This is a genomic window from Mesorhizobium amorphae (assembly GCF_014843845.1).
In the GTDB taxonomy this organism is placed as follows: Bacteria; Pseudomonadota; Alphaproteobacteria; order Rhizobiales; family Rhizobiaceae; genus Mesorhizobium; species Mesorhizobium amorphae_A.
This window is the reverse complement of sequence record NZ_JHQS01000004.1, coordinates 1-48,380: the sequence shown is the minus strand read 5'-3', so window position 1 is coordinate 48,380 and position 48,380 is coordinate 1. Positions and strand designations below refer to the sequence as shown.

The window sequence follows — 48,380 nt, the reverse complement described above, 5'->3', positions numbered from 1 at the left end:
CTTTACTGAATGACGGCTCGGCCCTCATCGGACGCCCCGCCTTCAAGGGTCACGCGACACCGCTTACGATTCATCCGCAATTAGTATGTTTAGACCACTATGCAGCAGCTTTCAGTCTGCGAGCGAGCCGTCTTTGCTATGTTGTTCCGGGCGTGAAGCGGAGGAACTCTGCTTGGTCGCGAAATTATCCAGGAAAGCCGCCGAAGCGCCCGAGTCTGCTAGTCTTGCCGCACTGGCAAAACTGGCGGTCGCTTCATACGAAACTCTCGAGCGCGAGCTTCGGGCCACCATCGCAACCCTCGAAGGGCAGGCGTTGCGCTTCGAGATGGCGATCGAGAACATCTCGCAGGGCATCTGCTTTTTCGGCGTCGACGAACGGCTGATCCTGTGCAACCGCCGCTATGCGGAAATCTATCGCATTGAGCCGGATGAGTTGCGGCGGGGGTTGACGCTGAGCGAAATCATCGAGCGCCGCGTGGCCGCCGGGACGTCGGCGATGCCGCCCGACGCCTATCTCGCAATGGCCCGGTCGGTCAATTCAGGCAATGCTTCGAAAGTCGAGAAGAATTCCAGTTCCGGATTAGGCGATTGCTCGGGGTCCTTGACCAGCGTCAGGAATGCGACGACCGCGAGCGCGCCGGAGATAAGGGTCGGCAAGAACACCATGCGGAAAGGACCGGCCGCATTCTCCCAGGTCAGGCCTTGTGCCCAGCCGAGCAGCACCACGCCGAGCAGCGGCCCAACCACCGCACCAGTGGTATCCATCGCGCGGTGAAAGCCGAAGGCCCTGCCGCGCGTTTCCGGCGTGATCGACTGCACCACGATCGCATCGCGCAAAGGGCCTCGCAGACCTTTTCCGAACCAGGAGACGATCCGCCCGACCAGAATCAGCGGCCAGCCCAATGCAAGAGCGATGAGCACCTGGCCGATGGGCGTCAGCCCGTAGCCCGCGCACGACCAGCACCTTGCGATGGCCGAACCTGTCGGCGACGTATCCGGCCGCCATCTTTGTGAAGCTCATGATGGCGTCGGCTATCCCCTCGATGATGCCGAGAGCCGCTGCCGGACACCAAGCACCGCGAGGAAGCCCGGCAGGATGACCGTGGTCGTCTCGTAGCAGAAATCGCCGAGCGCACTGGTGAGACCGGCGCCGAGCACCGTGCGGTTAAGCCAACTTTGGGACTTTGTCGACGACGTTTGGTCGGCCTTCCTCTTGCCGGTCGAGAAGGGTTCATGTCCGACGATTTCTGCTCGCTCTGAGCGCGCTCGATACGACCACCGTGACGGAACCGATGAGCAGAATCCCGCCGACTGGGAGCGACGGCGCCGCCAGCCAGACCGAAAGCCCGGCAGCCAATGCAACAACGGCCAACACGGCCAGTGCCAGAAGTTCGTCGTCGACAAACATGCCGAGCAGTTCGCGCAGGATCAACGAGACGATAGTCATGGCGAAGCCTCCAAAACCGGACGCGCCGCCAGCCTGGCGGTTGCAACGCCTGCTATCAGGAAGATCGCGGCAAAGGCCAGGATCGCCAGATCCTGGCCCGGCCAATCAACCCCCAGTCCTTCCCCTGTCCAGAACACGCCGAATGCCGAGAGCATCACGCCGACGCCGAACTTGAGCGTATTCTCGGGCACGCGGGCCAGCGGCCGGTGAACGATGACGCCGACCAACAGCACGAGCACGCAGGCGGCCAGTGCACCCATTGCAGCAGGCACCAGCAATCCCCGGCCCGCGCCCACGGCAATGACGATGAACACGACTTCAAGCCCTTCCAGGACCACCGCCTTGAACGCCGTGATGCCGGCAATCCAGTCCAGATGCGCCTCTTGGCTGCGCTCCGCCGCTTGCAGGCTTGCCTCTTCCTTGGCGAATGCCTTGGTTTCATCGTGCAGGGCAATCACTCCGGCCGAACGAAGAATTGCCTTGCGAAGCCAGCGCAGGCCGAACAACAGCAGCAGCACGCCAATGACCAGTTGCAACGCGTGCAACGGCACCCTGTCGAGCAGCGGCCCCAGCGCCAGCACCAGCAGTGCCAGCAATGCCAATCCAGCCCCGGTTCCGGTCAAAGCTGGCCGCCAGCCACGCACGGTGCCCACCGCCAGGACGATGGTAAGGGCCTCAACCGCTTCGACCAGCGAAGCCAGAAAGGCCGCTGTGACGGCCGGGGCTATTGTTGCCCATGACATCATGGCGTTGCCTTTTCTGCCTGTGTGGAGGGAAGGGATTGAGCGAAATTGAAGGTGCCGGCCACCTGCCAGAACGTCTGGTCCATGGCGCTGGTGCGGCTGGTGAGCCACGGGAAATGCCCGTAGCGGAACGATAGTTGATCGTCGGCCTCACCGGGCGGCTTACCCTCCTCAAACAGTTCAAACAGCGCAACCGCTAGGCCGGTGCGGTCGGCGCCGGCATTGCAATGAATCAGGATCGGGCGAGGTGCGGTCCGCAGCGCGTGCAGGAGCGACGCCAGCAGCGCGGCATCGGGCTGGCTGTTGGCTGACATCGGCAAACTGATCATCTCCGCGCCGGCGCCGCGGACGGTAGCCACTTCCGCCTCGTACCAGGGCGTGCCGGGGAACGCGCCGCGCAAGTTGAACACGGTGCGGATGTGATGCGCCTGAATCAGCCCGTCAAGCCGTTCGGGCGCGAGTTGGGCCGAGCGGTAGAGCACACCCGGCTCGACCTCGTGGATATTGCCGGTGAGGTGGACGTAGCCAGCCCATAATGCCATCCCGGCGGCAACCCCGCTGACGGCGCCAACCAAGGTCTTAGCCGCACGACGCCAGAGAGGGCTCGGTTTGAGAAAGGCCGGTTTCATGCGGATCGCACTTTCAATGGGGAAGCGTGGGCACCAGCACGAGGAAAATACCGACCCCCAGCACCAAATTGCCGCCGGGATAGGCCGCGAGATCAGCCTCGCGGACAAAGAGAAAGGTGGCGGCGAGGATTGCCGCGATTCCCAGAACGATACGCTGGGGCGTGGTCCCAATGCCGTCCGGTTCCTGCCGGGGCTGGTCATTTAGAGCCAACGCTGGCAAGGGTAGCCTCAAAAAGTGCAGCAGTCTCGGCGTCATCATGCGGTCCGTTGATTATTGATGTAACAATGGTAACATGCAAGGAGTTCCATGAAAACACTCGAATGGCTGTTGCTGACCTATAAAGTTCCGCCGGAGCCGGCGCGCAAACGCATTGCGGTGTGGCGTAAGCTCAAGGGCATGGGCGCGGTTTACATGCAGGGCGGTGTCTGCCTGCTGCCCAAATCCGACGACCATCTGCGCCGCCTCAAGATGCTGGAAAACGAAATCACCGAAATGGATGGCGAAGCCGTGCTGATGACCACAACAGGGCTCGACCCCAGGCAGGAGGAAAAAATCGTGCGGCGCTTCAATGCCGACCGCGACGAGGAATACAAGGAACTCATCAGCAAGTGCGAGGCGTATGAGCAGGAGATTGCCGAGGAAACCCGCGTGCGGCATTTCACCTACGCCGAGTTGGAGGAAAACGAGCAGGAGTTCGCTAAATTCAAGACGTGGTTCGCCAAGATCGAGAAGAACGATTTTTACACCGCTCCCCTCGCCCAGGTGGCGCGAGAATGGCTGGGCAGGTGCGAGAGCATTCTGGATGCGTACGCTCACAACGTGTTCGCCGCGCAGGAAGAAAACGCCGTGCCGACGCCGCTATCCGCCGTTAGGCCGTCCGAATAACTATGGTTGGCGCGGCGGCACTGCCGATCTTTCTCCTGACCTATGCCGGGCGTCGCCGTCGGCCGCATCCCCGGCCTGCGCCTCGATCGCGCCGGCATCGCCCTGCTTAGCGGCCCGGCGATGATCGCCGTCGGCGCGCTTGGCATGGAGGACGCCTATCGCGCCATCAATTTCGACACCATCACGCTGCTGCTCGGCATGATGATCGTGGTGGCGCATCTGAAGGTCTCGGGTGCCTTTCGCGCTCTCGGCGGCTTCGCCATCGAGCACGCGCACGCCCCATTCATGCTCCTGGTGATTTTGACGCTTCTGACCGGCGTGCTGTCGGCCTTCCTGGTCAACGACGCGATCTGCCTGGTGATGGCGCCGATCGTCGTCCACGTCACCCGCGTCATCAACCGCAATCCGATCCCCCATTTGATCGCCACCGCCACTGCCTCCAACTGCGGCAGCGTCGCCACCATCACCGGCAACCCGCAGAAGATGGTCATCGGCGCGCTGTCGGGGATTTCCTATCCGGCCTTCGCGGCGGCGCTTGCGCCGGTCGCGCTGTTCGGCCTCGTCGCCGTCATCGTCATCGTCCGCATCGTCTACCGCGCAGAATTCGAACGGAAGGCTGAGCTGAGCCCCGAAGTCTATCGCGGCCGCATGTTGCCGGGGCAGGTGTTGAAAGCGGTGGTCGTCTGCATTGGCCTGGCTATCTCCTTCTTCGCCGGCGTTCCGGTCGCCAAGGCAGCACTCATCGGAGGCGCTATCTTGCTCGTCACCCGCGCCATCAAACCGCACCGCATCTATCGCGAGATCGACGGGCCGCTGCTGTTCATGTTCGCCGGCCTGTTCATCGTCGTCGCCGGCGCCGAGAGGACGCTGCTCACCCCCGATATGATCGCCTCGGCAAGGAACCTTGGGCTGGACGATGTCTGGCAGCTTTCCGGCTTCACAGCGGTGCTTTCCAACATCATGAGCAATGTGCCTGCGGTGCTGGCGCTGAGGCCCTTCATACCCTGCCTCGAAAATCCCGAGCGCGCCTGGCTGGTCGTGGCCATGAGCTCGACGCTGGCCGGCAATTTCACGCTGCTGGGCTCGGTCGCCAATTTGATTGTCGCAGAACAGGCCAAGGCCGCCGGCAAGCAGCTCTCGTTTTCAGCCTTCTTCAAGGTTGGCCTGCCGCTGACGCTGGTCACCCCTTGTCGCCGGAACGGCCTGGCTGGCGTTCAGGCTTTAGGTGGCCGTTTCTCGATCCACAATCAAGCTTCTGCCAGTTCCGTGCCATGCTGCTATTTGACTTAGCGTTACCCTCCAGTGCAGGAGCAGTATGGCGTTGGTCGCCACCAGCACCGTCGCCCGGGATCGGCCAGAATGGCGGGCAATAGGCCGGTGGCGCCGATTATGGTTATCGCCAGGAACACGGCGTTCAGCCCAAACGCCACAGTGATGTTCTACTTAATGTTGGCCGCCGCGTCAGTGGCTTCTAGCGCCACATCGATGCCACTCCCCGCCCATGGCGATCCTGACATCGGCCGCAGCAAACGCGGGTGCGTCGATGATGCAGTCCCCAAGCCACGCCGTGACCTCATTTCTCAATTTGGGCGCTTCTGGCACCCGCTGAAGAAAAGCTATAGCGAACTCGCAATTCGCAGCTTCATCGACCGCGGGGAGCCGCTGCTTTTCTGCGCCAAGGCTCGATTTTGCACACCAGCGTGCGATCTTCCCGGCGCTTCAATCCGCTTCGCTTCTGCCGGATTCGGCGGCAGTATCGTGAAAAGACATGCAACGCGGCGGGACTACGCCGTGAACGGACATTGGCTCTGCTTCGCGAAGAACTGGAACTGTGAGACGCTAGCTTAGCTAACGGAAAAGTCGAGATTGCCGGTCGTGCTACGAGGTATAAACAGAGCATTCTTGCACTCGCAACGGGCGGATAATGGCGCTCTGGGCTTGCATAAGGGTTAGCTGCTTATCCGAGGACCTTAGTCCGGTACTGGAATATTGCTTCAGACCACCGAGTGCGGCGTCCTTGCCGTCTTGAAGGCTTTCGCGGTCGCCCCTCCTGCCAGGTTCCAGAACGATCGGGTAGCCGCGCATAAACGTTTTCTTCATGAATAGGTACGAATGTTCTCGGGCTAGGCGTTTGATGACACTCTCGTTTGGCAAATAGGCCCGGTGTCCTCGGTGGTTTGTGGACACCGGGCACAGTTCCCAAAAATGAGAGTTACAACGGCCGCACAGACGCCCGGTCTGGCTCGTCGGCAACTATGGCTTTCGAGGCCAGCCCTCAAAGTGCAGTGTGCGCTAGCCAAATGGAAGAAAGCGCATCTGCTCGAAGGTTCGTATCATACCATGTCGGCCGGAGGGCTTTGCTTTGCCGGCGCGTCGCGCCAGCGCAGCCCGTTCCTGATCACGAAGATGATGCCGCTGACGACGCGACGATCATCGACCCTCGGCACACCATGCGACAGCAGGAAATGCGGCTCGATCCGGCGCATCTGCGGCCTCCGACAACCAAATCAGATCACTCACGGCAGCGCCTCCTCGCGCCGCCATTGAATCAACCGATAACCACCTCCGCAAGCCGCTTAATAGGTCCTGAGCCCAGCACCCCCCTGACATGTTCTGGCTATGGTTGCACGGCGCGTGGTGACAAAACGCGGTGACCTCCAATATTGCGAGGTTTAGAATCGCTAACAAAGGGCCGGCTTGACTTCCGACGCTCGCAATATCTAATTCCCGTTGGAAGCGGCGTACTTACGGCAGATGGCTCCAAAATGGGGGTACACCTGATGTTGAAGCGTCATCAACTCGCTGCCTTGTGGCCTTCTGATCCGCAGATATGCCAGCGCGTGTTCGACCGGCTCTGTGTCGAGCGGCATTTCGAACGCGGCAGCGCGGAAGCACGGGATCTCGCCACGATGGTCCTCTTTCTCTTTCAAGACGGCCACACAGAGGAAGCAGGCCTTTTGGGTACGGCCTCTGCCGCTTTCTATTTCCCCACTCCCTCGGCGAACGCTGCGGGGGAAAAGCTTTGCTCGGGCGCAGAAATTAGTGGGAAAAAATCTGGCCCGGATCGAAAAGCCAGACCGCGCACGGCTAGAGATGGGCGCCGGTAGACAGGCAAGCTTTGGGGACTTCCTTCAACCGGCGCTCACCTGGCGCGCACCGCACCTGTGTCGGTGCAGAAAGCGATCTATAAGCTTCGATTCCGAAGGGCGCACCATGTCTATCTCATCGCCGTTGCCGTGCTTCGGAGCAAGCCGCCACCAATCATCCTTCGCGGCCTCGAGCATCATTTGCCAACGGTAAATCGAGAGGGTCGAGACGAACCCATCGTGCCCGATCGCGCCGCTCAGCTTGAGAGCCTCTATGAACTGCGCATCTGCCACGCCGCGTGCTGCCTCATCCAGCAGTTGGAACATTGCCTTTCGCCATGTGGTCGGATTTTTATGGATGAACGATTCAGCTCTCGAACGGTCCTCAACAGCCCGGAGCACCAGGTAGCGTGCTGCGGCAATCCGAATGCCGTTCCTCACTTGAAAGTCGACGTGCTCGCTTCTACCCATACATGTGCAGTCTTTCCGCGCGAACTCAACATCTTCTGCAGGAATTGCAACACAACATCCCTCAGAAAGCAATCTCGGTCGCCTTCTCGCTTCCGTTCGGCAAGATGGAGGTCAGCTATCAGGTGCAGTTCGACGGGAAAGCCAACAACGATTGCCAGCCGCGATCACGTCAGCCGCAGACAACCAGGTCAGCGTGATTGCTGCGGTCGTCGACGCGCTCGGAGAGCACTTGGCGATACATGAGGTCGCGAGGGGACAGGACTTCTGGCAGTCAGGTACTTGCTGCCTCTGGCCCGAAGGGCACGGCATGCCGTCAGACAAGGATGCCATATCCGCCATTGTCGTCGCACAGGATTCGGCAACCATCATAGCCGCAGCAGACGTGTCACCATCGGCACGGTCAGAAGGCTCAAAACAGCCAAAACGTCAGCAGACGGGGCAATAGGGTCCGGAACTTCACACGGGCTCTATGGCATATGGTGCAGTGCAAGAAATGAGCCTTGAGCGCTCACGTTTCCGTCAGGTGATGCGATCAATCGCCCAAGCTTCTGCCGCGGGCATGACCTACGTGCCCGTCGATTCCCCCGGACACGGCTACTTCTCAACGACTTCGTAGCCGCTCTTTTTCCAATCGATCATTCCGCCCGATAGATGCGATACTTGGCTGAAGCCGAGTTGCGTCAGTTCCCGCGCTGCTATCTCGCTCATACGCCCGCTTCGGCAATACAGCACGATCTTTGCGGCCCTATCCTTCGGCGGTTCGTCGGTTGATTTCACTTTTTTCCGGTTCCATTTCGCTGCCTCCATATTCCTGGGTAGCTTTACTTCAATGCGTGGCGGCGAGAACCTAACGTCCCAAACTGCCTCCACGCACCGCTGCAGAGGGATTTCAAGCTTCCCCGCAATCCAGTCACGCTGCATTCAGATGAATCACCGCATGACGGCAATGACTTTCCCGGGGTTCGTGGCCCCTCCTTTGTGCTGGCCTTGCCGAGCAATTGAACGGCTATAGATAGCTCTCGCCTCTCAACTGGCCAATTGGCTGCCGAAATGCATGACCGGACACACGACGTGAAAGGCCAATCTGATGAGGTACCTTATTGCGGCAATAGTGGTTGTTATCGGCACATGGGCGTCGGTCGCTGCTGATACGTCTGGAAGCATCGTCGTCGAACGCGCCTGGGCGAGAGCCAGCCTCAAGGGCGCATCGCCGCCTATCTGACCCTTGTCAACAACGGATCGGAGAGCGACGGGCTAATTGACGCGTCGAGCTCGGTTGCTGAAAACGTTCAGTTTCATGAGGAGAAAATCGAAAATGGCATAGCGAGGTGCCGCCTGGCGCATCGGTGAGGCTCAAGCCGGACGGCATTCACTTGATGATGCAGCTCAAACGACAGCTTCAGCTGGGTGAAGCCTTCCTCAGGAGATTGAAGCCCGGAGACTGCGCCCCCATCGACGTGACCCATCGGTTACGTTCGCACAGGATCAGCGGCATCCTTTCGGGCAAAACCCCAAGGGTGAATCGATTGCGAGGAGAGCCTTATGGCAAGCAGTCTTTGCAACGCGAAAGCTCCCAGTCCGGATAAAAGGCCGATAGCGACCGCCGTCATCGTCACTATCGGCTGTGAAATAGCGACGTCCGGGCTGGGCAGCAGCCATTCCGGCACGATCCTGTGGAACAGGTAGATGTGATAGCTGGCGGCGGCGATCGGCAAGACCATTTGCGCCAGCCTGGCCGGCAATGCGATGCGCCGCGCATAGACGAGGACGAGAACGGCGCCGAACACCGAGGCGAATTTCACCCAGGAGCCGAGCCAATTGCCCCCCATCCAGGCGAGCACCGGGCACAACAGAGTCACCACCACGACCAACGTCAGCCGCTTCTGCCGGGAGGTGGCGAAGTGCACGCACCAGCCAAGGGCCGTGAGGTAGAAGACGTCGGGCAAAGTGAAGATCTGCGGGCCGCCAATGTTCCAGAGAAGGGGGACGAGGAACTTGGCCGCTGTCGCGGCCGCCAACAGGATCATTCCGAAGGCAAATGGGTGGCTTCCGGCAAAGGCGCGCAGTTTCGGGATGCCGAACAAGGCGGCCCAGACAAGCATGATCTGAACATAGGCTTCCACGAACCAGTAGAGATACGGCATCATGTGCGGTGGCTGGACGAAGCCAAGATTGCCGATCAGCAAAAAGGACGGCCACAGGATCTCACCCTGGGCGAGCGAAAACCCCGCCACGATCGGCAGGTAAGGTACGAGCACAAGTGCCAGCGGGCGCAACACGCCGGCAACGTCGCCGGCAAACAGCCTCTGTCGCTGGAAACGCGCCAGGCTGTATCCCACCAGCATGACCAGGATCGCGGCGCCACCGGGGATGGGCCAGAGCGAGGCGTGATGGACGACGACCATCAGAGTGGCGACGGCGCGCAGGACAAGTTGGCTGTCGACCGACTGACGCTCGCCGGGCTGCTGTCCGGCGCGGCAGAGCTCGGCAATCCGCATGGTCTCCCAACCCGGCGGAACGCTGCCGAGTTCGCGTTCCAAGGCAAGCGACAGCTGGACGTAGAGAAGGGAGTCGCCGCCCAGGTTTTCGAATGTGTCGTCGACGCCGACATGTCTCGGATAAAAGGCGCTTGCAAAAGCCGCGAGCACGCCGGCACGGGGCGGCGGGCGCAAGGCCTGAAGGCGAGCACGCAGCGAAGCATAGTCGACCTTGCCCGAAGCGAGGCGCGGCAGGGATTGCGTCCTTTCGACCTCGAGATGCGGCCGCGGCAAGCCGGTTGCCGCCATCAAGACCGGCAGCACCTGTTCATCTGCGTGTTCGGATGTCACCACCGCCAGGATGCGATCATCGTCACCCACGACGGCGGCCGCGATCCCGGCTTCGTCGAGCGCAGCCTCGATCGCTTCATGGCTCAGGCGCAGGCCGGCAATCTTCGACATTCGCTTCAGCCGGCCGATCACCGTGAAGAAGCCGTTTTTGTCCCTTGTGGCGATATCGCCGGTGCGCAGCTCGGCGATCCCGGCTCCCTTTGCGAGATCGCAACGTTGGCTGGCGTAGCCCATCATCACGTTCGGTCCGCCGTAGACGAGTTCTCCGGGCTGGCCTGGTTGCTCTATCGAATTGCCGGCGTCATCCACCAGCCGCAGTGAGCCGCCCGGGATCGCGATGCCAATGGACCCGACATTGCCTTCCAATCGGTGCGGAGGGACGTAGGCGATCCGGGCCGTCGCTTCGGTCTGCCCGTACATCATGAAAAAGCGTTTTTGTCGATCGGCGAGATGGCGGTGGAACGTCGTGGCAAGATCCGGTGGCATGCGTCCTCCGGCAACCGTCATGAAACGCAGCGCGGGCAATTCGTGCCGCAGGAAACCTGCCCGATCCATCTGCTCGAACGAGTAGGGGACGCCGCTGATGTTGGTGCAGCCGGCATGGCGAAGCTCTTCTACGAAGTCTGCATCCGATGCACCCCTGCGGGGGAAGTAGATGCTCGCTCCCGCGGTCAGATGCGAGTTCAGGACCGAGAGCCCGTAGGAGTAGTGGAACGGCAGGATGAGTGCCGCCCTGTCCCGCTCCTCAAGTTCGAGATAGCTGGCGATGGAGCTGGCATTGGCTTGAACGGCGCCGGCCGACAATCGGACATATCGGCTCTTGCCGGTGCTGCCCGAGGTGCCGAGCAGGAGTGCCAGATCGGCGTGGAGGCCACCGTCCGGATTGACGGATCCCATCATGCAGCGGAAGCGGCCGTCCACCGGCCGGCACACAGCATCCGGTGAGAAGTCTGCAACGAATTCATCCAGGGCCGACGACTTGCAAGGCGGCAACAGGGCGACGGCGTGCCCGCCGTGCAGAGCCGCCAGATAGGCGATGACCGCATGTTCGCTCGGCTCCGCGACGACGCCTATCAGGCTTTTTTCGCCACCGAACTTGTAGGCTTGCGCCGCAACGCGGCGGGCAAGCTCAGCGTACGAGATTGGTTCGCGATCGGGGAAAATCAGCGCAGGACTGGCGCCGAAGCTCTCAAATCGTTGCGTAAATACCATCTTCCCAAATCCGCGCTGCGAGCTGTCGGGTCGCGCCCCGAGGCGCAGTTTGGAAAGGCGCTAATACATTACTTGATTAAAAACATCATATTTTTCGGGAAATCTTGGAGATCAGCTGTGGATTGGATGGCTCCGGCCGCATGGCTTTGTCGGAGGCATGGTGGCCAGTTTGGCCAGTTCCGTATTCGCGCCACCCAGGCGGCTCCCTAACACCACCTGGCGGAAAATCCATCTTCGTGACCACTACCAACCGTAGCTGAGGGTAGCGCCGCTGCTACCATTGCCGTTCTGGTCGACATTGGCATTGGTGTTCCGTCCGAACTGGAAAATCCCGTAAGCGTTGTCGTTGCCGTTTTGCTGCAGGGTGGCGGAATGACCGTTGCCCTTCTGCTGGATGATGCCCACATTGCCGCGCCCGTTCTGGGCGATGCCAGTCGCGTTGCCGTGTCCGGACTGACGGATGCTGGCACCGTGCAGGCCGCGATACAGCGAATAAAAGCGCAGACCGGTCGCTAAGGCGCTTCCGTCGCGCGCGTTGGCCGGGGCATAGGTCACCGAGACCGAACCTCCTGCGAAGGCCGGTGCGGACAGCGGCGGCTGGCCGATGCTGCCGGCAAGGAGAGCGACAGTAAGGGTCTTGAACATATTGCGGGTCATCCTGGTTCTCCATTTTCCGGTTGCCTCAGCCCATAGCCAAGCTTCTCATTTGGCGGCTGAACCTTGCCGGAATCCGGCGTTCAGATTGCATTCAGCCGCCCTTTTCATGGCTGGCTTGCACATAAATGGGCGCCGATCGCCCGACGCCCTTTTGGCAAACTCGGCCGGTGCGAATCAGGTCGCACCGCCGATCCGGTCGGTGCAGCCGATACTCTTGCCGTCGACAGTGACCTCAAGCCTGGCGTCATAGACCGCGCCCTTCGCGTTGAGCATGACGGCGCCGAGCGTGGCAGGCCTGCCGGGCGCAGCGCTGAAGGCGCCGCCCTGCTCGATATTGGTTCCGCCAGTCTGTCCGGCGCTTTCGACATGGAAGGAATAGGTGCCGCTCACCTTTCTGTCCGCATAGGCGAGCGCCTCCAGCGAGACCATGTCGCCGTCTGGCGTGACGCGGATTTCGCAGCGCGCTGGCCCGACGGACTGGTCGGCGGTAGCAATGGTTGCCAAAGCGCCGGCCGGGATCAGGGCCAGGGCGAGGGCAGCCATGACGCGGCGGGGATACTTGATGATGCGTGGCATGGTTCTTCTCCTGGCGTTGGCTAGCGGCCGCGGACTTTTCCGCGACCGCCTGGCCGGTGGTTCGCTTACGGGCAGGCCTGGACGAAGGCGGCGACGTTGCCGCTGCCGCCTTGGCTGACATTGGCATCGCAGCCGTGGCCAACCTGCACGCCGGCAGCGATATTGCCATTGCCGTCCTGGGTCAGGATGGTCGTGTGGTTGGAGCCGAACTGGCCAACGCCGGCCACGTTGCGGTTGCCGTTCTGGTAGGTGGCGCCGTAGTTGCCAACGCCGTCCTGGCCGATGGCCGAAAGGTTGTGGCGGCCGTGCTGCCGGCCGATCACCTTGTTGAACCGGCCGTTCTGGTACACACGGATGCGGTTTCTGAAGCCGTTCTGGGCGCCGCCAGCCGAGTTCGACCAGCCATGTTGCTCGATGCTCACGTCGTTAGCCATGGCCGGGACTGCGGCGGTAATGCCGACAAGGGCGGTGAGCGCCGTTGCGATGAAAGAATTACGGATCATGAGAGCGTCTCCTTAGGCGGACGGGACCGCGGGTTGAACGGCTTCTTTCTAGGAGATGCCGATCGAACCGACGCTGAAGGCAGCGTTCAACCTGGGTTCAGGAGGCTTGTGCGGGTCGTGGCGGCTGGCCGGTCGAGCACGAAGTCGACGTCCGTCAATTATCGGAAAATCAAACGAAAGAGCGGTTTTGCATCATGCTCTTCAAGTCGCGGCGCGAGCGGGTGGTCGTCGGATGCGACCGAGAATAGGCATCTGCGAACATTACCAGGCCGAGCATCGACCTGCCCGCTCCTAACGCCAATCTTGCATTCGCCCACCGTCGACGCCTCCCATCCCCACCCGTCGTGTGACTTGCTGAACCGCCGAGCGGCCAAGATTCGAGGAGCTTTGAAGCCGTCATGCGCCTTTGGAGCGACCGAGGTTCCCGCAGCGCAGGCCGATACCGTCGTGGCTACCATTGCCGCAGCTTCCGTTGTGGCGGGTTTCGCTCCATGTTCCCGCCCGATGTCCGGAAAGACGGCCCTTCAACTCAACGCCGCTGCCATCACCGCTCGCTGGCATGTGCCGTCTTTTTGAACATGACGCCGCGCTCGTCGAGGGACATCCACACTGTCGACAGGACGGCCCGTCGTACTCGGCTGCCGGTCGTTCGGCGATCCCGAGCAGCAGAATTGGGACGTGCGCTGCTGAAAGTGACCCGTAAACTAGCTTCGCCTGGATCAGCGACTTACGGATTCGCAAGCTTTACCGACCGGGCCTGGCCCTTCTTCAGCGCAGTCTTTCGCGATGGCAAGGAGCGCGAGAAAGTGAGCCCACGCTGGGGCATTTTTTCGCTCGCCTTGGCCAAGAGATCAGCAATCTATGAAACAGGCCGCGCCATCGGCCGGCCTCATCTTCGCCAAGGTCCCAAACTACTCGGCGCCGGGGCTTCGATAGGAGTGACTTTGATGATCAGAATTTTTGTCGCAGCCGGCGCCCTTGCGTTAGTCGGTTCCTTCGGCGCCACGGCAAACGCACAAGAGACGTTCCACGGTTACGATTGCACGGATGACTGCTCGGGCCACGAGGCCGGCTACGATTGGGCGGCAAGGAACGACATCACCGACGAGCGGGATTGCGATGGAGATAGCCAATCCTTCAACGAAGGCTGCCAAGCGTACGTTGAAGAGCAAACGGACGATGCGACTCGGAACAGCCAATCCGACGATGAAACCAACGACGAGGATAGCGACGAATAGGGATCCAAGTCGCGGCTAGTGGGGCCGCCTCCTCTGACGATCCATGGGCCTCAATCTCGGGTAGAAAGCGTCCGGGGCGCGACCCACCGGAACATTCTCCGTCCGAATATACTCCATGAACAGCGCAGCCGTACCGACATTCCACATAAGGATCATTGCGGTGGCGTCAATGACGTGAAACAGCGACAGCGCCGTCGCCGTGATCGCGGCAACGGCCAGGCTACCCATCAAGATAACCGCCGTCGGCCGGAGTGGAGCCGCATAGCGCAGCATCACGAGCATTGGCAGCGACAATGGCAGGCTGGTCATCACCAGGTCGCGAAACAGCGGGCTGTCACTGCTCCGGCCGAAGGCAGGGGACTGTTGCGTCTTCTGCTCCTATGCAGACGTGCCGTGTCCACCGGTCCAGGAGGCGCGCGGGCGGCCGGTCGGCCTCCTGCGGCAGCGGGGATTGTCAGAGTTGACGAAATCGCGCCAAGCCATGCCGAGCGGTCTTGATGTCCCAGCATCGGGCGATCACGGGGTTGGGACTTGCAAAAGCCGCCCTTTGCAGTCAGCTTGAGCGCATAATGGCCCGGCTGTCGCCAAAACATCTCCTCGTTATGTTGCTCGCGGTCTTGCTGACTGCCGGGTTTAGTATGTCCGCCGCTCAGGCCAGCACCATGTCTGCTGCGATGACAATGACAGCCGACGACGGGATGGCGATGGCCGCCAATGCCGGCATGGCCAAGATGGCGGATGACGGCATGAAGGGCGACTGCAAAGCCTGCCTCAAGGACACCGGTGACAATGGCAATCCGATGCACTGTTCGCCGACCTGCATCGCGCCCGTGCTTGCGGTGCTGCCGCAGGGTCTTGCCATGACGACAGCTCCCCGCGTGCGGCAGCCGTCAGCGCTGCCCACGCCGTTACTGCACGGGCGAAGTTCCCTGCCCGACCCATACCCTCCCAGACCCAGCGATCTGATCTGACGCCGCGTCTCCTGCGTTGAGCGGGCGGCTTCCGCGTTTGATTGTCCTTGCGCGCATTCTGCCTGCCACGATCAATCGCAGATCGCAATGACGAGAACCGATGCCGCTTCGCGCCATCGGTCTCGCGGGTTCAAAAGGGTTCAAGAGTGAATACCGATTTCAGTTTTGCTGTTTCGCGCCGCGGATTTCTCGCCGCAGCAGCGGGCGCGGCCGTGTCCGCCTCGCTAGGTCCCGCGCGCGCCTTCGCCGGAGACGAACGCCAGATCAAGGTTGCGCCGGGCCAGGCGCGGCTCGCCAGCGCCAGCAGCCCGGCCACCGCTGTCTGGGCCTACAACGGCACTGTCCCCGGCCCAACGCTGCGCCTGCGGCAGCGGCAGCCCGTCCGCATCACCGTCGAGAACGGGCTGGACGAGGATACAACAGTCCACTGGCATGGCATCCGCCTACCGAACGCCATGGATGGCGTGCCCGGCCTGACCCAGAAGCCGATCAAGCCGGGCGCACGCTTCGTATATGAATTCACGCCGCCGGATGCCGGCACCTTCTGGTTCCATCCGCATGCAAACAGCCTGGTTCAACTCGGCAGGGGGCTCGCCGGTGCGCTGATCATCGAGGAGGCCGAGCCCGTCGCCTTGGACCGCGACCTCTTGTGGCTTCTGCAGGATTGGCGCCTCTCCAGTGACGACCAGATCGCAGGCGGCTTCGGCAGCGCAATGGACGCCTCCATGTCCGGCCGCGTCGGCAATCTTGTCACCATCAACGGCATGGCGCCAGGCGATCAGAACGTGAGCGCTGGAGAACGCGTTCGGCTGCGGCTCGCAAACGCCTCGCTCGCCCGCATGATGGCGCTGCGTTTCGAGGGCCACCGCCCTGTCGTCGTGGCGATCGACGGCCAGCCCTGCGAGCCGCATGAGCCGGAGGACGGCCGTCTGGTGCTGGCGCCGGCCATGCGCATCGACATCGTGCTCGACATGCAGGGCGACCCGGGCAGCCGCCACGCCGTGATCGACGATTTTTATGACGGCCTTGCCTATACGCTGACGACCTTTGCCTATGACAAGGCGCCGCCGCTCAGGGCGCATCCGCTCGACGCGCCCGTCGGCCTGCCGCGCAATCCGCTGCCCACCCCCGATCTTGCCAGCGCAATGCGCCAGGAGATCGTGGTGCAGGGCGGCATGATGGGCGGCGGAAAGCTTGCCGGCGTCGGCGGCATGATGGGTATGGGAATGCCCGGCATGAGCGGAGGTGCCGCCTGGGCGATCAACGGCATGTCGATGACCGGCGACGGCCACGTCGGCATGGCGCCGCAGTTCATGTTGAAACGCGGCGCAAGCTGCCATCTCACCATGCGCAACGAGACCGCGTGGTGGCACCCTATGCACATCCACGGTTTCAGCATGCTGGTACTGTCGCGCAACGGCGCGCCGGTGTCACACCGGCAATGGCAGGACACGGTGCTACTGGCCCCCAAGGATGTAATCGAATGCGCCTTCGTCGCCGACAATCCCGGCGACTGGATGCTGCACTGCCATGTCGCCGACCACCAGATGGCCGGCCTGATGACCGTCTTCCGAGTAACCTGAACTTTCCATTCAACCAAGGAGAACTGCAATGAAACTTACCTACCGCCTCGCCCCCCTTGCCGCCCTGATCGCAACGCCGCTGCCCGCGGTCGCGGCAACCATCAATGCGGTGATGTACAAGAACCCGCAATGCAGCTGCTGCGAATCCTATGCGAGCTACCTTGAACACAACGGCTTCAAGGTTGAGGTCAAGCCCGTCAACAATCTTTCCCAGATCAGCAGCGATGCAGGCGTGCCGGCCGACCTTGAAGGCTGCCACACGCTGATGGTTGACGGCTACGTCATCGACGGCCTGGTGCCGGTCGAAATCGTCAAGAAGCTGCTGACGGAACGGCCCGCGATCACGGGGATCACGCTGGCCGGCATGCCGACGGGCGCGCCCGGCATGGGTGGCGAAAAGGATGGCACCTGGACGATCTACGCCTTCACCAAGGACGGCAAGGCGCCCACCGTCTACGCGACAGAGTGAAGGGCACGACGATGTTGACCAACATGTCCGATTGCCCGGCCAGGACATGGCTTGCCATGACGTTCCTGTCTGTCGCCGGCATCCTTCTCCTACTGCTTCTGGTGCTCACCGTCGCGGCACTCGCAAGGTACGTGCTGACGGGCCGTGGAATCACAATCGGACCGATGCATGATGACCAGCGGTAACGTCGTTCAATCCGATGTGGCCGCCGTCCCGCGCGCCACGTGGCGACGGCTTGCCGTCTCCCTGCCGGCGTTGATTTTCGCCGGGATGGCCGTCCTGCTCGGCTGGGGGCTGACGCGTAACGCGTCCGATATTCCCTCGGCGCTGATCGACAAGCCGGTGCCCGAGTTCAGCCTGCCGCCGGTCCAGGGCCGCGCGCTTGGCTTGTCGAGCGGCGACCTCCGGGGCGAGGTCTCGCTGGTCAATGTCTTTGCGTCATGGTGCCTGGCCTGCCGGGAGGAGCATCCCGTGTTCATGCAGCTGGCGGCAGGCAAGACGGTGCCGCTGCATGGGCTCAACTACAAGGACCGGCCCGATGACGCCGCGCGATGGCTCGATACGATGGGCGATCCCTACATGCGCACCGGCGCGGACTTGAACGGTCGCGTCGCCATCGACTGGGGGGTCTACGGCATACCGGAAACCTTCGTGGTGAGCGCCGACGGTCGCATTGCCTACAAGCACATCGGCGCGGTGACACAAGGGGCACTTGAGAAGACGATCCTGCCGCTGGTCGAGCGCCTAAGGGCCGAAGCGAAGGAACGGCAGCCATGAAGATGCTCGCTCACGCCCTCCTCTGCGCGATGCTCGCGGTGGCGCAGCCCGCAGCCGCCGTCGAACCGCCGCAGAACTTTGCCGTTCACGAGACCCCCGTGCCGGTGCCGGAAATCCAATTCCAGGCCGTGGACGGGCAACCCAAAACGCTTGCTGATTTCCGCGGCAAGGTCGTGCTGCTCAACATCTGGGCGACATGGTGCGCGCCCTGCCGGAAAGAGATGCCGACGCTCGACCGGCTGCAGGCCAAACTCGGTGGGCCGGATTTCGAAGTCGTCGCGCTGTCGATGGATCGCGCTGGTCCGGACAAGGTGAAAACGTTCTTTGCCGAGATCGGCATCGAGCACCTTGCCCTCAACATCGACACATCGGGCAAGGCGATGTTCACGCTCGGTGCCCTCGGCCTTCCGATGACGTTGCTGATCGACCGCGAGGGCGAGGAAATCGGCCGGCTGATTGGCCCGGCCGAATGGGATGCACCCGAAATGATCACGTTCATCCGCAGCCACGTCGCTGCCAACTGAGAAAGAAACAGATATGCCCAACACAGCATCGTCCCGAACTTCGCAGGCTTCCCTTTGGCCGCGACGTTCTTCACGCCGTTCGCCATTATCTCGGCGGCCGCCGTGGCCTTGTCGTTGCCGGCGCGGTCGTGATCGTCGCAGGCCTGGCATTCAATTGGGGCTGGCTGGTCGCGGCGGGGGTTGCTCCTCTCCTTCTCAGCGTTTTGCCGTGCGTAGCAATGTGCGCGCTGGGCCTGTGCATGAACCGGATGACGAGCCGGTCATGCTCGACCGGGGACGTTTCGGACAAGGCAGTCGAAGGCGCCGACGGCCCGAAAACGCTGTCGGCCGATCTGAAAGGCAAGGACTAATGCCCGTCCGGGTCCAAGACAAGCCGGAGGCTTTCTGCGTTTCGTCGGCATTCGGTGAATGGTCACGATTGCTGAGAAGCCTGGTCGCTATCGCGGCGCTGATCGCGGGCCTTGTGCATCCGGCGCAGGCCCACTCGCTCGACGAAATTGACGCCATGCTGAAGAGCGGCGAGAAGTATTTCCAGACGATCGACAAGCCGGCGCCCGATTTCACGTTGCGCACCGCTGACGGGCACGTCGTGCGGCTGGCCGATTTACGCGGCAAGGTCGTCGTCCTCCACTTCATCTACATATCGTGCCAGGACGTGTGCCCCCTGCATGCCGAGAAGATCGCCGACATCCAGACAATGGTGAACAGCACACCGATGAAGGGCCAGGTCACTTTTGTGACCGTCACTACCGACCCGTCGAGAGACACGCCGGACGTGCTGCGCAGCTACGGGCCGACGCACGGGCTCGATCCGGTCAACTGGTTGTTCCTGACCACGAATCCGGATCAGCCGGAGGATGCGACCCGCAAGCTGGCGGAAGCCTTCGGGCACACATTCACCAAGACCGAAGATGGCATCCAGGCGCATGGCATCGTCACCCATGTGATCGACAAGGAGGGCCGTTGGCAGGCGAATTTTCATGGCCTGAATTTCGCGCCGGTCAATCTGGTCACCTTCGTCAATGCGCTCACCAACAATGTCGAGCGTCTGCACCACGAGCAGGGAACGGGATGGTGGGCGACGATCAAGGGCATGTTCTGAGACACCATTCGCACGTGCCGGCGGTCCGGCGAAACAGAGGGAAGGAGAACGCTGTGATCCACAAGTCCAAGTCATTGAGCAGAGCCACCGGCAAAATGGCCCGTGTCCTCATGCTTGCCTGCGCAACGGCCTGGCTCGCGCTCGGTCCCCCCGGTCAGGCAATCGCCGCGGGCGAGATGTCTCAGGACCAATTCGACCAGCGCATCCACGACTATATCCTCGCGCATCCCGAGATCATCATGGAGGCGCTGCAGAGCCTCGACGCCCGCCAGCGCGAGGCCGCGGCAAAAGAGGCGAAAGCCGCCTTGGCGGCCAAGGCCGACGAGATTTTCCGTGACCCGGCCAGCCCGGTCGGCGGCAACGCCAGCGGCGATGTCACCATGGCCGAATTTTTCGACTACAATTGCCCCTATTGCCGCCAGGTGGTGCCGATCATGGCGCAAGCCGTGGCCGACGACCCGCAGCTCAGGATCGTCTACAAGGAATTCCCCATCCTTGGCCCGGATTCCATGTTCGCGGCCAAGGCGGCGCTCGCCGCTCAGCGCCAGGACAAATACGCGGAATTCCACAAGGCCCTGTATGATGCCAGAACCCGGGTGACCGAAGCTGTGGTGCTCAAAGTCGCCACAGAGGTCGGCCTCGATATTCCCCGCCTGAAGACCGACATGCAGCTTCCGGAGATCCAGGCGGCGATAGAAAAGAATACGCAACTGGCCCAGGCACTGGGAATCACTGGAACGCCGGGCTTCGTCGTCGGCGACCAGATCTTTCCTGGCGCCACCGACCTTGCAACGATGAAGAAATTGATTGAGCAGGCGCGAGCCGTTCCGAAGTGAGGACTCCAACAGCAATGTGGAACCGCTGATCGATGCCCGAAATCTCCAACATCGGCGTGCTGAGCGTCTTCGCGGCGGGCGTGCTGTCCTTCCTATCGCCCTGCGTGCTGCCGCTGGTGCCGGGCTATGTCTCCTATGTCGCCGGGCGGACGCCGATGGCGGTGCCGGCCGACGGCAGTATGGCGCTCCGGCTGCCGGCGATTGGCCTCAGCCTCTGTTTCGTACTCGGCTTCTCGACAGTGTTCATCGTATTGGGCGCCAGCGCTTCGGCAGTTGGCCGAATGCTGATCGGCTACCGCTACGAACTCAATCTTGTCGGCGGTGCGATCGTCATCCTGTTCGGACTGTTCCTCACTGGTCTCGTTCGCCCGTCCTGGATGATGCGCGAAGCGAGGTTTCATGCCGACATCCCCGGCGGCAAGGCGGCATCGGCTTATGTTCTCGGCCTTGCCTTCGCCTTCGGCTGGACGCCGTGCATAGGCCCGATCCTCGGCGCCATCCTGACCGTAGGCGCCGTATCGGCCACGGTGGCCGACGGCGTGGCTCTGCTTGCCATCTATTCGCTCGGCCTCGGCCTTCCCTTCCTGCTTGCCGCGCTGTTCACCGACAGTCTGACGCAGCGGCTGAAGGCGATGCGCCAGGCGGGCCGGCTGCTGCAACCGGCGGCCGGCGCAATCATGGTGGTCATGGGGCTCGCCATGATCACGGGACAGATGTCGACATTCTCGTTTTGGCTGCTCGAGCAGTTTCCCATTTTCACGCGCATCGGCTGAAGGCCGGAAAAGGAATTCGCCATGATACGGACAATGTGCCCAAACAGACGAATGGTTGTTGTGGGCGGCGTTTTTGGCGCCGCTACGGTTGTCGGCTTCCTCAAAGGTTCGAATTCGGCATTCGCCGCGGACGACCCCGGCCTGGCGAGCCGTTTCCAGGATCTCAGCCAAAATGGAAACAGCACCTGCTCGGCCAAGTTCACGGAGTCGATCGCGACCATGCCGAGCATCTCGCGGATCAAGGGCTCGTGTTGCAGCCCGATGGAATTGAAGCGCTATGTCGAGCAGGTGAACGGCCTGACCAAATACCGCGACATCGCGATGATCCCACAGGACCCCTACGACATCCCGGCGGCGACCGCGCAGAAGATGATGCCTTACTACGATGTGAAACTCACCAGCGCCGAACAGCAGGCCTACGACTATGCCATGGCAAATTCCGAAGAGAAGGGACCATGCTGTTGCCAATGCTGGCGTTGGAAAGTGTATGGCGGACTGGCGAAGTTCCTGGTCCGCGAGCACGGTTTCACCGGCAAGCAGATCGTAGAGGTCTGGGACCTGTCGGATGGCTGCGGGAGCGGAGGGTGAACCTGATTACTAATGAAGCGTGGGTACAACCCCGAATCCTGTGATGTACCAGGTGAGATACTCGGATGCGGCCTCATCGGTTGATGATCACGCAGTTCCTTTCTCTCTTGACCAGGGTCGAAGAAGCCGCAAATTTCGTTAACCCTGCTGACGGAGAATGCTGCTACCGCTATCAGCAACTCGCGACATAACGCGGCCGGACCGGAACTGGATCCTAGGGACGATATTACGGTGCTGCAGAAACTGTTCAGATTCTTGACCTTGTCCGCGCTTTCCATGTTCATTTCAGGATGCGTTTCGACTGCACTTGACGTCGCGGACAAGGCAAACCAGCCAATCAATGCAAGCCTCGTCAGCGATATGGGCAGGCGGAAAATGACACGGGCCGATCCGATTCTGATCCGATCTTCAAGGATGAGAGTGAGCTGGAGATCTGGAAACGCAATCGCTCGGGGCGGTATGCGCTCTTGAAGACGTTTCCCATGTGCCGCTGGTCCGGCAAACTCGGACCCAAAACCAGGAATGGCGACCGTCAGGCGCCAGAGGGATTTTATCAGGTGTCCGCGGGCATGATGAATCCGAACTCGCAATATTATCTCTCCTTCAATCTCGGTTACCCGAACAAGCTGGAAAGTGCCCTTGGCTACAGCGGCGAAGCGTTGATGGTCCATGGTGCTTGCTCTTCATCGGGTTGCCTTGCGCTCACGGATACCGGCGTTGCGGAAATTTATTCGGTCGTCCGGGAAGCCATAAGAGGCGGCCAATCGTCGTTTCAGGTACAGGCTTTTCCGTTCCGAATGATCCCGGAAAATATGGCGAAGAACCGAAATAGTCCCAATTTTGATTTTTGGAAAAATCTCAAGCAGGGTTATGACAATTTTGAAGTCACAGGCCGTCCGCCGAAGATCTCCTACTGCCAGGACGCTATGTTTTCGACGCCGAGTTTGAAGGTGGCGATCCACGCGATCCGCTCGCTTCATGTCCCCCGGTGCTGAATTCGGAAAATGATGCTGTGGCCGCTCGAGACGATGCCGATGCACGCAGCTTGTCGCCTCCGGCGCAACTATCGAAGCTCATGCCTATTCAGATGGAGGCATGCACCCAAGCTTCCGGAAACTTCTCCAAAGCCGCGGCGCAGCGGCCCTTGCCAAGAAAACGTCGTTGGACGAAGTGCCGATTAGCCGGCCGGAGGCCGCTTTGGCGGACCCGCATAGTGCGAGCGAATGATCGTCAACGGCGCCAAAGTCGACCCGATGCGTATCCGCCTACCGGTTGTCAGGGTGCTGAAGGGCGATGACCTAGTGGTATGACCGAGACGGATGAGTCCCGAAGGGGATTCCGTCAGATGGCGGCGTGTGCGAGTCTGCGGTATGCGCACTGGGATTTCCATCACACTCAGCGATGCTGATCGTCGTCGGCTTGAGGGCATCACCGCTGACCGCAATTCGGCCCAGAAGCATGTCTGGCGGGCCCGGATCGTGCTGCTCAGCGCGGAAGGCCTGGGAACGAATGCCATCATGGCGGCAACCGGGACAGCGAAGACGACCGTCTGGCGCTGGCAGGAACGGTTCATGGAGGAGGGCATCGAAGGCCTCCTGCATCTCCTAAGCAGGGATCAGGACGGCAAGGCGATGCACGCCAACCACTGCGCTTGTATTCGTCGCCTCGTCGGTCTTGCCCTTGGCGCAAGTGTACATGTCGCCTTCCTTGAGCTTGAATTCCTTGTCCACCTTCTTGATGGTGAATTCACCGGAAACAATCGTGCATACCATGTCGTTGTCCATCACCATCGCAGGAACCACGGCTCCGGGCTGAAAGACCACGTCGACGATTGCGATGCTCTTGTAGGCGGGAATGTCGGCGTTCCCGGTGCCGACCTCCACCACCCTGACGCCCGGCGCCAGTTCCTTGCCTTCAGTCGGACCGTATTCCCTGACCTTGGCAGATGTCGCCAGGGTAAACAGAGGCGTTACCGCGGCAGCCGTCATACCGAGGGCAATTGCAGATCTACGATTCATGGTGTTCATCGCATCCTCCCAATGTTCGTCATGCGCGACTGTGCATGGCGGGCAATACATTAGCACAAACGAATTTAACTGTGTGCAAAGCGGCAGTGGCGGTGCAGGCCAGCGACCGGATCGCGGCGGCGATCCATTTCACTGCACCATGCCTTCTCCCGCCAGTTCGTCGATGATCGGGCAGTCCGGCCGCTCGCCGCCGTGGCAGTGCTCGACCAGGTGTTGCAGCAGATGGCGCAATCCGACCATTTCGGCGATCTTCCTGTCGATCTCCACCAGCCTGGCTTGCCTTGACGTCGACGCTCTCGCGCTCCCTATCGTGATAGAGCGACAGCAGCGTCGACCGAAAACCCCAGGCTGCGCGAGCGCTGCAGAAACCGCAGCGATCAACAGCGCCACGATGACGACCAGCAAGACTGCGGCGCCCGTGCCCACATCATCCCGCTCCCCATCGTCTCGTTCATCATTGCGGCCTCCATTATTCGGCAGCGAGGTCAAACATTGCAGGTTCCGTGAGCGCAACCTTGTCGGTCGTCGTCGATGCAATGCCTTTCGGCATCCGCCATCCCTTGACCAACCCGTAGATCGCCGGGATCACTACCAGAGTCAGGATCGTAGATGAGATCATACCACCGATCATCGGTACGGCGATGCGCTGCATCACTTCCGAGCCGGTGCCTGTGCTCCAGAGGATCGGGACCAGACCGGCCATGATGGCAACGACAGTCATCATCTTCGGCCGGACACGTTCCACTGCGCCAAGCATGATCGCCTCATAGATATCTGCCCGGACGAACGGCTGTTTGTGCGCGTCCCGCTCGGCCTTCACTTCGGCCATGGCCTGCTCCAGATAGATCAGCATGACGACACCAGTCTCGGCGGCGACGCCGGCCAGCGCTATGAAGCCGACCGCGACCGCCACCGACATGTTGAAGCCAAGCCACCACATCAGCCAGATCCCGCCGACTAGGGCAAAGGGCAAGGACAGCATGACGATCAACGTCTCGGTGAGCGCCCGGAAGTTAAGGTAGAGCAGGAGGAAGATGATGAGCAGCGTGACCGGCACGACGATCTTCATGCGCGCCGCGGCTCGCTCCAGATATTCGAACTGCCCGCTCCAGGCGACCGAATAGCCGGGCGGCAGCTTCACCGTTTCCGCGACGGCCTTCTGGGCGTCGGCGACATAGCCGCCGAGATCCCGGCCGTTGATGTCGACGAAGATGTAAGTCGCGAGCTGGCCATTCTCGGTGCGGATCGAGGTCGCGCCGCGCGTGAGCTGGACTTTGGCCACCTCGCCGAGCGGGATGGCGCCGCCGCCAGGCAACGGCACTTCGACGTCGGTGGCGATCGACTGTGGATTCGAGCGCAGATCACGGGGGTAGCGGATGTTGACCCCATATCGCTCACGTCCCTCGACGGTGGTCGTCACGGTCTCGCCACCAAGCGCGGTCGCGATGACGTCCTGGACGTCGCCGACGCCAAGGCCGTAGCGGCCAAGGGCCTCGCGATCCGGGACGATATCGAGATAGTAGCCACCAATAACCCGCTCGGCATAGGCACTCGACGTGCCCGGAACCGTTTTGAGGGCCGCTTCGATCTGGCGCGCGATCTGTTCCATCTGCGTGAGGTCGGTGCCGAACACCTTGACGCCGACGGGCGTCCGGATGCCGGTCGAAAGCATGTCGATGCGGGCGCGGATTGGCATGGTCCAGGCGTTGGAGACGCCGGGGAACTGCAGAGCCTTGTCCATCTCGGTCTTCAGGCTGTCGATGGTGACGCCAGTCCGCCATTGATCCTTTGGCTTCAGATTGATGATGGTCTCGAACATCTCGGTGGGGGCCGGGTCGGTCGCGGTCATAGCCCTGCCCGCTTTGCCATAGACCGAATCCACCTCCGGAAAAGACTTGATAATTCGGTCCTGCATTTGCAGGAGTTCCGCCGCCTTGGTGACGGAGATCCCCGGCAGGGTCGTCGGCATGTACATCAGCGTGCCTTCGTTCAGGCTCGGCATGAATTCCGAGCCGATCTGGCTTACCGGCCAGACGGAGACGCCAAGCACGACAAACGCGAGCGCGATGGTGAGCGTCTTCGCCTTCAGGACGCCGCGAATGACGGGACGGTAGATCCAGATCAGGAACCGATTGATCGGGTTCTTGTGTTCCGGGATGATCCGGCCGCGCACGAAGACCACCATCAAGGCCGGCACCAGCGTGATTGACAGGATTGCTGCGGCCGCCATGGCGAAGGTCTTGGTGAAGGCGAGAGGACCGAACATCCGGCCTTCCTGCGACTCGAGCGTAAAGATCGGCAGGAACGATACCGTTATGACGAGGAGGCTGAAGAACAACGCCGGACCGACCTCGCTCGCCGCATCGATCAGGATCTGTACTCGCGGCTTGCCGGGCGGAGCACGCTCCAGATGCTTGTGTGCATTCTCGATCATGACGATTGCGGCATCGATCATCGCGCCGACGGCTATGGCGATGCCGCCGAGGCTCATGATGTTGGAGCCGAGCCCGATGGCCTTCATGGCGCCGAACGCCATCAGGATGCCGACCGGCAGCATCAAGATGGCGACGAGCGCGCTGCGCAGGTGAAGGAGAAACACCACGCAAACCAGGGCGACGATGATGCTTTCCTCGGCTAGTGTGCGCTTCAATGTCTCGATCGCCGCTTCGATGAGCTGCGAGCGATCATAGACCGGCACGATCTCGACACCCTTGGGAAGGCTCCCGGCGATGTCGCTCAAGCGTTGCTTGACGTTCTCGATCACAGTCAGGGCATTGGCCCCGAACCTCTGCAGGACGATGCCGCTCGCGACCTCGCCTTCGCCGTTGAGTTCGGTGATGCCGCGCCGTTCGTCGGGACCGATCTCGACCCTGGCGACGTCCTTGAGGCGCAGCGGCACGCCCTGATCCGTCTTCAGGACGATGTCTTCGATATCGGCCATCGACTTGATGTAGCCGCGGCCGCGCACCATGAACTCGAATTCGGAAAGCTCCAACGTGCGCCCGCCGACATCCCGATTGCTGGCGCGTACGGCGTCACGAACCATCGAGAGCGATATGCCTTGGGCGCGCAGCCGCAACGGATCGACGACGATGTTGTACTGCTTGACGAAGCCGCCGACGCTCGCGACCTCGGCGACCCCCTCCGCCTTGGAGGCGGCGTATCGCACCACCCAGTCCTGCAGCGACCGCAACTCGGCCAACGTCATGTCCTTGGCGACGACGGCGTACTGGTAGACCCAGCCGACGCCGGTCGCATCGGGGCCGAGGCCCGGCGTGACGCCAGCCGGTAGGCGTTGCGCGGCGGCGTTGAGATATTCTAGTACGCGGCTGCGTGCCCAATAGGGATCCGTGCCGTCCTCGAAGATGACATAGACGAAGGACACGCCGAAGAAGGAGAACCCGCGCACCACCTTGGACTTCGGCACCGTCAGCATTGCCGTCGTCAGGGGATAGGTGACCTGGTCCTCGACCACCTGCGGCGCCTGGCCGGGATATTCGGTGTAGACGATGACCTGAACATCCGAAAGGTCCGGAATGGCGTCCAGCGGAAGTGTCTTCAGCGCATAGGCTCCGGCGGCCACTGCGAAGGCCGTACCGACGAAGATCAGGACGAGATTGCGTGCGGACCACGCGATGAGCCGGGCGATCATGGCGTAGTCTCCGCGCTCGTCATGCCGCTCAGCGCAGCCTTCAGATTGCTCTCGGCGTCGATGAGAAAATTGGCCGAGACCACGACCCGATCGCCGGCGGCAACGCCGTTGCGGATTTCGGTAAAGCCCCCGCCCTGAAGGCCGATCTTGACCTCTCGCGGCTCGAACCGGCCCTCGCCCTTGTCGAGGATCACGACCTGCCGCGTGCCGGTGTCGATCACCGCGCTGTCGGGGACAGCGACGACCGGGGCATTGCTGCCGCTGCCGATCTCGACATCGGCATACATGTCCGGCAGCAACACACCATCCGGATTGGGAATCTCGATCCGCACGCTGGTCGAGCGCGTTTCCTTGGCGACCTGCGGATAAATCAGGGCGACACGGCCGCTGAAGCTCTGGCCGGGCAGACTTCGCACCCGGATCGTGGCGACGGCGCCGATCTTCACGGCTCCCAGTTCATATTCGGGCACGTCGGCGACAATCCAGACGGTCGAGACATCGGCGAGGCGGAAGAGCACGTCGCCGGGCGACGCCTTCATGCCTTCGACCACATTGCGCTCGAGGATCACGCCATCGCGCGGCGCGCTCCAGGTAATGGAAGTCAGAACCTGGCGGGTGCGGTCGATTGTGGCGATCACATCGGGTGGGACCGCAAGATTCTCGAGGCGCTGGCGAGCCCCGGCCGAGGCACGGCCGCTTCCGTTCAGATCGGTGAGGTATTGGGCGCTCGCCGTGGCGATCTCGGCCGAATACAGCCGCATCAGCGGCTCGCCTCTTTTGACCCGATCGCCGGTGGTGACGTCCGCTACATTGTCGATGAAGGCATCTGAGCGCGTTGCGACCACTGTGATGCGCCGTTCATCAAGCTGCACGGTGCCGGGCACCCGCACCGGACGAACGATCACCTGCTCGGTGGCGACCTCCGACCGGACGCCGGTCCGCTGCAGTTTGCCTGTCGCGACTTTGACGGTCGAACCGTCGTCGTCCTCGCCCGCGTAGACGGGGATGTAATCCATCCCCATCGAATCCTTCTTTGGCGCCGGCGATGTGTCCGGCAGTCCCATTGGGTTGCGGTAGTACAAGATCCGCTTCGGTTCGCCGTTCGCAGGAGTAGCGGCGACGGTCGCGGCGGCGGCCGGCGGCTTGTCCTCGAAGCTCAGGTCCTCCCCGGCCAGAACGGGCAGGAAGTCCCGCCCATCGGCGGTCTTTTTCGGAGTTGCCGCATAGGCCGGGAGGCCGTCCGGATCTCGGTAGTATATCACGGGTCCGGTGGGCGCAGGATTGGCGCTCGCCGGGGCCGTCGCAGTGCCTTCGAACCAGGCGACAGCTTGTAGCCATGGAGTGGCAGGCAGCGCGAGATTGCGATGCCCCAACCAATAGCCTCCAGCCCCCGCCGCCATTATGGCGGCGAGGGTGAGGCCGGTACGGCCTGCGCGACTCATGGCGTGGCCTTGAATTCGAGCTTGTTTTCGAGAGACCCGGTTTCGCCCTGCACCTTGGCGCCGAGCGACAGGCGCCAGCCACCTGGCATCATCAGATTGGCCTTGAACCGATAGATGCCGGGCTCCGTCGAGGGCAACGACTCGATTGGCGCCGCCATCATCTCCATACCGTCCGGCGCCATGTCGACGCGCTTGGCAAAAATCACCGCGTCGGGCACCACCTTGCCGGAGCGCTTGTCGATGAGTCGGACAGCCACAATCGCGCCATCGCCGTTCTTGATCGCGCCTTGAACGAGTTGAAACTCATAATCGTCGATCCCAGCCCAGGCCCTCGAATTGGCACCGCCGACAGCAAGACCGATCAGCGCCGCGGCTGCGACGTGCTTCGCATTGCAAAAGTTCATTGTCAGATTTTCCCAAAGTTCATCATTCGGCCGCGCGGAATGCACGGCGGGTTGGTGGCCAGGCTGATGCCAAAACCACGGACTCTCGCCGCAAGGCCGTCAGCCCTGCAGCGACAAACGGCCCCTATGGAGCCGTCGATGAATTCAGGTTCGTGGAGGTCTGGGAGGTGGCGGACTAGGCAGGAGATCCCGTCCGATGTCATTGCCAGGCGCGATCAGGTCAGCAGCTGATAACCGGGTCAGCGTGATTGCTGCGGTCGTCGACGCGCTCGGAAAGCACTTGGCGATACACAAGGTCGCGAGGGGACAGGACTTCTGGCAATCAGGTAGTTGCTGCCTCTGATCCGAAGGACACGGCATGCCGTCCGGCATGGATGCCATATCCACTGTCGTCGCCATAGGATCGACAACCATCATTGCCGCAGCAGACGGTGTCACCATCGGCGCGGCCAGAAGGCTCACGACAGCCAGAATCGTAAGCAGACGGGGCAATAAGATCCGGAACTTCACACAGGCTCTATGGCATATGGTGCAGCGCAAGAAAAGAGCCTTGACGAGGGGGTCAGTTTGAAAAAATTCAGCGTTTTGGTTTTATCAACCGCGCTTCTCGCATGAGCGACGACCAATTGACGGTGCCCAAAAGGCTGACAATCTCGCGAGCCTGCTCTTGGGTGATGCCTGTTTCTTTGATTAGCCGCATAATCACTGGGTCGTCCAGCGGCCCGTCCACCGATTGGAGTTTATTGGGCTCGTCCGCCATCCACAGACCCTCTAAACCGCTAACGCTGCCATCCGGATGAGGTTCCATCGCGGCATTCTTATGCATCGCTTGTACGGGCCGCGCACTACAGGTCGCTCGGCTTCCTTCGCCTCGATCAGCGCCACGATGACCCACTACCGCCTTGAGCGCTCACGTTTCAGTCAGGGTGATGCGGTCATTCGCTAGGGCCTGCGCTGCCGGCATGGCCGGGGCACGTAGAAAGGACGGCGGGCGGCCTGCCAGCATATGGCGCGCGTAAGCAATCAGCGCAGCGTCGCCATCGGCGTGGCCCAATACCGGCACAGAGATCCGATTCGAACATAGATGCGATAGGTGATAGTATCGTTCGATCCTCGGGAGGAGGACATGCGCGCCATTGCATTTTTTGCCGGCGTTTTGGTGGCTACGCCCTCGATAGCAGCGGAGCAACTGGTCTTTTACGCTGCCACGTTTCCAGATGCCACGTCGGTCCAGCTCAGCGTCCTAGATAATAGCATTTCGCAAGATGGGGACTACGACTTTGACGTCGCTATTGGCTTAGTCGAGACTGACGCGAGCGGCGCCATCAGGTATGAAGATACCGGCAGGCATCTTGCACGTGTTCGCTGTAATTATCCCGCCTATGTGAGCGTGGGCACTCGAAAATATCCTATGGCTATGCCTTTGAATCTCTCCAACCATGATGATTGGAAAGAAAATCTCTGGGTAACATTCTGCGCGGCCCCCTCATCCTGACACCCGTGCTCATGGCATTGCCCGATCGGACCATGGCCGCGGGTTGATTTTCAACCCGCGGCGCTAGTCCCGGATCACTTGATACCAGTGACCGTGATGCGTCCGTTGACGCGGTCGGCTGTGAACTCGATCGCCTGACCCGATTTGACCTTCTTGAGCATGCCGTCCTCCGCGACGACGAACACCATCGTCATCGCGGGCATGTCGAGATTCGTCAGCGGCTCATGTTTGATCGTCAGCTTTTTCTGTTTGGCGTCGACCTTGATAACTTCGCCTTTGACGTATTCCTGCGCGAGAGCGCTGCCGCCGATGGCGAGCGCGAGCGCGAACGTCGAGAGTACTTTTACCAATAGCGTCATGGTTGCTTCCTTTGCGTTTTTCGAACTCAGTTGGCGACGGTGATATCGCCCTTCATGCCGGAATCGTAGTGACCCGGGACCAGGCAGGCGAAACCGAATTCGCCGGCATTGGCGAAGGTCCAGATGATCTCGCCCCTGGCGCCGGGCGCCAGTCGGATCGAGTTGGGATCGGCGTGCTCCATCTCTGGGAACTTTTCCATCAGCGCCTTGTGCTCCATGATCCCTTCATGGACGTCCATGACGAATTCGTGGTCGATTTTGCCTTTGTTGACGAATTTCAGGCGAACGGTCTCGCCCTTCTTCACCTTGAGCACAGCCGGTTGGAACAACATCGTCCCGTCGTCCTTCTCCGACATGGAGATGTTGACAGTCCGCTTGGCCTTGCCGGCCTCACCAGGGTTGCCGATCGGCATTGTGCCAGCTTTGTCGCCATGGCCTCCGGCGTGCGTTCCACTGGCAAGAGCTGCTCCGGAACTGACCGCCATCAAAACGGCCGCTGCGATTACATGTTTCATGCTGCACACTCTCTCATTGTTGAGGTTGAGGGGGTTCGGTTTCTCATCCCTGTTTGCCGTGACCGCCGTGCACTGCCGGAGCCATCGTTTTTGCGTCGCCTGACTTTGTGGGAGATGGAACATCACCGGTCCACTCGTAGGCCACGGTTCCTTCCGGATGTTTGTACCATCCGGGATCGGTGTAATCGTTCGCGGACAGGCCCTCGCGCACCTTCACCACCGAGAACATGCCGCCCATCTCGATGGGCCCGAACTGGCCCCAGCCGGTCATCATCGGGACCGTGTTGTCGGGGAGCGGCATCTCCATCTCGCCCATGTCGGCCATGCCGCGGTCACCCATCGCCATATATTCGGGCTGGACCCGACGGATCTTGTCGGTGACCTTCGAGTTATCGACGCCGATGAACGTGGGCACGTCGTGGCCCATGGCGTTCATTGTGTGGTGCGATTTATGACAATGGATCGCCCAGTCGCCCTCGTATTTGGCTTCGAACTCATATGCCCGCATGGCGCCGACTGGAATGTCGATCGACACCTCCGGCCACCGCGCCTCCGGTCGGACCCAGCCGCCATCGGTACAGGTCACCTCGAAGTCGTAGCCATGCATGTGGATCGGATGATTGGTCATCGTCAGGTTGCCAACGCGGACCCTGACCCGGTCGTTTTTCGCCACTGGAAGATGACTGATCCCCGGAAAGATGCGGCTGTTCCAGGCCCAGAGATTGAAGTCCGTCATCTCCATGATGCGCGGGACGTACGACCCCGGTTCGATGTCGAAGGCGTTCAGCAGGAACACGAAATCGCGGTCCACTCGCATGAATTTCGGATCTTTGGGATGAATGACGAAGAAGCCCATCATGCCCATGGCCATCTGGACCATTTCGTCGGCGTGCGGGTGGTACATGAATGTGCCGCTCTTCACGAGGTCGAACTCGTAGACGAAGGTCTTGCCGGGTGGGATGCCGGGCTGGGTAAGACCGGTCACGCCGTCCATGCCGTTTGGCAGGATCATGCCGTGCCAGTGGATGGTGGTGTGCTCGGGAAGCTTGTTGGTCACGAAGATGCGGACACGGTCGCCTTCGACCGCTTCGATCGTCGGGCCCGGCGACTGCCCGTTGTATCCCCACAGATAAGCAGTCGAGCCTGGCGCCAACTCCCGCTCGACCGGCTCGGCGACGAGGTGGAATTCCTTCACACCGTTGTTCATGCGGTGCGGCAACGTCCAGCCGTTGAGCGTCACCACCGGCTGGTAGTCCGGGCCGCTCGTCGGAAATATCGGTGGCTGCATGTCCGGGGACTCCATTACCGCCGCGTCCGGCAAGCCCATCGCCGAGGTCTTGGTCCATGCCGTGGCGCTGGCGAGCAGGGCTCCCGCGCTTAGCAACTGACGTCTTGAAAGCATTTTCTTCTCCTTGAGTTCAGTGGCCTTCGGCGCCCGCTTCGGCTACGGCCGGTGCGTCACCGCCCCCGGGCGAGCTTGCGCCGCCACCATGGATGGCGGTTCCGAGATTGACGTCGGCCAGCCAGAAATTGCGCTTGGCGTTGAGGGAAAGCATGATCGAGCTGATCTTCGCGCGGGTGTCCGCCAGAAGCTCGAACGTGTTGGTGATCATGCCGTTGTAGGTGAGGACCGACTCCGCCTCGATCTTTATTCGCAGTGGCACAACACTGTTGCGATAGTGCCGAGCAATGTCATAGGTCGAGCGGTAGGCGTCATAGGCGGACCTGGCCTCGGACCGGATGTTGACCGCCTTTTCCGCCATCCGGTTTGCGGCTTGCATGTAGGCAAGCTCGGCCTTGCGCATGCGGGCCTTGCCGGTATCGAAAATCGGAATGACAAACTCGAGCTCAAGAGTGGGTGCGACACTCGTCTCCGTTCCGCCCTCCTCCGACTCCTCCCGTTCCACCTCCGCGCCGGAAAGGAGTTCCAGGTCGCTGACGTAGCGCGTCGCCTCGGTGAGACCATAGGATTTCGCCAACGCTTCCAGCTCAAGCTTCGCGACCTCAAGGTCGACGCGGTTTTTTAGCGCCTCCGCCTCGATCGCGCGTTTGGCCTTGGCGCCTTTCGGCAGGGCTGGAAGCGTGTTGGGGACTGAGTAGTCGACGTCCGGTCCCCATAGACCCATCAGCCGGGTAAGCTGTTCCTTGGCGGTCCGCGCGGCGAGCCGCGCCTCCGCCGCCTGACCGGTGATCTCGGCATAGAAGACATGTTCGCGGGCTTGGCCGGTCTTTGTGAAGGCTCCGGTCTCCCCAAGTTTTTGAGCGAGTTCCGAGGCCGCGTCGGCGGCGGCTTGCGCCTTGTTCAAATAGGAAACGCTCTCCCAGGCCGAGACAGCATTGATCCAGGCCCGCCGCGTGTCTGCGGCCAGTCGTAGCGTTTCTTCGGCGGCGCGGAGCTGGGCCTGACGGAAGCGCGTATCCGCGACCGCGACGCGCCGCTGACGGGTCGCCAGCGCAAGGATGTTGCTGACCACCGCCCCCTCGATCGTCCGCACAGGATCGACGCCGATCATGCCGACCGAGATCGTCGGATTGGCGAGCATCGTTTCCTGCCACACATCGGCCGCCGACAGGCCGATCTCGGCGTAGGCGGCCTGCAAGCCCTTGTTGTTGAGCAGGGCGACCTGCACCGCAACGTCCGGACCAATGATCCTTTTCTGCACCAGGCTCTTTACTTGCGCGGAGAGAGCCTGCGCGTCCTCGCGAGATTGCACCCAAGCCGTTCTCTTACCGGTCACAGCTCCGGCGCGTGCCGTCACTGTCGTGAAGCCGGCGACGGGGTCGGAAACGTCATCAAGGGCAGCGGTGGTGGTACATCCGGCAGCTATCAGCGGGATGGCCATGGCCGCAGCTATGTTCAGGAACCGGCGCTTCATGATCCGGCTCCCGTTTTTGCAGGGGAGCGTTCTTCATTGAGACGCCGCCAGTTCCGTGGATCGACGGGCTCCCGCTGGTGATAATTGGCGACGACCGGGTGATAGTGCGTATCACGGATGCCCATCACGGGATCAGCCGGATTGAAAGCTGGAAGGACGGTCGGTGGGGTGGTTACCGCGCATCCGGCAACCAAAAGCGATGCGAGCATCGCGAGGCTTGCGAATTTCATTGTAGACCTGAAGCTAAACGTGTGCGTTAGGCAGCGCCGGAACGGATCCGCACGCTGCGCGCGAACGCCCTCGATGGGGCGGCGTCAGTTCAGGTGTCTGGGAGGCCTTATGTGCGCCGTATACTCGCCGCCCGGCAACACTTCGGCAACGACAGGCGGAAAGCAGCGGGTGACAACGTGGCCCAGCTCAGGACAGTCGACCGGCACTGCATACACCTGCGCGCAGTGGACCTCGCAGCTCTCATCTGCCGATTTCTCACCACCGTGATGTTTCTTGTCCACAGCCGTTTTGGCCGCTGCAGCCGCATCCTTGTGGTCGCCAACGCCGGTGTCGTGCGCAGATTCTTCGACCTGGAGTGTCACCCCGGAGTCGCCATGAAAACCGGTGGCGTTCGCGTTTGCGAAAAGGCTTGGCTGGAGAGATGACAAGACCAGAAACACGACCGCAAGCATCGCGCGGAGCGGCGCAATTCCTGCGATCGAGAGGCGGCGGAGGCGTTTCATGGGAACTCTTGGGACAATTGTTCGCGCCGTTTGTCAAGACCAGCTGGCATCGGGTAGTGGGTCAGTTTGAAATTTAACGGGATGCAATATGCATTTCACATATCGGCCCGGCCTCCTATATGCTGACGGAAAGCATGAGGAGTTCGATGGGCTGGCGCGAAGATATGATCAGTCATCACAAGGACGAAATCGAGTACATGCAAGCGAGCATCCGACTAATGCGTGCTGGCACAGCGACGATTGGCAAGGCCTTTCCAAGCGGAAGGCTCACCAGCCTAAACGACGACGTCATCTCCCACTATGAACGAACGATTGAGGCGCTTCAAAAGATGGTCACGAGCTTGGAGGCGAAGGATTACTGATGCCCACCGGCCCTAAAGCCCCCAAGCGCCCGCGCGACCCTAACCAGTTGGCGAAGTCCATTGTCGATCTGGCGACTGATAACGTTGGCGAGCAACCGCTTAAGTCGAGCGCGGAAAAGCGCGCTTCCACGGCAGGCAAAAAAGGTGGGCCGGCTCGCGCGAAAGCGCTTAGCCCCGAGCAGCGCGCTCGGATTGCATCTGTAGCTGCCCAAGCCAGATGGAAGAAGGACTAGGCCGCTTTGGGATTGTCATCCATGCTGGCGAAACGAAGTTCCAAGTCGAATTCCATGTCGGCCGGAAGAAGCTCCACATGCTGTTCGCCCGGGCGTTGGTCATTCCAGTGGACCTGATCCAGCCGCAACTGCACCATGTCGCCGACACTCTGCTCTCGTCGCATTACGCACGCTTTGCGGAAGCTTTCAGGCTTGGCCTTTGGGTCATCGATATCGATGTATGAGAAAGACAACTGCCCCTCAGCATTGTGTTTTGGAACCGCGTGATAGCCACGATAGGGACGGCCAGTTTTCTTATCGTGGCGGATATCCTGGCGCGCCGCGTCCTTAAACAATTGCGCCAACCGATCCTGCTCAGTGATCGGCGGTGGCGCTTTCCAGCCCATTTTCATAGCCAGTCGCGCGACGTCATCCATATTAATTTCTGATTCGCTTGTGACGTCCATCCAGTGGCGGATGAACTTCTGGCGCTCTGCTACCTTCGACATGTTTGCCTCATTCACCTAGTGGGTAAACATCGCCCCACCCATCGATCGCAACGCCAGTTCCTAAGTGGACCCGGATGTTTGCCAGATATTGCCGAAACCGCTCATAGCGGCCAGTCCGATGCTGAAGTTGGCCGGCGACGACGCCGGGATGAACGCCAAGTATTTTGGCGAAGCCTGTAAGATCGCGCTCAGAGAAGAACGGCGCTTTGCGCGCGATGAACGCGTCCATCTTCGCGCTCGGCACGCAAAAGTCTTGAGCGGCTTTGTTGGCGAGGCGTTCTTCCTCGGGAATGTCGAGGCCCTGACCAGCCTTGGCGCCTTCCAGTTCGGTGTCGAGGACCATTGCGGCACGACCGTGACCAAGAAGAACGTGTTCGCATTCATGGCGCAAAACGAACCAAAAATTGTCGATCCGGTCATGGCGCAATGACAAACCTATAACTGGGGATTGGTCATCAAGCCAGAAGCAGACCCCATCGATTTTTGCAGATGGTAGGGATTCGACGATCACAAAACGCACGCCGCAATCAGCAAGAATACGTGGGGTATGTCGAACTTCTTCGGGAGCCGTCATAAGCGCGTGGAGCTTAGGCAAGGCGCGTTCGAGCGCCGCTTGCGAATATCTCGGCACCATCAATTCGCTTGCTATCGCCTTGACCCTGTATAGCCACGCAAGTTGCGCTGGGGTCGGGTCCGCATTTACCTGTGTCTTGCGGGCCGCATGGGGCAGCAGGATATCAATTTCGCCGGTCGTCTCAGCAGCAAAAAATCCCCGCAATTCGGCTTCGACGGCATTTAGGTCTTGAAAGTCTTCGGTCTTGATCCAGCCGCGCTTGCCCATCGCTGCAATCGGAAGGTCGCCAAAAAGGGTAGCGCGGGATGCGCGGCTGCGATCTGGTTTGTTGGCTATGCGCGCTACCGCTAAGTCGTACTTCCTTTGCAGTTCGAGAAACTGCTCGGCGGGAACGCTGAAAACGTCTTCGAGCGCAAGGGCCGTTTCAGTGGTCACGGCACTCTTACCCGCGATAATTTTGTTGATCGTGCTTTCGTCTTTTTCGAGCACAACCGCGAGCGCCCTTTTCGACCACCCACGGTGATGCAAAAGGTCGGCGATGAATTGGCCAGGTGTTGTGTAATCAGACATCTCAGTATCCCTCTTAAAGTCGCCACCCTAGCCGGTCAAGTGTTAGCTTGCGCCTAAAGTCAAACTGACCCTTAATGCTTGACTTACCCTCGAAGACATGCGATGACATGTCCTATGAACAAGCTCGACACCAAGACCCGCTCGCAAATCCTGCACATGCTTTGTGAAGGCCAATCGATCCGCGCCATCACGCGCGTCATGGGCATGAGCAAGAACACCGTTGCCAAGCTCCTTTCGGACGCTGGCGCGGTGTGTGCCGAGTATCAGGACCAGGCCCTTCGCAACCTGACCAGCAAGCATATTCAGGTCGATGAAATCTGGTCGTTCACCTACGTCAAGCAGAAGAACGTTGCGACGGCAAAAGCTGCCCCGGAAGGCGCGGGCGACACTTGGACGTGGACGGCCATCGATGCCGACACCAAGCTTGTCATGTCGTGGCTGGTCGGCGGGCGCGACAGTGAATACGCAATGGCGTTCATGGATGATCTTTCGCGCCGCCTCGCAAATCGTGTCCAGCTGACCAGCGACGGCCACAGGGCCTATCTGGAGGCTGTCGAAGGTGCCTTCGGCGGCGACATCGACTACGCCATGCTGATCAAGCTCTATGGCGCTTCGCCTGACAGCGCTAAGGACCGTTATAGCCCCGCCGAATGCACTGGCGCGCGGAAAGAGCGGATCGAAGGCAATCCGGACATCAAGCATGTCAGCACGTCATTTGCGGAACGCCAGAACCTAACCATGCGGATGCATATGCGCCGCTTCACGCGCCTGACCAATGGCTTTTCCAAGAAGGTGGAAGCACTCGCCAACGCCGTGGCGCTTCACTTCATGTACTACAATTTTGTCCGAATCCATGCGACCCTGCGCATGACCCCGGCGATGGCCGCTGGTGTGACTGGCAAGCTTTGGGAGATCGCCGACATCGTGTCGCTGATCGAAGCGAAGGAATCCGAAAAGCCTGTCGTACGCGGCTCTTACAAGAAGCGAGCTATAGCCTGACCATTATCAACTCTGGGAAACAGCGGGCGCGAACGATCCAGCGAGACGTTGTGGCGCTTTGGTTAGCTGCCCGTGATCCGCGTGTACCTTGGTACGCGAAAGTTGTGGCCGGTGCTGTTGCCGCCTATGCGCTGAGTCCGATTGATCTCATCCCCGACTTCATTCCGGTGCTCGGCTATTTGGATGACATCATCATCGTGCCGCTCGGCATCCTGCTAGCGGTCAAGCTGGTCCCGCCCGAACTCATGGCAGAGTTCCGCGCCGAAGCGACGCGGCGCGACAAGCCGACAAGCCGAGCCGGCCTTGCGGTCATCGTTGCTCTATGGATTGTTGCGGCGGTCTTTCTGGTTTGGCTGTTCTGGCCAAATCACGGCATCTAGACTAGCGTCCATCAAACAATCGAGCGGGAGCGGCGAATGACCGATTGGCGGACTGTCTTGGCGATGGGAGCGGTGATCGTCGGCGTTGCGGTCCTGATCGTTATTGTGGTCGGCTTGCTTACTGGCCACTACCCCACTGCCCAAATTTCAAACTGACCCATTACCTGGCATCGACTTGTTGCGCTGCAACCAAATGTGAACGCGAATCATGTCTCGCCTGAGCCGCGCGCGGCTGGCCTGAAACGTAACATGGAAAAAATGAGCGACTGCGCACCAGCCCAGTTGAGAGTAGTAGAAGGCCGTGATGTGGCCAAGTGACCGCATATCCGAAGATGAGGTCAACCGCTTCATCGACGGCGAACTGACCCAGCCTCAGAGATCTGACCTCCAGGCGCGCCAGGCGCCGCACAATCGAGAACGGCGTTTCTCGGTGAGCGCGACTGTAACAGAATGGGTTGACAGCGGAGAGTCCCGCGTGTCGCATGGCCGCACAAGTCAGCCGCTTTGCAAAGCAGCCATAGCTGTATTGCGTTTGGGCGGGCTGCTTATGTGGGCACAGCCAAGCAAAACGCCAGGGGGCGACATTTCATGGACTTTGCCAACACTGGTAACGGCGTAGGGCCAGGAGAAGACGCCGATCCCCCCAAAACTGAGCCACAAAGCACAAAGCTGTTGATGCTTGGAGCGCTCGGCGTCGTCTATGGAGATATCGGCACCAGTCCCATTTATGCATTTCGCGAGGCGCTGCATGCGACCGAGGGGCCCGTATCGCGCGCCGATGTGCTCGGTGTGTTGTCGCTCATCGTTTGGGCGCTGACGATCATTGTAACGATCAAATATGTCGCCTTCGTGCTGCGCGCCGACAACAAGGGAGAGGGCGGAACGCTATCCCTTATGTCACTTGCTCGCACTGCGTATCCGAAGGGTGCACCCATCATCCTAGCGATCGGGATTTGTGGAGCGGCGCTTTTCTTTGGCGATTCCATCATAACGCCAGCAATCTCGGTCCTGTCGGCGGTGGAGGGCTTGGAGGTAATAACCCCTGCGCTCGACGCTTATGTTGTTCCCATCACACTGGTCATCCTGGCCATCCTGTTTTCTGTTCAACGCTTCGGAACCGGCAAAGTGGCAGCCGTGTTCGGCCCGGTTACCGCGGTTTGGTTTATTGCTATTGGTGTTGCCGGGCTTTCGCATCTGATTGATGATCCGTCGGTGCTGCTGGCAATCAATCCATACTACGCGCTAGCATATCTCGCCGGGGAGCCAGCCGGTGTATTCGTGACCGTCGGCGCTGTCTTCCTGGTGGTCACGGGCGCGGAAGCCCTCTATGTCGACCTTGGACATTTTGGGCGCAGGCCCATCGTGCTCGCCTGGTTCTCCATAGTATTTCCATGCCTGTTGCTCAATTATTTCGGGCAAGGTGCATTCGTGCTGGCCAATGGCGGGAAGCCGGACAATCCGTTCTTCCAGATGCTGCCCGAATGGGCGCTCATGCCAATGGTTGGCCTGGCGACGGCTGCCACGGTGATCGCAAGCCAAGCGGTGATTTCGGGCGCTTTTTCGCTGACCAGGCAGGCCGTACAGCTCAATCTCCTGCCCAGAATTGAGGTTCAGCATACATCGGAAATGCAGTCCGGCCAGATCTACATGCCACGGGTCAACCTGCTCATCGCTCTGGCGGTTATGCTTCTCGTGGTGGGTTTCGGCAGTTCGAGTTCGCTGGCTTCGGCCTATGGGATATCCGTAACAGGCGAGATGCTGATGACGACGATTCTGTTATTCGTCGTGATGAGGTGGATGTGGAACTGGCAGCTCAGGGTGGCGGTTGCACTGGTCATTCTGTTCGGCATTATTGATACAGGGTTCTTCCTTGCCAATGTCGTGAAGATCCTGGAAGGCGGCTGGGTCTCGATTATGGCCGCCTGCGTCATGGGACTGATCATGGCGACCTGGATCAGAGGCAGCCGCTATTTGTTCGACAAGACCCGCAGGAACGAGATCCCGCTCGATTTCCTCGCCGGAAACCTGTTGAAGAAGAAGCCCCATCTCGTATCAGGCACCGCAGTGTTCCTGACCAGCGATCCGCTCAGCACGCCGACCGCGCTCATGCACAGCCTGAAGCACTACAAGGTGCTGCATGAGCAGAACGTCATCCTTTCGGTGGTGACGGCGCCGCAGCCGGTGGTGCCCGACAGCGAACGTGTCAGGATGGAGACGGTCAACGAGTTGTTCATGCGGGTGACGCTGACCTTCGGCTATATGGAACAGCCCAACATCCCGCGCGCGCTGGCGATCTGCCGCAAGCAGGGCTGGAAATTCGACATCATGACGACGTCCTTCTTCCTGTCGCGGCGTTCGCTCAAGGCCTCTCCCAATTCCGGCATGCCGGTGTGGCAGGACAAGCTGTTCATCAATCTTGCGCGCACGGCTGCCGACGCAACAGAGTACTTTCAGATTCCGACCGGACGCGTGGTAGAGATCGGGATGCAATTGGCGGTCTAGTTCACGCGAGGTCCGCGTACAGGTCGACTGACCCAACGCTCTCACCTGGCGTCAGGTAGAGCGAGCATACTGCCTCACTGCGTTCCTTTGATGAGGAATAAGCCGATGCGTCTCGCGTTCCGATCGAATACTACATAGTCAGGATGGCGGCACCCGCCGCCGAGCGACCCACCGAAAGCAAGGTCGTCGGCTACCTTGCTGAACGGCCCATTTTCTCCGCTATCATAGATTCCTTCGGCGATCACTATCACTACGTCGGACTTGCGCCGCGCCTTGCAGACGGCCGGTACGATGTCGAATCACTCTCGCCTGGTGAATGGATTGTCGAGCCAGGATTGATCTACAGATCAGAGGACGGGGGAGTTGAACCGATGGCCGGTGCTACACCGAAGCTGCGAGGGGAAATCCCGCTGTTGCCGGATGCCGATCCGCTTTTGGCCTTGGTATCATGGGAGGCTGCGCCAGTAGCGCGGTATCTTGCTTCGTTTGGAATGACCGCCTTCGCAACGATCGTGGCTGTCGGCGTTGATAGCCGGGTGACGATCCCCAATATCTCCCTTATATTTGTGGTGCCGGTTATCATAGCGGCCGTTGGCCTGGGCTTAGGCCCCCTCTCTCATTTCGGCGATACTTGGCGCTCTCGCCTACAACTTCTTCCTCACTGAGCCTCGCTATACGCTGATCGTCGACGACCCGGCAAACGTCCGGGCGATCGGACTGCTTTTTGTGGTCGGACTTATCGTAAGTGCCGTTGCCTTTACTTCCCGTCGAAGAGCAACTGACGCGGCACTCCTGAGAAGGCAGGCGACAGTCCTGCAAGGCTGCAGCCGCGACGTGGTGGCGGCCGACGATACGAAGGCGATCGTCTCGATCACTGCCCAAGCTCTTGCAGCGCTCTTCCACGTCCCGGTCGTCGTCATTCTCGTTCTAGAGGGCAAAGTGGTGTCCGTCGAGAGCCTCGGCGACTTGGAGTCGCAGCACGCCGAAATCGAGGCAGCGCGATCGTCATTGGCGACGGGACTTTTCTCGCGCGCCGGAGTCTATCCCTCGCTGGCCTCGCGCTTTGACTTTTGGCCCTTGGCAACGTCAAAGGGCCAGGGTGCAGCCATTGGACTCGCATTCGACCCCGATGAACGGCCGTCGGCACCTGCCACGAACGTCGACATCGTGGGGTGTTTCTTAGCCCTGGCCCTTGACCGTCAGCTCTTCCGGGCCAGCCGCGATGCTCGCCCTAAACCCAAAGGGAGCGATAGATAGCATAGGCCGCATACCAATCGCTGCGGCCATTCAAACAGAGACACAACGGGAACTACCGATGAATTGACAACGGGGTCAGAACGATGGTCGGAGAATCCAAGAAACACGAAGGGGGCGTCTCCTATCACATTCCCGGTTCGGAATGTTTTGAAAAACGCGTGTTGAAGCGCCACGCTGGCGTCTTTTCGCTTTGGGCGCTTGGCGTCGGCGCCGTCATCTCGGGCGACTTTTCAGGCTGGAACCTTGGCTTCGCCGTCGGTGGTTGGGGCGGAATGTTCATAGGGACAGTTTTGATTGCCATCATGTATCTCGGCCTGACTTATTCTATCGCCGAGATGAGCCCAGCGCTGCCCCACACAGGTGGCGCGTATTCCTTTGCACGGACGGCTTTCGGTCCCTGGGGCGGCTTCATCACCGGAATTTGCGGAAAACATCGAGTATGTGCTCACGCCGGCGGTCGTGGTTTATTTCATAGGCACCTACATGACGGCCATCACTGGCACCCCAGACGCCTGGCAGCCGATCTGGTGGCTCATCGGCTACCTGATCTTTGTCGGGCTGAACGTGCGCGGTGTCGCTCTTTCCTTCGGGGTAACGGTCATCGTCACGCTCATTGCCCTGGCGATCCTGGTGTTCTCAGCGCGTTGGCGCCAGGACAGTTCGATTCGCCAAGAATGCTATGAATATCGGAATTGGACCGGATGGGGCGGCGGTGGCGCTGCCGGACGGAGGCGGGCCATTCCTGCCATTCGGTCTCAGGGGCATTTTCGCAGCGATGCCGTTCGCGGTCTGGCTATTCCTTGCCATCGAGCAATTGCCGCTTGCCTCCGAGGAATCGGTGGATCCTAAGCGCGATATGCCGAAAGGGATCATGCTCGGGATGTTCACACTCCTGGCCACTGGGTTCCTGATCCTTATTATCAACCCGTCGTTGCCCGACGGGGCGTTTGCGTACGGAACGTCCGGCGAGCCTATTCTTGATGGCTTCAGGGCCATCTACGGAACTGGCTGGGCAAAGGTCCTCGCGCTGTTCGCAGTCGCCGGACTTGTGGCGAGCTTCCACGCGATCATCTTCGCGTATGGACGACAGATCTATTCGCTTAGCCGCGCGGGCTACTTCCCGCATTTCCTCTCGGTAACCCACGGAGAGCATAAAACGCCTAATGTGGCGCTTGCTGCGGGATCGCTCGTGGGCTTCCTGGTGATGGTGGTGATCTGGTTCGCTCAGGGCGGCGAGGCAGCTGGCACGTATATTGGCGGCACGCTTCTGAACATGGCCGTGTTCGGCGCCATGTTCTCCTATCTTCTGCAGGGGCTGACCTTCAGTTGCGTCGCCGTTTCCCGCATATCGAGCGGCCCTGCAAGAGCCCCTTTGGCGTACTGGGAGCATGGCTGACCGTGATCATCGCCTTGATCACCATAGCATTTCAGCTCACCGACCCACTATACCGGCAGGGCATCATCGGCGTAGCGGTCTGGTACGGACTGGCAATTATCTATTTCGGCGCCTATGGCCGCAAGACCCTGGTCTATTCGCCGGAGGAGGAATTTGCCGTTAAGCAGCGGGAAGGCGCAGCCTCGATGTAAAGGCGCCCGAGCAACGCGCTCAGGCCAACAGACCACGCGAGGATATGTATCGAACCCCGCGCTCAGAACCGGCTACCGCAGCCTGGCCAACCGGCGTAGACTGATGCAAAAGGAGGCCGTGGCTTGCACTTTTGTGCGGGCCACGGCGTTCCGCACTTCAAAGAGTACGAAGCGGTTGGCCGAAGGGCCCGTGGCAGCGCCCTATTTGCTGGAGTGAAGCCTGTGATAGAGACTTGCGATTTCGACATCCTATCACCTGAGTTTCACGCAAATCCCTTCCCAACCCTGGATCGCATCCGGGCCGAAGGTCCGGTTGTTCGCATGAAGCTGCCAATTGTCGGGCGCACATGGCTCGCGGTAACACATGACGCCTGCGCAACATTGTTGAAAGATCATGAGAACTTCGCCCGCGACCCCGCTAGCGCGGGGAGCAGAACTCAGGCCCGAATACTGAAGTTCTTGCCGAGGACGATCAGTCTTCTGGCGCTGAACATGCTGGGCCACGACGATCCCGAGCATCACCGACATGAGGAAGGGCCTCGATGGGCTCGCCATGCTGGTGCAGGAGGTGCTGAAGAAGGACCTGTTCTCGGGCCATGTGTTCGCCTTCCGCGGCAAGAAGGCGTCGATGCTGAAGATCCTGCTCTGGGATGGCAATGGCCTGTGCCTGTTCACCAAGCGGCTCGACCAGGGCGTGGCCGGTGATGGCGGGCTTTGACGGCTCGATCACACTGACGCCGGCGCAGCTCGCCATGTTGATCGGGCATCGACTGGCGCGCGCCCGAACGGGTTTGGAAGCCTGCGCTGGCGGGCTGAAAAAGCGCCAAAATTCAGGCGGTTCAAGGCCGCAACGCTTGGGAATGAAGGTGTTTTGAAGTAAAATCGAGCATGCGGCTCGACCTTGCTGATTTGCCTTCCGACGTCGATCTCCTGCAGCGTCTCGTGCGCGAGATGGCGGCCGTCGTCGAGAGCCGCGACGGGGAGATTGAGCGTCTTCAACCGATCATCAAAAAGCTGCAGCGGGCGCAGTTCGGCCGCCACTCCGAGCGGCTCGATGCTGACCAGCTGGCGCTCGCTCTGGAAGATCTCGATGCCGATATCGCCCGCATCTGGGAGAGCAGGCCAGGTGCCGAGAAACTTCCTCCGGAGCGGCCGTCTCACCGCAAGCCGCTGCCCGATCACCTGCTGCGAGAGGATGTTGTTCTCGATATCGACCACACAGTGTGAGCGTGCTTTGGCGGCGCGCTTCATGCGATCGGCGAGAGCGTCAGCGAAATGCTCGACTGGGTTCCGGCACAGCTTCGCATCATCCGCTCCGTGCGCCCGAAATACGCTTGCCGGAGCGAAAAGCGGATCAGGAAACGCCGCGGTGCCGCCATGGGGTGAGCACGGACGTGCGCAACCGCGCTGTCCAGGCGTTCTGGGCCATGCACGTAGAAGCGATGAACTGGAGCGAAATGGGGGTGCGCGAGTACGCCGCGGCGCTGCAGACACTGGCGGCCAGCCGCATCGTTGTAGAACTGAGGCGGCTTGACGGATACCCCTCTCAACAGCCGGGCAGTATTGCAGATATCCAATTCTGACACCTTAAGTATTGAGACCGATTCATCCGCAGTTAACACATTTTGGCCAGTATCAGTTATACGCGCGCTTTCAGTCAGAAAGCGAGTTCGCTTGGCTTTCTCCAAGCGTCGAATCGGAGGAACTCTGTATGGTCACAAAACCATCCAGGCGAGCCGCCGAGGCACCTGAGTCGACCAATCTCGCCGCGCTGACAAAACTGGCGTCGGCTTCGTACGAAATGCTCGAGCGCGAACTTCGCGCCACGATCGCGACGCTCGAAAGCCAGGCGCTGCGATTTGAGACGGCAATCGACAATGTCTCGCAAGGCATCTGCTTTTTTGGTGCCGACGAACGGCTAATCCTTTGCAACCGGCGCTATGCGGAAATTTACCGCATAGCCCCCGATGAACTGCAGCCAGGGTTGACGCTGGGCGAAATCGTCGAGCGCCGCGTGGCCGCCGGGACGTCGGCGATGCCGGCCGACGCTTATCTGACGATGGCGCGGTCGGTCAATTCAAGCAATGCCTCGAGGATCTGGAGCGCCAAGCTCGCCGATGGTCGGACAATCCAGATCTGCCATCAACCGATGCCGGACGGGAGCTGGGTCGCCACGCATGAGGACATCACTGAACTGATCGCCAGTCGCCAGATCGTCGACGAGCGCATGTCGCTGCAAGCGCTGATCGACTGGGTGCCGGATTATCTGTGGGTCAAGGACACTGAAAGCCGCTTCGTCGTGGTCAACAGGGCCCTTGCGGCCGACAGCGGCCGCGAAAAAACCGACGCCATGATCGGGTTGACCGATTTTGATCTTCATGCCCCGGAAATGGCGCGGAAGTTTCGCGATATCGAGCAGAGGGTTCTACGCAGCGGAAAACCGATGATCGACGAGGAGGAGTTCATCGTCGATGCCTCGGGCGCCGGCAAATGGCTCTCGTCGACGAAGGTGCCGTTGCGCAATCTTGATAACGAAATTTTCGGTCTGGTCGGCATTGCCCACGACATCACCGCGCGCAAGCAGGCGGACGTGCTCCGGGACGGGCAGGCGCACATATTGGAAATGATCGCGATGAGCGCTCCCCTGGAAGATGTGCTCGACCGCCTTATGCGCCTCGTCGAGTCCCAGCTGACGGGAATATTCGGATCCGTATTGCTGCTTGACAAGGATGGTGGTCACTTGCGGCACGGCGCGGCGCCGAGCCTTGCAATGGACTATACGAGCGCGATCGACGGGATCGCAATCGGTCCCAACGTTGGATCTTGCGGAACCGCCGTCTACCGTCGGGAGCCGGTCATTGTCTCTGACATCATGCAGGATCCGCTTTGGGATGACTATCGCGAACTCGTGGCGCCCCACGGCTATCGTTCGTGCTGGTCGACCCCGATCCTGTCGCATCAGGGCGCCGTGTTGGGCGTGTTTGCGATGTATTCTATGACGGTGCGCGAACCGGGCGAGGCCGAGACCCTACTCATCAATTTCACCACGCGCATCGCCGGGATCGCCATCGAGCGCAAGCTGGCCGAAGACCAGATCCACTTCATGGCCAACCACGATGCGCTTACTGGCCTTCCCAATCGCGCCCTGCTCGAGGACCGGCTCTCGCAGGCTGTCCTCTACGCGCAGCGTTATGGCCGCTGGGTGACCGTGTTGTTCATCGATCTCGACAATTTCAAGTTGGTCAATGACACGCTCGGCCACAACGCCGGAGACGAACTGCTGAAGACTGTCGCCAACCGAATGGTCAAGTGTGTAAGGGCAACCGATACGGTCGTGCGACTTGGCGGCGACGAATTCGTCGTTGTCCTGTTCGACCAGCCGGCGAGCGTCGAGCTTATCTCCGAGATAGTTCAGAAGATCCGTGCAGTGATCGCGGAGCCGATTGAACTTGGAAAACATCGGCTGAGTGCCACGGCCAGCATCGGCGTCGCCAACTATCCCAAGGATGGGGCGAACTCGGATACGCTGCTGGCCAATGCCGATGCGGCCTTGTACCGCGCCAAGGAATTTGGCCGCGACAATTTCCAATTCTACGCGCCCGAGTTCAACACTAGGGCGCGTGAAAAGTTCGTGCTTCAGGAGGAAATGCGAAACGCACTGGCTCGTTCGGAATTCACCTTGCTCTATCAGCCGCAAATTGATCTTCGGTCAGGGCAGATCTTCGCGGTTGAGGCGTTGATACGCTGGCAGCATCCGACGCGAGGCACGGTGTCACCGGCCATTTTCATTCCGACGGCCGAGGAGACAGGCTTGATCGTGCCCATCGGCGATTGGGTTCTGCACGAAGCCTGTCGGCAGAACAAGGCCTGGCAGGACGCGGGTCTACCGCCCCTGATCGTCTGCGTGAATGTGTCGGCACGGCAATTCAGGGAAAGAAACCTGATTGGCCGTGTCGTGAATGCACTGAAGGACAGCGGCCTAGAGGCCAGATACCTCGAGCTGGAGGTGACGGAGAGCCTGATCA

Annotated in this window: 50 protein-coding genes and 10 pseudogenes; 34 read left to right on the top strand and 26 right to left on the bottom strand. The window is 60.7% G+C overall.

What is annotated here, in order from left to right; genetic code table 11:
- Nucleotides 1-85: 85 nt before the first annotated feature.
- A pseudogene (locus DH08_RS37290) lies at nucleotides 86-562 on the top strand (PAS-domain containing protein); the annotation flags it as partial.
- Here the strand turns inward: DH08_RS37290 and DH08_RS37285 are convergent.
- The 5 genes from DH08_RS37285 to DH08_RS00715 all read right to left on the bottom strand — a co-directional run bounded on the left by DH08_RS37285 (nucleotide 511) and on the right by DH08_RS00715 (nucleotide 3,075).
- Complete coding sequence (locus DH08_RS37285) at nucleotides 511-921, bottom strand: MFS transporter (protein ID WP_210328486.1); 411 nt, start codon at nucleotides 919-921, stop codon at nucleotides 511-513. The pseudogene DH08_RS37290 and the gene DH08_RS37285 sit on opposite strands and share 52 nt — an antisense overlap.
- 310 nt (nucleotides 922-1,231) lie before the next feature.
- Entirely contained in the window at nucleotides 1,232-1,447 is a 216-nt protein-coding gene (locus DH08_RS00730; RefSeq protein WP_192177434.1) for a hypothetical protein, read from the bottom strand.
- Nucleotides 1,444-2,193, bottom strand: a complete 750-nt coding sequence (locus DH08_RS00725; protein ID WP_192177426.1) for a COG4280 domain-containing protein — start codon at nucleotides 2,191-2,193, stop codon at nucleotides 1,444-1,446. Before DH08_RS00725 ends, DH08_RS00730 begins: the two co-directional genes overlap by 4 nt.
- Nucleotides 2,190-2,819, bottom strand: a complete 630-nt coding sequence (locus DH08_RS00720) for a tyrosine-protein phosphatase (protein WP_192177425.1) — start codon at nucleotides 2,817-2,819, stop codon at nucleotides 2,190-2,192. The genes DH08_RS00725 and DH08_RS00720 overlap by 4 nt, the downstream gene beginning before the upstream one ends.
- A gap of 13 nt (nucleotides 2,820-2,832) precedes the next feature.
- Nucleotides 2,833-3,075, bottom strand: a complete 243-nt coding sequence (locus DH08_RS00715; protein WP_192177424.1) for a hypothetical protein — start codon at nucleotides 3,073-3,075, stop codon at nucleotides 2,833-2,835.
- 51 nt (nucleotides 3,076-3,126) lie between these two features.
- Here DH08_RS00715 and DH08_RS00710 point away from each other — a divergent pair, with 51 nt between their 5' ends.
- The 3 genes and pseudogenes from DH08_RS00710 to DH08_RS37280 all read left to right on the top strand — a co-directional run bounded on the left by DH08_RS00710 (nucleotide 3,127) and on the right by DH08_RS37280 (nucleotide 5,553).
- On the top strand, nucleotides 3,127-3,705 hold the full coding sequence (locus DH08_RS00710; protein WP_192177423.1) for a Chromate resistance protein ChrB: 579 nt from the start codon (nucleotides 3,127-3,129) through the stop codon (nucleotides 3,703-3,705).
- Nucleotides 3,702-4,930: pseudogene (locus tag DH08_RS00705) on the top strand (anion transporter). The gene DH08_RS00710 and the pseudogene DH08_RS00705 overlap by 4 nt, the downstream one beginning before the upstream one ends.
- A 134-nt stretch (nucleotides 4,931-5,064) precedes the next feature.
- Nucleotides 5,065-5,553 (top strand): hypothetical protein, encoded by a 489-nt coding sequence (locus DH08_RS37280; protein ID WP_192177422.1) that lies wholly within the window; start codon nucleotides 5,065-5,067, stop codon nucleotides 5,551-5,553.
- A 503-nt stretch (nucleotides 5,554-6,056) separates the two neighbouring features.
- On the opposite strand, the pseudogene DH08_RS00695 reads toward DH08_RS37280, so the two are convergent.
- The 3 genes and pseudogenes from DH08_RS00695 to DH08_RS00685 form a co-directional block, all read right to left on the bottom strand.
- A pseudogene (locus DH08_RS00695) lies at nucleotides 6,057-6,225 on the bottom strand (transposase); the annotation flags it as partial.
- 611 nt (nucleotides 6,226-6,836) lie between these two features.
- The gene (locus DH08_RS00690; RefSeq protein ID WP_192177421.1) at nucleotides 6,837-7,118 is read right to left on the bottom strand and encodes a hypothetical protein; all 282 of its coding nucleotides are present in this window, start codon (nucleotides 7,116-7,118) and stop codon (nucleotides 6,837-6,839) included.
- Between the two features lie 738 nt (nucleotides 7,119-7,856).
- Nucleotides 7,857-8,183 carry a rhodanese-like domain-containing protein gene (locus DH08_RS00685; RefSeq protein WP_192177420.1) on the bottom strand — a complete coding sequence of 109 codons (327 nt, stop codon included), beginning with the start codon at nucleotides 8,181-8,183 and terminating at the stop codon, nucleotides 7,857-7,859.
- A gap of 258 nt (nucleotides 8,184-8,441) precedes the next feature.
- On the opposite strand from DH08_RS00685, the gene DH08_RS37275 reads away from it, so the two are divergent.
- Complete coding sequence (locus DH08_RS37275; protein WP_192177433.1) at nucleotides 8,442-8,612, top strand: copper chaperone PCu(A)C; 171 nt, start codon at nucleotides 8,442-8,444, stop codon at nucleotides 8,610-8,612.
- Between the two features lie 119 nt (nucleotides 8,613-8,731).
- On the opposite strand, the gene DH08_RS00670 is transcribed toward DH08_RS37275, so the two are convergent.
- From DH08_RS00670 to DH08_RS00655, 4 genes are all read right to left on the bottom strand, one after another.
- Complete coding sequence (locus DH08_RS00670) at nucleotides 8,732-11,302, bottom strand: AMP-binding protein (RefSeq protein WP_192177418.1); 2,571 nt, start codon at nucleotides 11,300-11,302, stop codon at nucleotides 8,732-8,734.
- A gap of 243 nt (nucleotides 11,303-11,545) precedes the next feature.
- Nucleotides 11,546-11,959, bottom strand: coding sequence for a curlin (locus DH08_RS00665; protein ID WP_192177417.1), 414 nt, complete (start codon nucleotides 11,957-11,959; stop codon nucleotides 11,546-11,548).
- A gap of 174 nt (nucleotides 11,960-12,133) precedes the next feature.
- The gene (gene csgH / locus DH08_RS00660; RefSeq protein WP_192177416.1) at nucleotides 12,134-12,535 is read right to left on the bottom strand and encodes a curli-like amyloid fiber formation chaperone CsgH; all 402 of its coding nucleotides are present in this window, start codon (nucleotides 12,533-12,535) and stop codon (nucleotides 12,134-12,136) included.
- Nucleotides 12,536-12,600: 65 nt separating this feature from the next.
- Nucleotides 12,601-13,038, bottom strand: a complete 438-nt coding sequence (locus tag DH08_RS00655; RefSeq protein ID WP_192177415.1) for a curlin — start codon at nucleotides 13,036-13,038, stop codon at nucleotides 12,601-12,603.
- Between the two features lie 491 nt (nucleotides 13,039-13,529).
- On the opposite strand from DH08_RS00655, the gene DH08_RS35975 reads away from it, so the two are divergent.
- The gene (locus DH08_RS35975; protein ID WP_246800635.1) at nucleotides 13,530-14,276 is read left to right on the top strand and encodes a hypothetical protein; all 747 of its coding nucleotides are present in this window, start codon (nucleotides 13,530-13,532) and stop codon (nucleotides 14,274-14,276) included.
- A 15-nt stretch (nucleotides 14,277-14,291) separates the two neighbouring features.
- Here DH08_RS35975 and DH08_RS00645 read toward each other — a convergent pair whose 3' ends face one another.
- On the bottom strand, nucleotides 14,292-14,585 hold the full coding sequence (locus tag DH08_RS00645; protein WP_428337893.1) for an NrsF family protein: 294 nt from the start codon (nucleotides 14,583-14,585) through the stop codon (nucleotides 14,292-14,294).
- Between the two features lie 31 nt (nucleotides 14,586-14,616).
- Between DH08_RS00645 and DH08_RS36745 the strand changes: the two are divergent.
- The 13 genes and pseudogenes from DH08_RS36745 to DH08_RS00585 all read left to right on the top strand — a co-directional run.
- Nucleotides 14,617-14,694 (top strand): annotated as a pseudogene (locus DH08_RS36745) (GDCCVxC domain-containing (seleno)protein); the annotation flags it as partial.
- 151 nt (nucleotides 14,695-14,845) lie between these two features.
- Nucleotides 14,846-15,247, top strand: a complete 402-nt coding sequence (locus tag DH08_RS00640; RefSeq protein ID WP_192177414.1) for a hypothetical protein — start codon at nucleotides 14,846-14,848, stop codon at nucleotides 15,245-15,247.
- 146 nt (nucleotides 15,248-15,393) lie between these two features.
- Nucleotides 15,394-16,830 (top strand): multicopper oxidase domain-containing protein, encoded by a 1,437-nt coding sequence (locus DH08_RS00635; protein WP_192177413.1) that lies wholly within the window; start codon nucleotides 15,394-15,396, stop codon nucleotides 16,828-16,830.
- A gap of 28 nt (nucleotides 16,831-16,858) precedes the next feature.
- Nucleotides 16,859-17,299 carry a DUF411 domain-containing protein gene (locus tag DH08_RS00630; protein WP_192177412.1) on the top strand — a complete coding sequence of 147 codons (441 nt, stop codon included), beginning with the start codon at nucleotides 16,859-16,861 and terminating at the stop codon, nucleotides 17,297-17,299.
- A gap of 171 nt (nucleotides 17,300-17,470) precedes the next feature.
- Complete coding sequence (locus tag DH08_RS00625; protein ID WP_192177431.1) at nucleotides 17,471-18,076, top strand: DsbE family thiol:disulfide interchange protein; 606 nt, start codon at nucleotides 17,471-17,473, stop codon at nucleotides 18,074-18,076.
- Nucleotides 18,073-18,600, top strand: coding sequence for a TlpA family protein disulfide reductase (locus DH08_RS00620; RefSeq protein WP_192177411.1), 528 nt, complete (start codon nucleotides 18,073-18,075; stop codon nucleotides 18,598-18,600). Before DH08_RS00625 ends, DH08_RS00620 begins: the two co-directional genes overlap by 4 nt.
- A 128-nt stretch (nucleotides 18,601-18,728) precedes the next feature.
- Nucleotides 18,729-18,950: a hypothetical protein gene (locus DH08_RS00615; protein ID WP_246800634.1), complete on the top strand. Its 222-nt coding sequence runs from the start codon at nucleotides 18,729-18,731 to the stop codon at nucleotides 18,948-18,950.
- A gap of 68 nt (nucleotides 18,951-19,018) precedes the next feature.
- Nucleotides 19,019-19,702, top strand: coding sequence for an SCO family protein (locus DH08_RS00610; protein WP_345892323.1), 684 nt, complete (start codon nucleotides 19,019-19,021; stop codon nucleotides 19,700-19,702).
- 95 nt (nucleotides 19,703-19,797) lie between these two features.
- Nucleotides 19,798-20,538, top strand: a complete 741-nt coding sequence (locus tag DH08_RS00605; RefSeq protein ID WP_192177409.1) for a DsbA family protein — start codon at nucleotides 19,798-19,800, stop codon at nucleotides 20,536-20,538.
- A 32-nt stretch (nucleotides 20,539-20,570) separates the two neighbouring features.
- Nucleotides 20,571-21,311: a cytochrome c biogenesis CcdA family protein gene (locus tag DH08_RS00600; RefSeq protein ID WP_192177408.1), complete on the top strand. Its 741-nt coding sequence runs from the start codon at nucleotides 20,571-20,573 to the stop codon at nucleotides 21,309-21,311.
- Between the two features lie 51 nt (nucleotides 21,312-21,362).
- Nucleotides 21,363-21,899: a hypothetical protein gene (locus tag DH08_RS00595; protein ID WP_246800638.1), complete on the top strand. Its 537-nt coding sequence runs from the start codon at nucleotides 21,363-21,365 to the stop codon at nucleotides 21,897-21,899.
- A 276-nt stretch (nucleotides 21,900-22,175) separates the two neighbouring features.
- Nucleotides 22,176-23,126 (top strand): annotated as a pseudogene (locus DH08_RS00590) (hypothetical protein).
- A gap of 143 nt (nucleotides 23,127-23,269) precedes the next feature.
- Nucleotides 23,270-23,512 (top strand): annotated as a pseudogene (locus tag DH08_RS00585) (helix-turn-helix domain-containing protein); the annotation flags it as partial.
- Here the strand turns inward: DH08_RS00585 and DH08_RS00580 are convergent.
- From DH08_RS00580 to DH08_RS00555, 6 genes and pseudogenes are all read right to left on the bottom strand, one after another.
- A complete protein-coding gene (locus DH08_RS00580) occupies nucleotides 23,504-23,926 on the bottom strand; it encodes a cupin domain-containing protein (protein ID WP_192177407.1) in 423 nt (140 codons plus the stop codon). The pseudogene DH08_RS00585 and the gene DH08_RS00580 overlap by 9 nt on opposite strands.
- Before the next feature lie 129 nt (nucleotides 23,927-24,055).
- Nucleotides 24,056-24,300 (bottom strand): annotated as a pseudogene (locus DH08_RS00575) (MerR family DNA-binding protein); the annotation flags it as partial.
- Between the two features lie 95 nt (nucleotides 24,301-24,395).
- On the bottom strand, nucleotides 24,396-27,578 hold the full coding sequence (locus tag DH08_RS00570; protein WP_192177406.1) for an efflux RND transporter permease subunit: 3,183 nt from the start codon (nucleotides 27,576-27,578) through the stop codon (nucleotides 24,396-24,398).
- Complete coding sequence (locus DH08_RS00565; protein ID WP_192177405.1) at nucleotides 27,575-29,020, bottom strand: efflux RND transporter periplasmic adaptor subunit; 1,446 nt, start codon at nucleotides 29,018-29,020, stop codon at nucleotides 27,575-27,577. The genes DH08_RS00570 and DH08_RS00565 overlap by 4 nt, the downstream gene beginning before the upstream one ends.
- Nucleotides 29,017-29,424 (bottom strand): FixH family protein, encoded by a 408-nt coding sequence (locus tag DH08_RS00560; RefSeq protein ID WP_192177404.1) that lies wholly within the window; start codon nucleotides 29,422-29,424, stop codon nucleotides 29,017-29,019. Before DH08_RS00560 ends, DH08_RS00565 begins: the two co-directional genes overlap by 4 nt.
- A 577-nt stretch (nucleotides 29,425-30,001) precedes the next feature.
- Entirely contained in the window at nucleotides 30,002-30,232 is a 231-nt protein-coding gene (locus DH08_RS00555) for a hypothetical protein (RefSeq protein WP_192177403.1), read from the bottom strand.
- 318 nt (nucleotides 30,233-30,550) lie between these two features.
- On the opposite strand from DH08_RS00555, the gene DH08_RS00550 reads away from it, so the two are divergent.
- Nucleotides 30,551-30,919: a hypothetical protein gene (locus DH08_RS00550; RefSeq protein WP_192177402.1), complete on the top strand. Its 369-nt coding sequence runs from the start codon at nucleotides 30,551-30,553 to the stop codon at nucleotides 30,917-30,919.
- Between the two features lie 74 nt (nucleotides 30,920-30,993).
- Here DH08_RS00550 and DH08_RS00545 read toward each other — a convergent pair whose 3' ends face one another.
- The 5 genes from DH08_RS00545 to DH08_RS00520 all read right to left on the bottom strand — a co-directional run bounded on the left by DH08_RS00545 (nucleotide 30,994) and on the right by DH08_RS00520 (nucleotide 35,403).
- Complete coding sequence (locus DH08_RS00545; RefSeq protein ID WP_192177401.1) at nucleotides 30,994-31,278, bottom strand: copper-binding protein; 285 nt, start codon at nucleotides 31,276-31,278, stop codon at nucleotides 30,994-30,996.
- Between the two features lie 26 nt (nucleotides 31,279-31,304).
- Entirely contained in the window at nucleotides 31,305-31,793 is a 489-nt protein-coding gene (locus DH08_RS00540; protein WP_192177400.1) for a cupredoxin domain-containing protein, read from the bottom strand.
- A gap of 43 nt (nucleotides 31,794-31,836) precedes the next feature.
- Nucleotides 31,837-33,195: a multicopper oxidase family protein gene (locus DH08_RS00535; RefSeq protein WP_192177399.1), complete on the bottom strand. Its 1,359-nt coding sequence runs from the start codon at nucleotides 33,193-33,195 to the stop codon at nucleotides 31,837-31,839.
- A gap of 16 nt (nucleotides 33,196-33,211) precedes the next feature.
- Nucleotides 33,212-34,669, bottom strand: coding sequence for a TolC family protein (locus DH08_RS00530; protein ID WP_192177398.1), 1,458 nt, complete (start codon nucleotides 34,667-34,669; stop codon nucleotides 33,212-33,214).
- A 314-nt stretch (nucleotides 34,670-34,983) separates the two neighbouring features.
- Complete coding sequence (locus DH08_RS00520) at nucleotides 34,984-35,403, bottom strand: hypothetical protein (protein ID WP_192177396.1); 420 nt, start codon at nucleotides 35,401-35,403, stop codon at nucleotides 34,984-34,986.
- Between the two features lie 146 nt (nucleotides 35,404-35,549).
- Between DH08_RS00520 and DH08_RS00515 the strand changes: the two genes are divergently transcribed.
- A complete protein-coding gene (locus DH08_RS00515) occupies nucleotides 35,550-35,765 on the top strand; it encodes a hypothetical protein (protein ID WP_192177395.1) in 216 nt (71 codons plus the stop codon).
- Nucleotides 35,766-35,994: 229 nt separating this feature from the next.
- On the opposite strand, the gene DH08_RS00510 is transcribed toward DH08_RS00515, so the two are convergent.
- Nucleotides 35,995-36,486: a hypothetical protein gene (locus DH08_RS00510; protein ID WP_210328485.1), complete on the bottom strand. Its 492-nt coding sequence runs from the start codon at nucleotides 36,484-36,486 to the stop codon at nucleotides 35,995-35,997.
- 7 nt (nucleotides 36,487-36,493) lie between these two features.
- On the bottom strand, nucleotides 36,494-37,630 hold the full coding sequence (locus DH08_RS00505) for a HigA family addiction module antitoxin (protein ID WP_192177394.1): 1,137 nt from the start codon (nucleotides 37,628-37,630) through the stop codon (nucleotides 36,494-36,496).
- A gap of 114 nt (nucleotides 37,631-37,744) precedes the next feature.
- Here DH08_RS00505 and DH08_RS00500 point away from each other — a divergent pair, with 114 nt between their 5' ends.
- From DH08_RS00500 to DH08_RS00455, 13 genes and pseudogenes are all read left to right on the top strand, one after another.
- The gene (locus DH08_RS00500) at nucleotides 37,745-38,629 is read left to right on the top strand and encodes a helix-turn-helix domain-containing protein (RefSeq protein WP_192177393.1); all 885 of its coding nucleotides are present in this window, start codon (nucleotides 37,745-37,747) and stop codon (nucleotides 38,627-38,629) included.
- Entirely contained in the window at nucleotides 38,626-39,009 is a 384-nt protein-coding gene (locus DH08_RS00495) for a YkvA family protein (RefSeq protein ID WP_192177427.1), read from the top strand. The genes DH08_RS00500 and DH08_RS00495 overlap by 4 nt, the downstream gene beginning before the upstream one ends.
- A gap of 588 nt (nucleotides 39,010-39,597) precedes the next feature.
- The gene (locus DH08_RS00490; RefSeq protein ID WP_192177392.1) at nucleotides 39,598-41,511 is read left to right on the top strand and encodes a potassium transporter Kup; all 1,914 of its coding nucleotides are present in this window, start codon (nucleotides 39,598-39,600) and stop codon (nucleotides 41,509-41,511) included.
- 143 nt (nucleotides 41,512-41,654) lie between these two features.
- Nucleotides 41,655-42,176 carry a hypothetical protein gene (locus DH08_RS35970; protein WP_246800633.1) on the top strand — a complete coding sequence of 174 codons (522 nt, stop codon included), beginning with the start codon at nucleotides 41,655-41,657 and terminating at the stop codon, nucleotides 42,174-42,176.
- Nucleotides 42,130-42,240 (top strand): annotated as a pseudogene (locus tag DH08_RS37030) (DUF4118 domain-containing protein); the annotation flags it as partial. The gene DH08_RS35970 and the pseudogene DH08_RS37030, both read left to right, overlap by 47 nt.
- Nucleotides 42,241-42,345: 105 nt before the next feature.
- Nucleotides 42,346-42,768: a hypothetical protein gene (locus tag DH08_RS00485; protein ID WP_345892322.1), complete on the top strand. Its 423-nt coding sequence runs from the start codon at nucleotides 42,346-42,348 to the stop codon at nucleotides 42,766-42,768.
- 83 nt (nucleotides 42,769-42,851) lie between these two features.
- Nucleotides 42,852-44,355: pseudogene (locus tag DH08_RS37270) on the top strand (amino acid permease).
- A 526-nt stretch (nucleotides 44,356-44,881) separates the two neighbouring features.
- The gene (gene tnpB / locus DH08_RS00475; protein WP_345892321.1) at nucleotides 44,882-45,073 is read left to right on the top strand and encodes an IS66 family insertion sequence element accessory protein TnpB; all 192 of its coding nucleotides are present in this window, start codon (nucleotides 44,882-44,884) and stop codon (nucleotides 45,071-45,073) included.
- Nucleotides 45,060-45,230, top strand: a complete 171-nt coding sequence (locus tag DH08_RS37025; RefSeq protein ID WP_345892325.1) for a hypothetical protein — start codon at nucleotides 45,060-45,062, stop codon at nucleotides 45,228-45,230. Before tnpB ends, DH08_RS37025 begins: the two co-directional genes overlap by 14 nt.
- Nucleotides 45,231-45,243: 13 nt before the next feature.
- Entirely contained in the window at nucleotides 45,244-45,582 is a 339-nt protein-coding gene (locus DH08_RS00470; protein ID WP_192177391.1) for a transposase, read from the top strand.
- Nucleotides 45,583-45,603: 21 nt separating this feature from the next.
- Nucleotides 45,604-45,741, top strand: a pseudogene (locus DH08_RS00465) (IS66 family transposase zinc-finger binding domain-containing protein); the annotation flags it as partial.
- The gene (locus DH08_RS35950; protein ID WP_246800629.1) at nucleotides 45,738-45,938 is read left to right on the top strand and encodes a hypothetical protein; all 201 of its coding nucleotides are present in this window, start codon (nucleotides 45,738-45,740) and stop codon (nucleotides 45,936-45,938) included. The pseudogene DH08_RS00465 and the gene DH08_RS35950, both read left to right, overlap by 4 nt.
- Nucleotides 45,939-46,066: 128 nt before the next feature.
- Nucleotides 46,067-48,380, top strand: a 2,314-nt coding sequence (locus tag DH08_RS00455) for a diguanylate cyclase domain-containing protein (RefSeq protein WP_192177389.1), incomplete at its 3' end; no start/stop codon positions are given.

Coding starts and splice junctions, on each gene's coding strand:
- DH08_RS00730 (WP_192177434.1), bottom strand. CDS start 1,447: ATGACTATCGTCTCGTTGATCCTGCGCGAACTGCTCGGCATGTTTGTC.
- DH08_RS00725 (WP_192177426.1), bottom strand. CDS start 2,193: ATGATGTCATGGGCAACAATAGCCCCGGCCGTCACAGCGGCCTTTCTG.
- DH08_RS00720 (WP_192177425.1), bottom strand. CDS start 2,819: ATGAAACCGGCCTTTCTCAAACCGAGCCCTCTCTGGCGTCGTGCGGCT.
- DH08_RS00715 (WP_192177424.1), bottom strand. CDS start 3,075: ATGACGCCGAGACTGCTGCACTTTTTGAGGCTACCCTTGCCAGCGTTG.
- DH08_RS00710 (WP_192177423.1), top strand. CDS start 3,127: ATGAAAACACTCGAATGGCTGTTGCTGACCTATAAAGTTCCGCCGGAG.
- DH08_RS37280 (WP_192177422.1), top strand. CDS start 5,065: ATGGCGGGCAATAGGCCGGTGGCGCCGATTATGGTTATCGCCAGGAAC.
- DH08_RS00690 (WP_192177421.1), bottom strand. CDS start 7,118: ATGTTCCAACTGCTGGATGAGGCAGCACGCGGCGTGGCAGATGCGCAG.
- DH08_RS00685 (WP_192177420.1), bottom strand. CDS start 8,183: ATGCAGCGTGACTGGATTGCGGGGAAGCTTGAAATCCCTCTGCAGCGG.
- DH08_RS00670 (WP_192177418.1), bottom strand. CDS start 11,302: ATGGTATTTACGCAACGATTTGAGAGCTTCGGCGCCAGTCCTGCGCTG.
- DH08_RS00665 (WP_192177417.1), bottom strand. CDS start 11,959: ATGACCCGCAATATGTTCAAGACCCTTACTGTCGCTCTCCTTGCCGGC.
- csgH (WP_192177416.1), bottom strand. CDS start 12,535: ATGCCACGCATCATCAAGTATCCCCGCCGCGTCATGGCTGCCCTCGCC.
- DH08_RS00655 (WP_192177415.1), bottom strand. CDS start 13,038: ATGATCCGTAATTCTTTCATCGCAACGGCGCTCACCGCCCTTGTCGGC.
- DH08_RS35975 (WP_246800635.1), top strand. CDS start 13,530: ATGTTCCCGCCCGATGTCCGGAAAGACGGCCCTTCAACTCAACGCCGC.
- DH08_RS00645 (WP_428337893.1), bottom strand. CDS start 14,585: ATGACCAGCCTGCCATTGTCGCTGCCAATGCTCGTGATGCTGCGCTAT.
- DH08_RS00640 (WP_192177414.1), top strand. CDS start 14,846: ATGGCCCGGCTGTCGCCAAAACATCTCCTCGTTATGTTGCTCGCGGTC.
- DH08_RS00630 (WP_192177412.1), top strand. CDS start 16,859: ATGAAACTTACCTACCGCCTCGCCCCCCTTGCCGCCCTGATCGCAACG.
- DH08_RS00625 (WP_192177431.1), top strand. CDS start 17,471: ATGACCAGCGGTAACGTCGTTCAATCCGATGTGGCCGCCGTCCCGCGC.
- DH08_RS00620 (WP_192177411.1), top strand. CDS start 18,073: ATGAAGATGCTCGCTCACGCCCTCCTCTGCGCGATGCTCGCGGTGGCG.
- DH08_RS00605 (WP_192177409.1), top strand. CDS start 19,798: ATGGCCCGTGTCCTCATGCTTGCCTGCGCAACGGCCTGGCTCGCGCTC.
- DH08_RS00600 (WP_192177408.1), top strand. CDS start 20,571: ATGCCCGAAATCTCCAACATCGGCGTGCTGAGCGTCTTCGCGGCGGGC.
- DH08_RS00595 (WP_246800638.1), top strand. CDS start 21,363: ATGGTTGTTGTGGGCGGCGTTTTTGGCGCCGCTACGGTTGTCGGCTTC.
- DH08_RS00580 (WP_192177407.1), bottom strand. CDS start 23,926: ATGAACACCATGAATCGTAGATCTGCAATTGCCCTCGGTATGACGGCT.
- DH08_RS00570 (WP_192177406.1), bottom strand. CDS start 27,578: ATGATCGCCCGGCTCATCGCGTGGTCCGCACGCAATCTCGTCCTGATC.
- DH08_RS00565 (WP_192177405.1), bottom strand. CDS start 29,020: ATGAGTCGCGCAGGCCGTACCGGCCTCACCCTCGCCGCCATAATGGCG.
- DH08_RS00560 (WP_192177404.1), bottom strand. CDS start 29,424: ATGAACTTTTGCAATGCGAAGCACGTCGCAGCCGCGGCGCTGATCGGT.
- DH08_RS00555 (WP_192177403.1), bottom strand. CDS start 30,232: ATGGAACCTCATCCGGATGGCAGCGTTAGCGGTTTAGAGGGTCTGTGG.
- DH08_RS00550 (WP_192177402.1), top strand. CDS start 30,551: ATGCGCGCCATTGCATTTTTTGCCGGCGTTTTGGTGGCTACGCCCTCG.
- DH08_RS00545 (WP_192177401.1), bottom strand. CDS start 31,278: ATGACGCTATTGGTAAAAGTACTCTCGACGTTCGCGCTCGCGCTCGCC.
- DH08_RS00540 (WP_192177400.1), bottom strand. CDS start 31,793: ATGAAACATGTAATCGCAGCGGCCGTTTTGATGGCGGTCAGTTCCGGA.
- DH08_RS00535 (WP_192177399.1), bottom strand. CDS start 33,195: ATGCTTTCAAGACGTCAGTTGCTAAGCGCGGGAGCCCTGCTCGCCAGC.
- DH08_RS00530 (WP_192177398.1), bottom strand. CDS start 34,669: ATGAAGCGCCGGTTCCTGAACATAGCTGCGGCCATGGCCATCCCGCTG.
- DH08_RS00520 (WP_192177396.1), bottom strand. CDS start 35,403: ATGAAACGCCTCCGCCGCCTCTCGATCGCAGGAATTGCGCCGCTCCGC.
- DH08_RS00515 (WP_192177395.1), top strand. CDS start 35,550: ATGGGCTGGCGCGAAGATATGATCAGTCATCACAAGGACGAAATCGAG.
- DH08_RS00510 (WP_210328485.1), bottom strand. CDS start 36,486: ATGTCGAAGGTAGCAGAGCGCCAGAAGTTCATCCGCCACTGGATGGAC.
- DH08_RS00505 (WP_192177394.1), bottom strand. CDS start 37,630: ATGTCTGATTACACAACACCTGGCCAATTCATCGCCGACCTTTTGCAT.
- DH08_RS00500 (WP_192177393.1), top strand. CDS start 37,745: ATGAACAAGCTCGACACCAAGACCCGCTCGCAAATCCTGCACATGCTT.
- DH08_RS00490 (WP_192177392.1), top strand. CDS start 39,598: ATGGACTTTGCCAACACTGGTAACGGCGTAGGGCCAGGAGAAGACGCC.
- DH08_RS35970 (WP_246800633.1), top strand. CDS start 41,655: ATGGCGGCACCCGCCGCCGAGCGACCCACCGAAAGCAAGGTCGTCGGC.
- tnpB (WP_345892321.1), top strand. CDS start 44,882: ATGAGGAAGGGCCTCGATGGGCTCGCCATGCTGGTGCAGGAGGTGCTG.
- DH08_RS37025 (WP_345892325.1), top strand. CDS start 45,060: ATGGCGGGCTTTGACGGCTCGATCACACTGACGCCGGCGCAGCTCGCC.
- DH08_RS00470 (WP_192177391.1), top strand. CDS start 45,244: ATGCGGCTCGACCTTGCTGATTTGCCTTCCGACGTCGATCTCCTGCAG.